This window comes from Pararhizobium sp. DWP1-1-3, assembly GCF_049896125.1.
Lineage (GTDB): Bacteria > Pseudomonadota > Alphaproteobacteria > Rhizobiales > Rhizobiaceae > Pararhizobium.
On the sequence record NZ_JAFCTR010000005.1, the window covers coordinates 1 to 57,458 of the forward strand.

The 57,458-nt window shown below is 60.8% G+C and carries 52 protein-coding genes (1 of these 52 running past the window's edge); 31 read left to right on the plus strand and 21 right to left on the minus strand.

Going from position 1 to position 57,458, the window contains the following annotated elements; translation table 11 throughout:
- Window positions 1-811 precede the first annotated feature (811 nt).
- The 7 genes from ACP7BS_RS12735 to ACP7BS_RS12765 all read left to right on the plus strand — a co-directional run bounded on the left by ACP7BS_RS12735 (window position 812) and on the right by ACP7BS_RS12765 (window position 9,931).
- Window positions 812-1,756, plus strand: coding sequence for an ornithine cyclodeaminase family protein (locus ACP7BS_RS12735; protein WP_426238399.1), 945 nt, complete (start codon window positions 812-814; stop codon window positions 1,754-1,756).
- Window positions 1,757-1,858: 102 nt separating this feature from the next.
- Window positions 1,859-3,097: an ABC transporter substrate-binding protein gene (locus ACP7BS_RS12740; RefSeq protein ID WP_426238400.1), complete on the plus strand. Its 1,239-nt coding sequence runs from the start codon at window positions 1,859-1,861 to the stop codon at window positions 3,095-3,097.
- Entirely contained in the window at window positions 3,081-4,805 is a 1,725-nt protein-coding gene (locus ACP7BS_RS12745) for an ABC transporter permease (RefSeq protein ID WP_426238401.1), read from the plus strand. The genes ACP7BS_RS12740 and ACP7BS_RS12745 overlap by 17 nt, the downstream gene beginning before the upstream one ends.
- Entirely contained in the window at window positions 4,806-5,468 is a 663-nt protein-coding gene (locus ACP7BS_RS12750; protein ID WP_426238402.1) for an ATP-binding cassette domain-containing protein, read from the plus strand.
- Entirely contained in the window at window positions 5,465-7,933 is a 2,469-nt protein-coding gene (hrpB, locus tag ACP7BS_RS12755) for an ATP-dependent helicase HrpB (RefSeq protein ID WP_426238403.1), read from the plus strand. Before ACP7BS_RS12750 ends, hrpB begins: the two co-directional genes overlap by 4 nt.
- Window positions 7,934-7,964: 31 nt before the next feature.
- Window positions 7,965-9,269, plus strand: coding sequence for an ActS/PrrB/RegB family redox-sensitive histidine kinase (locus tag ACP7BS_RS12760; RefSeq protein WP_426238601.1), 1,305 nt, complete (start codon window positions 7,965-7,967; stop codon window positions 9,267-9,269).
- 77 nt (window positions 9,270-9,346) lie between these two features.
- Window positions 9,347-9,931: an ActR/PrrA/RegA family redox response regulator transcription factor gene (locus ACP7BS_RS12765; RefSeq protein ID WP_426231482.1), complete on the plus strand. Its 585-nt coding sequence runs from the start codon at window positions 9,347-9,349 to the stop codon at window positions 9,929-9,931.
- A gap of 7 nt (window positions 9,932-9,938) precedes the next feature.
- Here ACP7BS_RS12765 and ACP7BS_RS12770 read toward each other — a convergent pair whose 3' ends face one another.
- Window positions 9,939-10,472 (minus strand): MmcB family DNA repair protein, encoded by a 534-nt coding sequence (locus tag ACP7BS_RS12770; RefSeq protein WP_426238404.1) that lies wholly within the window; start codon window positions 10,470-10,472, stop codon window positions 9,939-9,941.
- A 179-nt stretch (window positions 10,473-10,651) separates the two neighbouring features.
- Between ACP7BS_RS12770 and ACP7BS_RS12775 the strand changes: the two genes are divergently transcribed.
- Entirely contained in the window at window positions 10,652-11,314 is a 663-nt protein-coding gene (locus tag ACP7BS_RS12775) for a L,D-transpeptidase (protein WP_426231480.1), read from the plus strand.
- Window positions 11,315-12,108: 794 nt separating this feature from the next.
- Here ACP7BS_RS12775 and ACP7BS_RS12780 read toward each other — a convergent pair.
- Window positions 12,109-14,277 carry a malate synthase G gene (locus ACP7BS_RS12780; protein WP_426238405.1) on the minus strand — a complete coding sequence of 723 codons (2,169 nt, stop codon included), beginning with the start codon at window positions 14,275-14,277 and terminating at the stop codon, window positions 12,109-12,111.
- Between the two features lie 209 nt (window positions 14,278-14,486).
- A complete protein-coding gene (locus ACP7BS_RS12785) occupies window positions 14,487-16,487 on the minus strand; it encodes a hydantoinase/oxoprolinase N-terminal domain-containing protein (RefSeq protein ID WP_426238406.1) in 2,001 nt (666 codons plus the stop codon).
- Between the two features lie 204 nt (window positions 16,488-16,691).
- On the opposite strand from ACP7BS_RS12785, the gene ACP7BS_RS12790 reads away from it, so the two are divergent.
- Window positions 16,692-17,246, plus strand: coding sequence for a hypothetical protein (locus ACP7BS_RS12790; RefSeq protein ID WP_426238407.1), 555 nt, complete (start codon window positions 16,692-16,694; stop codon window positions 17,244-17,246).
- On the opposite strand, the gene ACP7BS_RS12795 is transcribed toward ACP7BS_RS12790, so the two are convergent.
- From ACP7BS_RS12795 to hslV, 5 genes are all read right to left on the minus strand, one after another.
- A complete protein-coding gene (locus ACP7BS_RS12795) occupies window positions 17,209-18,603 on the minus strand; it encodes a cytochrome P450 (RefSeq protein ID WP_426238408.1) in 1,395 nt (464 codons plus the stop codon). The two genes, ACP7BS_RS12790 and ACP7BS_RS12795, sit on opposite strands and share 38 nt — an antisense overlap.
- A gap of 82 nt (window positions 18,604-18,685) precedes the next feature.
- Window positions 18,686-19,600 (minus strand): DUF1402 family protein, encoded by a 915-nt coding sequence (locus ACP7BS_RS12800; RefSeq protein ID WP_426238602.1) that lies wholly within the window; start codon window positions 19,598-19,600, stop codon window positions 18,686-18,688.
- A 472-nt stretch (window positions 19,601-20,072) separates the two neighbouring features.
- On the minus strand, window positions 20,073-21,380 hold the full coding sequence (gene hslU / locus ACP7BS_RS12805) for an ATP-dependent protease ATPase subunit HslU (protein WP_426125655.1): 1,308 nt from the start codon (window positions 21,378-21,380) through the stop codon (window positions 20,073-20,075).
- On the minus strand, window positions 21,377-21,895 hold the full coding sequence (locus ACP7BS_RS12810) for a GNAT family N-acetyltransferase (protein ID WP_426238409.1): 519 nt from the start codon (window positions 21,893-21,895) through the stop codon (window positions 21,377-21,379). Before ACP7BS_RS12810 ends, hslU begins: the two co-directional genes overlap by 4 nt.
- The gene (gene hslV, locus ACP7BS_RS12815; protein ID WP_426238410.1) at window positions 21,885-22,409 is read right to left on the minus strand and encodes an ATP-dependent protease subunit HslV; all 525 of its coding nucleotides are present in this window, start codon (window positions 22,407-22,409) and stop codon (window positions 21,885-21,887) included. Before hslV ends, ACP7BS_RS12810 begins: the two co-directional genes overlap by 11 nt.
- A 224-nt stretch (window positions 22,410-22,633) precedes the next feature.
- On the opposite strand from hslV, the gene hisB reads away from it, so the two are divergent.
- From hisB to hisH, 3 genes are read left to right on the plus strand one after another with little or no spacing between them, the layout of a single operon-like run.
- On the plus strand, window positions 22,634-23,242 hold the full coding sequence (gene hisB / locus ACP7BS_RS12820) for an imidazoleglycerol-phosphate dehydratase HisB (protein WP_113312915.1): 609 nt from the start codon (window positions 22,634-22,636) through the stop codon (window positions 23,240-23,242).
- A 27-nt stretch (window positions 23,243-23,269) separates the two neighbouring features.
- On the plus strand, window positions 23,270-23,746 hold the full coding sequence (locus tag ACP7BS_RS12825) for a DUF2628 domain-containing protein (protein ID WP_426238411.1): 477 nt from the start codon (window positions 23,270-23,272) through the stop codon (window positions 23,744-23,746).
- Entirely contained in the window at window positions 23,746-24,396 is a 651-nt protein-coding gene (hisH, locus tag ACP7BS_RS12830) for an imidazole glycerol phosphate synthase subunit HisH (protein ID WP_426238412.1), read from the plus strand. Before ACP7BS_RS12825 ends, hisH begins: the two co-directional genes overlap by 1 nt.
- Here the strand turns inward: hisH and ACP7BS_RS12835 are convergent.
- Window positions 24,393-24,686, minus strand: coding sequence for a hypothetical protein (locus tag ACP7BS_RS12835; RefSeq protein WP_426238413.1), 294 nt, complete (start codon window positions 24,684-24,686; stop codon window positions 24,393-24,395). The two genes, hisH and ACP7BS_RS12835, sit on opposite strands and share 4 nt — an antisense overlap.
- Window positions 24,687-24,846: 160 nt before the next feature.
- On the opposite strand from ACP7BS_RS12835, the gene hisA reads away from it, so the two are divergent.
- On the plus strand, window positions 24,847-25,578 hold the full coding sequence (gene hisA, locus ACP7BS_RS12840; protein ID WP_426238414.1) for a 1-(5-phosphoribosyl)-5-[(5-phosphoribosylamino)methylideneamino]imidazole-4-carboxamide isomerase: 732 nt from the start codon (window positions 24,847-24,849) through the stop codon (window positions 25,576-25,578).
- 141 nt (window positions 25,579-25,719) lie between these two features.
- On the opposite strand, the gene ACP7BS_RS12845 is transcribed toward hisA, so the two are convergent.
- Entirely contained in the window at window positions 25,720-26,460 is a 741-nt protein-coding gene (locus ACP7BS_RS12845) for a DUF3800 domain-containing protein (RefSeq protein WP_426238415.1), read from the minus strand.
- 43 nt (window positions 26,461-26,503) lie between these two features.
- Here ACP7BS_RS12845 and hisF point away from each other — a divergent pair, with 43 nt between their 5' ends.
- From hisF to coaA, 3 genes are read left to right on the plus strand one after another with little or no spacing between them, the layout of a single operon-like run.
- Window positions 26,504-27,280, plus strand: a complete 777-nt coding sequence (gene hisF, locus ACP7BS_RS12850) for an imidazole glycerol phosphate synthase subunit HisF (protein ID WP_426238416.1) — start codon at window positions 26,504-26,506, stop codon at window positions 27,278-27,280.
- Window positions 27,281-27,298: 18 nt separating this feature from the next.
- Entirely contained in the window at window positions 27,299-27,613 is a 315-nt protein-coding gene (locus ACP7BS_RS12855; protein ID WP_426231469.1) for a phosphoribosyl-ATP diphosphatase, read from the plus strand.
- Window positions 27,614-27,620: 7 nt separating this feature from the next.
- Window positions 27,621-28,616 (plus strand): type I pantothenate kinase, encoded by a 996-nt coding sequence (gene coaA, locus ACP7BS_RS12860; RefSeq protein WP_426125666.1) that lies wholly within the window; start codon window positions 27,621-27,623, stop codon window positions 28,614-28,616.
- 3 nt (window positions 28,617-28,619) lie between these two features.
- Here coaA and ACP7BS_RS12865 read toward each other — a convergent pair whose 3' ends face one another.
- From ACP7BS_RS12865 to ACP7BS_RS12885, 5 genes are all read right to left on the minus strand, one after another.
- On the minus strand, window positions 28,620-29,231 hold the full coding sequence (locus ACP7BS_RS12865; protein ID WP_426238417.1) for an alpha-ketoglutarate-dependent dioxygenase AlkB family protein: 612 nt from the start codon (window positions 29,229-29,231) through the stop codon (window positions 28,620-28,622).
- Window positions 29,232-29,239: 8 nt separating this feature from the next.
- Window positions 29,240-29,680: a hypothetical protein gene (locus tag ACP7BS_RS12870; RefSeq protein WP_426238418.1), complete on the minus strand. Its 441-nt coding sequence runs from the start codon at window positions 29,678-29,680 to the stop codon at window positions 29,240-29,242.
- Window positions 29,681-29,682: 2 nt separating this feature from the next.
- Window positions 29,683-30,156 (minus strand): peptidoglycan-binding protein LysM, encoded by a 474-nt coding sequence (gene lysM, locus ACP7BS_RS12875; RefSeq protein ID WP_426125669.1) that lies wholly within the window; start codon window positions 30,154-30,156, stop codon window positions 29,683-29,685.
- An 85-nt stretch (window positions 30,157-30,241) separates the two neighbouring features.
- The gene (gene arfB, locus ACP7BS_RS12880; protein ID WP_426238419.1) at window positions 30,242-30,676 is read right to left on the minus strand and encodes an alternative ribosome rescue aminoacyl-tRNA hydrolase ArfB; all 435 of its coding nucleotides are present in this window, start codon (window positions 30,674-30,676) and stop codon (window positions 30,242-30,244) included.
- A 140-nt stretch (window positions 30,677-30,816) separates the two neighbouring features.
- A complete protein-coding gene (locus ACP7BS_RS12885; RefSeq protein ID WP_426238420.1) occupies window positions 30,817-32,427 on the minus strand; it encodes a phosphoenolpyruvate carboxykinase in 1,611 nt (536 codons plus the stop codon).
- A 341-nt stretch (window positions 32,428-32,768) separates the two neighbouring features.
- Between ACP7BS_RS12885 and ACP7BS_RS12890 the strand changes: the two genes are divergently transcribed.
- The 12 genes from ACP7BS_RS12890 to trxA all read left to right on the plus strand — a co-directional run bounded on the left by ACP7BS_RS12890 (window position 32,769) and on the right by trxA (window position 50,717).
- Window positions 32,769-33,503: a response regulator transcription factor gene (locus ACP7BS_RS12890; protein WP_037097523.1), complete on the plus strand. Its 735-nt coding sequence runs from the start codon at window positions 32,769-32,771 to the stop codon at window positions 33,501-33,503.
- A gap of 266 nt (window positions 33,504-33,769) precedes the next feature.
- Entirely contained in the window at window positions 33,770-35,524 is a 1,755-nt protein-coding gene (locus ACP7BS_RS12895; protein ID WP_426238603.1) for a stimulus-sensing domain-containing protein, read from the plus strand.
- Window positions 35,521-35,988: an HPr kinase/phosphorylase gene (locus ACP7BS_RS12900; RefSeq protein WP_426238421.1), complete on the plus strand. Its 468-nt coding sequence runs from the start codon at window positions 35,521-35,523 to the stop codon at window positions 35,986-35,988. The genes ACP7BS_RS12895 and ACP7BS_RS12900 overlap by 4 nt, the downstream gene beginning before the upstream one ends.
- A 147-nt stretch (window positions 35,989-36,135) precedes the next feature.
- Window positions 36,136-36,537: a PTS sugar transporter subunit IIA gene (locus ACP7BS_RS12905; RefSeq protein ID WP_037096714.1), complete on the plus strand. Its 402-nt coding sequence runs from the start codon at window positions 36,136-36,138 to the stop codon at window positions 36,535-36,537.
- Window positions 36,538-36,541: 4 nt separating this feature from the next.
- Window positions 36,542-36,823 (plus strand): HPr family phosphocarrier protein, encoded by a 282-nt coding sequence (locus ACP7BS_RS12910; protein WP_426125672.1) that lies wholly within the window; start codon window positions 36,542-36,544, stop codon window positions 36,821-36,823.
- Window positions 36,824-37,005: 182 nt separating this feature from the next.
- Window positions 37,006-38,406: an adenosylhomocysteinase gene (ahcY, locus tag ACP7BS_RS12915; RefSeq protein ID WP_426231463.1), complete on the plus strand. Its 1,401-nt coding sequence runs from the start codon at window positions 37,006-37,008 to the stop codon at window positions 38,404-38,406.
- 400 nt (window positions 38,407-38,806) lie between these two features.
- Window positions 38,807-41,287, plus strand: a complete 2,481-nt coding sequence (locus tag ACP7BS_RS12920) for an ATP-binding protein (protein ID WP_426238422.1) — start codon at window positions 38,807-38,809, stop codon at window positions 41,285-41,287.
- On the plus strand, window positions 41,287-42,774 hold the full coding sequence (gene tsaE / locus ACP7BS_RS12925; protein ID WP_426238423.1) for a tRNA (adenosine(37)-N6)-threonylcarbamoyltransferase complex ATPase subunit type 1 TsaE: 1,488 nt from the start codon (window positions 41,287-41,289) through the stop codon (window positions 42,772-42,774). Before ACP7BS_RS12920 ends, tsaE begins: the two co-directional genes overlap by 1 nt.
- Window positions 42,775-42,816: 42 nt before the next feature.
- Window positions 42,817-43,551: a nucleotidyltransferase family protein gene (locus ACP7BS_RS12930; protein WP_426238424.1), complete on the plus strand. Its 735-nt coding sequence runs from the start codon at window positions 42,817-42,819 to the stop codon at window positions 43,549-43,551.
- Between the two features lie 4 nt (window positions 43,552-43,555).
- A complete protein-coding gene (gene addB / locus ACP7BS_RS12935; protein ID WP_426238425.1) occupies window positions 43,556-46,747 on the plus strand; it encodes a double-strand break repair protein AddB in 3,192 nt (1,063 codons plus the stop codon).
- Complete coding sequence (addA, locus tag ACP7BS_RS12940) at window positions 46,737-50,303, plus strand: double-strand break repair helicase AddA (protein ID WP_426238426.1); 3,567 nt, start codon at window positions 46,737-46,739, stop codon at window positions 50,301-50,303. The genes addB and addA overlap by 11 nt, the downstream gene beginning before the upstream one ends.
- A gap of 90 nt (window positions 50,304-50,393) precedes the next feature.
- Complete coding sequence (gene trxA, locus ACP7BS_RS12945) at window positions 50,394-50,717, plus strand: thioredoxin (protein WP_426238427.1); 324 nt, start codon at window positions 50,394-50,396, stop codon at window positions 50,715-50,717.
- 59 nt (window positions 50,718-50,776) lie between these two features.
- On the opposite strand, the gene ACP7BS_RS12950 is transcribed toward trxA, so the two are convergent.
- The 6 genes from ACP7BS_RS12950 to ACP7BS_RS12975 all read right to left on the minus strand — a co-directional run bounded on the left by ACP7BS_RS12950 (window position 50,777) and on the right by ACP7BS_RS12975 (window position 56,630).
- Entirely contained in the window at window positions 50,777-51,406 is a 630-nt protein-coding gene (locus ACP7BS_RS12950; protein ID WP_426238428.1) for a GNAT family N-acetyltransferase, read from the minus strand.
- Window positions 51,407-51,450: 44 nt separating this feature from the next.
- Window positions 51,451-52,794 (minus strand): bifunctional folylpolyglutamate synthase/dihydrofolate synthase, encoded by a 1,344-nt coding sequence (locus ACP7BS_RS12955; protein ID WP_426238429.1) that lies wholly within the window; start codon window positions 52,792-52,794, stop codon window positions 51,451-51,453.
- A 129-nt stretch (window positions 52,795-52,923) separates the two neighbouring features.
- Window positions 52,924-53,838: an acetyl-CoA carboxylase, carboxyltransferase subunit beta gene (accD, locus tag ACP7BS_RS12960; protein ID WP_113313032.1), complete on the minus strand. Its 915-nt coding sequence runs from the start codon at window positions 53,836-53,838 to the stop codon at window positions 52,924-52,926.
- Window positions 53,839-53,888: 50 nt separating this feature from the next.
- Window positions 53,889-54,728, minus strand: coding sequence for a tryptophan synthase subunit alpha (trpA, locus tag ACP7BS_RS12965; RefSeq protein ID WP_426238430.1), 840 nt, complete (start codon window positions 54,726-54,728; stop codon window positions 53,889-53,891).
- Between the two features lie 4 nt (window positions 54,729-54,732).
- Complete coding sequence (gene trpB, locus ACP7BS_RS12970; RefSeq protein WP_426238431.1) at window positions 54,733-55,953, minus strand: tryptophan synthase subunit beta; 1,221 nt, start codon at window positions 55,951-55,953, stop codon at window positions 54,733-54,735.
- On the minus strand, window positions 55,950-56,630 hold the full coding sequence (locus ACP7BS_RS12975; protein WP_426238432.1) for a phosphoribosylanthranilate isomerase: 681 nt from the start codon (window positions 56,628-56,630) through the stop codon (window positions 55,950-55,952). The genes trpB and ACP7BS_RS12975 overlap by 4 nt, the downstream gene beginning before the upstream one ends.
- Before the next feature lie 128 nt (window positions 56,631-56,758).
- Here ACP7BS_RS12975 and ACP7BS_RS12980 point away from each other — a divergent pair, with 128 nt between their 5' ends.
- The 3 genes in view from ACP7BS_RS12980 to ACP7BS_RS12990 are tightly spaced (at most 57 nt apart) and all read left to right on the plus strand, a layout consistent with a single transcriptional unit that may run on beyond the window.
- Window positions 56,759-56,974 carry a CopG family transcriptional regulator gene (locus ACP7BS_RS12980; protein ID WP_426231452.1) on the plus strand — a complete coding sequence of 72 codons (216 nt, stop codon included), beginning with the start codon at window positions 56,759-56,761 and terminating at the stop codon, window positions 56,972-56,974.
- Window positions 56,968-57,333, plus strand: coding sequence for a type II toxin-antitoxin system VapC family toxin (locus ACP7BS_RS12985; protein WP_426238433.1), 366 nt, complete (start codon window positions 56,968-56,970; stop codon window positions 57,331-57,333). The genes ACP7BS_RS12980 and ACP7BS_RS12985 overlap by 7 nt, the downstream gene beginning before the upstream one ends.
- Window positions 57,334-57,390: 57 nt before the next feature.
- On the plus strand, window positions 57,391-57,458 hold the 5' end (the start) of the coding sequence (locus tag ACP7BS_RS12990) for a YqaE/Pmp3 family membrane protein (protein WP_426238434.1). Its footprint extends 133 nt past the window's final position; 68 of the gene's 201 nt are visible here — the first part of the coding sequence; the start codon lies at window positions 57,391-57,393; its stop codon lies off the right edge, out of view.

The window sequence follows — 57,458 nt, forward strand, 5'->3', positions numbered from 1 at the left end:
CTTGCATGTGTTAAGCCTGCCGCCAGCGTTCGTTCTGAGCCAGGATCAAACTCTCAAGTTGAAAATCTAGTCTGGCTTTAATGGTCACGTCTGAATCGACGAGAACTTCACATATTCTCTTAGTTCGTTTTGGCAAACCTTTCTTGTCTCACGACAAGGGTGCCAAAACCGCCATGCGGAAACCGCATCACGAAGCGCAGGTCCCGTCAGTCCGCAAGGACTGGCGAAAGGCATCTGCGCCAAAAAAAGAGAACGATGTAACTTCTCATAGAAACGTGACCGCCATTGTCGACTTAAAACCGGAACTTAATCCAGTTGCGAACATCCGCCGCCCACGTTTCTCTTTCTCTCTATGCAATTGTCAAAAAACAGACGAACCAAAATCCGTCGAAACCTTAACCCCGAGAGCCTCAGCGTTCCCGCCTAAACCCACAATCCGCACCAAACTTTCGTAAGAAACTTCAGAGCGAGTTCGTCGGTCGCCAGCAGCGCCGCCGCCCTCGTTGGTGAGCGGTTTATAGGCGACACACCCGAAACAAGTCAACACAGACTTTGAAAGAAAATGAAGTTTTTGATAAGTGGTTGATATTGTTTGTGTATTTCGAGAACAAGCCAAACACTGACCAGAATCCGGCAAAACACACCCAATCCACGAGCCGGAATGTTGTCCAAATGGTCAAAAATGGGAACGACGCGGTGGGGCGAAATTTCGCGGTTATGCGCGGGCCGCACAACATCAGCCCATCCCCTCCTTTTGTCCCCTTGAAAACTCCTGCTAAGGTTCGCCCACTTATCTATATGGGAGAGAGAGATGCTGGTCCTGAATGAAGCCGAAACGCGCGCGATGCTGCCCTGGGGCGAGCTAATCGAGGCACTCAGAACAATGTTTCGCGACGGCTGCGAGATGCCGGTGCGCCATCATCATGACGTTGCGGTTCCCGGAGAAGATGCCGCGACCCTGCTTCTGATGCCCGCCTGGCAGCCGGGCAGCTATATCGGCGTCAAGATGGTGTCGGTGTTTCCGGGCAATAGCGGCCGCAACCTGCCGGCCATCCATGGCAGCTACCTTCTCTCCTCCGGCAAGACCGGCCAGCTTCTGGCCATTATCGACGGCGCGGAACTCACTGCCCGCCGGACCGCCGCCGCCTCGGCGCTGGCGGCAGATTATCTCGCCGCCAAGGATGCGCGGCGCATGCTGATGGTGGGTGCCGGCCGGCTATCGCAGAATTTGATCGAGGCGCATGCCTCCGTGCGGCCGATTTCCGAAGTGACGATCTGGGCCCGCGATATCAGCAAGGCCAAGGCCACCGCAGCGCAGCTTGATCTTGCCGGTATCACCATATCCGTTGCCACGGATATAGAAGCTGCCGCTCGTCAGGCCGATATCATTTCCTGTGCGACCCTGTCATCCGAACCGCTGATCCGCGGCGATTGGCTGAAGGACGGAGCGCATCTCGATCTCGTCGGCGCCTTCAAGCCGAGCATGCGCGAGAGCGATGACCGGGCCGTCGAGCGCGCCACGCTGTTTGTCGACACGCGCGACGGCGCGCTCACCGAAGGCGGCGATCTGGTTCAGCCATTGCGGGCCGGTATCATTGCCGCCGGTTCCGTGCGGGCGGATCTGTCTGAACTGACCGGCGGGCGTCATGTGGGCAGAACGGACGCAAGTGAAATCACCCTGTTCAAATCCGTCGGTGCAGCGCTTGAGGATCTGGCCGGGGCCGTTCTTGCCTTTGAGGGCGCGCGGCGCAGCTGATCGCCGTCACCGGATCGTGATGGTGGTTGAACTCGCCTGGCGTTGACGGATCGCGGCCTTGGCTTAGGTTGGGGCCGCGCATTTGGAGCCAGTGGGGGAAGCATGATCAGATCGACGCGGCGGATGTTTATCCGGATGGCGCTTTTGGCGCCGCTGGCGCTGGCTTCCATCGGACCGGCCATGGCAACCGATGCGGCCAACTGGGACCAGATACTGACTGAAGCCCGCGGCGAGACAGTGTATTTCAATGCCTGGGGCGGTTCGGCCAATATCAATGCCTATATCCAATGGGCCGGCGACGCGGTGAAGGCGCGCTACGGCGTTACTGTCGTGCAGGTCAAGCTGGACGACACCGCAAAGGCGGTGACGGCGGTGCTGGCCGAAAAGACGGCCGGGCGCAACCGGCATGGGTCCGTCGATCTCATCTGGATCAATGGCGAGAATTTTGCCGCGATGAAGCGCCAAAGCCTGCTGTTTTCGCCGGGCTGGGCAACGAAGCTGCCAAACTGGGGTCTGGTCGATATCGAGAACCAGCCGACGACGACAACGGATTTCACCATCCCGACCGACGGACTGGAAAGCCCCTGGGGAGCGGCAAAGCTGGTGTTCTTTTATGACGAGGCGCGAACGCGGAAAAAAGACCTGCCGGATTCGGCCAAGGAGCTACTGTCCTTTGCGCAAACCCATCCCGGCCGGTTTTCCTATCCGCAGCCGCCGGATTTCATCGGCTCGTCTTTTCTCAAACAGGTTTTGAGCGAACTGATTGCCGACGCGGCGAAACTACAGAAGCCGGTCGATGACGCGACGTTCGATGAGGATGTGGCGCCGCTGTTTGCCTATCTCGACCAATTGCATCCGCTCTTGTGGCGCAAGGGCAAGGCTTTCCCAAAAAACTATCCCGACATGAAGCAGAAGCTGGCGGACGGCGAACTCGATATCATCTTCGCGTTCAATCCGGCGGAAGCTTCGGCCGGTATTGCTGCCGGTGAACTGCCCGGCAGCGTCCGCTCCTTCGTGTTTTCGAAGGGGACGCTGGGGAATACGCATTTCGTCGGCATTCCCTATAATGCCAATGCCAAGGCCGGTGCTCTGGTGCTGGCCAACTTCCTATTGTCGCCGGAAGCGCAGGTGCGAAAGCAGGATCCGAAGATCTGGGGGGATCCGACGGTGCTTGCGTTGGGCAAGCTGCCGGAAGCCGACAAAGCCGCGTTCGCAGCGCTCGACCTTGGCGTCGCGACATTGCCACCGGACAAGCTCGGGCCGACGCTGGCCGAGCCGCATCCCGACTGGATGACGCGCATCGAGGTGGAGTGGATCAAGCGCTATGGAGCGGCAAACTGAAGGAAACCACATCCGGCCGCAGGCTGGCGGCGGCATGAGGCTCCGGTTCAGCGTATCGGGCCTGGTGCTGGCGATGATCGGCTTGCCGATTCTGGCCGGGCTGGCCGGAACGATTGGGCCGGCCTTTGGCCTGCTGCCGGCGCTCGGCGGCGATCACCTGACCCTTGAGCATTTGACCGACCTCGCAGCGGAGCCTCACCTGTTGCGCTCGTCGCTGATCAGTTTTGCGACGGCGATCCTCACCACCAGTGTGTCGCTTGTTCTCGTCATGCTGTGTACCGCCGGGTATGCGGGAACGCGGATGTTTTCGCGCATCCAGCATCTGGTTTCACCGCTGCTCGCCATTCCGCATGCTGCCGCAGCCTTTGGTCTTGCCTTCCTTGTCGCGCCGTCCGGACTGGCGATGCGTCTCGTTTCGCCCGGTCTGACAGGCTATGGCAGCCCGCCCGACTGGCTGGTGCCACAGGACCCGCTGGGATTGACGATGATGGCGGGGCTGATCGTCAAGGAAATGCCATTCCTGTTTCTGGTGACGCTGGCGGCGCTGCCGCAGGTGCCGCTCATCCAGGCGCGGCAGCTGTCGGCCAGCCTTGGCTACGGCCGTATCTGCGGGTTCCTGATCAGCGTCTGGCCGCTGCTCTACCGGCAGATCCGGCTTCCGGTTTTTGCCGTGCTTGCCTATGCCAGCTCCGTCGTCGATGTGGCGATGATCCTCGGTCCGGCACTGCCGGCGCCGCTTGCGGTGCGTATTGCCGAATGGATGGCCGATAGCGATCTACGGATGCGGTTCCTTGCCTCGGCTGGCGCGCTGCTGCAGCTCGCTCTTACGATAACGGCAATGGTGACGTGGCTGGCCTTGGAGCAGGTCGGATCTGTTCTGCTGCGACGGATGTCTGTATCCGGTGTTCGCGGGGCTGATGACCGGTTGCTGCGCAGGTCGGCCTGCGCAGCAATGGCCCTAGCGGCGGCACTGGTCTTTCTCGGCCTTTTCGTGCTCTTCTTATGGTCGATTGCCGGCCTCTGGCCGTTTCCCGCCCTGCTACCGGACAGTGTTACGCTTAAAGCCTGGATGCGCGTCTTGCCGCAGGCTGGAGATGCGATTGCCACGACGATCTCGCTTGCCAGCAGTTCTGCGGCCATCGCGCTCTTGTTTTCTATCGGACTGCTGTGGCAGGGCGGCGTTCGCGACAGCCGCGCCTTTAGCAGTGTACTCTACCTACCGCTGATCATGCCTCAGCTCTGCTTCGTCTTCGGCCTGCAGATCCTCAGCGTGTCGCTCGGGTTTGACGCATCCTTTCCTCTGCTATTGTTCGTGCATCTGATTTTCGTGCTGCCCTATGTCACTCTATCCCTGTCGCAACCCTGGCAGGCGCTCGACCGCCGCTACGAAACGCTGGCGGCGGGGCTCGGAAAATCGCCACTGCAGGTGCTGCTGCATGTCCGCCTGCCGCTGTTGACGCGGGCCTGCCTTACCGCCTTTGCCGTCGGTTTCGCGGTGTCTGCCGGGCTCTATTTGCCGACGCTTCTGATCGGCGCCGGACGGATCGTCACCATCACCACCGAGGCCGTGGCCCTGTCCTCCGGCGGCGACCGGCGGGCCATCGGCGTCTATGCGCTTCTGCAGACGCTGGTTCCGTTCGGCGGATTTCTGATTGCATCGCTGGTGCCGCACTTGCTATTCCGCGACCGGCGCGCGATGAGGATTTGAATGAAACCCGACACGACAGACGGCCTGCATCTGGAGGCGATTTCCATCGCCCTTAACGGCCGAACGCTGCTGTCTCTGTCCGCGCATGTCCGGCCCGGAGAAATCCTGACGGTCATGGGACCATCCGGCTCCGGAAAATCGGCGCTGCTTGCTTATCTCGGCGGTTTTCTCGACCCGGCCTTTACGGCCAGTGGCCGCATCCTGATCGATTTCGACGATCTGACCGGCGTTGCGGCGGAAAAACGCCGGTGCGGTGTGCTCTTCCAGGACCCGCTGCTGTTTCCGCATCTCTCTGTCGGCGGCAACCTGCTGTTCGGATTGACGCCATCCATTACAAAGCGCGACCAGCGGCGGCGCATGGTGGAGCAGGCACTGGTCGATGTGGAGCTCACGGGTTTTTTCGATCGGGATCCAGCCACGTTGTCGGGTGGGCAGAAAGCCCGGGTGGCGCTGCAGCGCGTTATGCTGTCGGCGCCGCGCTTGCTGCTGCTTGACGAACCCTTCTCCAAACTCGACAGCGACCTGCGGCAACAGACCCGTGCTTTGATTTTCTCACGGGCGAAAGCCGCCGGCCTGCCGGTTATTCTGGTCACCCATGATCATGCGGATGCGCAAGCCACTGGCGGGGATATCATTGTGATTGGTGAGGAGGCCAGCCAATGACCGTGACGGACAGTCTGCCGGACCTGCCGGTACGGGCTATCCTGCCGCAGCTTGGGCAGGCGTTGGCGCAGGCTCCAGCGGTCGTGCTTTCAGCACCGCCCGGCGCCGGCAAGACGACGCTTGTGCCACTGTTTCTATTGGATCAGTCCTGGCGTGGCGATGGCCGGATCATTCTGCTTGAGCCGCGCCGGCTGGCGGCCCGTGCGGCTGCCGGGCGCATGGCGAGCCTGCTTGGCGAAAGCGTTGGTGATACGGTCGGCTACCGCATGCGGCTCGACAGCCGGATTTCGGCAAGGACCCGCATCGAGGTGGTGACCGAGGGCGTGTTTGCGCGGATGTTGCTGGATGACCCGGAATTGCCGGGCGTTGCGGCGGTGCTGTTCGACGAATTCCACGAGCGCTCGCTGGATGCGGATTTCGGACTGGCGCTGGCACTCGATGTGCAGCAGGCGCTGCGCGATGATCTCAAGCTGATCGTCATGTCGGCGACGCTGGATGTCGGGCGGGTGGCGCAACTTTTGGGCGGCGCGCCTGTGATCGAAAGCCAGGGGCGCAGTTTTCCGGTGGATGTGCGCTATCGCGAACGGGCATCGACGGAACGCGTGGAAGATGCCGTGACGCGGGCCATCGTCGAGGCGCACCGCGAGGAAACCGGCTCGATCCTCGCCTTTCTGCCGGGACAGGCGGAAATCACCCGCACGGCCGAGCGGCTGACCGGCCGGTTCGGCGCGGAAACCATCATCACGCCGCTGTTCGGCAATCTAAGCCAGAAGGAACAGGACGCCGCGATCCGCCCTGCCGCAGCGGGAACGCGCAAGATCGTGCTGGCCACGTCGATTGCCGAAACCTCGATCACCATCGACGGTGTGCGCATCATCATCGATAGCGGTCTGCAGCGGCTTCCGGCCTTCGAGGCATCCACCGGCATTACCCGGCTGGAAACCGTGCGCGTCTCGCGTGCCTCCGCCGATCAGCGGGCGGGCCGCGCCGGGCGCACGGAACCGGGCATTGCCATCCGTCTCTGGCATCAGGGGCAGACGGCAGCGCTGCCTGCGTTTACGCCACCGCAGATTCTCTCGAGCGACCTGTCCGGCCTTGTACTGGATCTCGCCCATTGGGGCGTGACTGATCCGGCCGGTCTTGGTTTTCTCGATCCGCCACCGGTGACAACATGGCAGGAGGCGAAGGCTCTGCTTGTTCAGCTCGGCGCGCTCGATACCAATGGGACATTGACGATGCGCGGAAAGCAGATTCGCCAGCTGGCGCTACCGCCGCGTCTTGCGGCCATGGCCGTTTCGGCAGCGGAAGACGGACAGGCCACTGAAGCATGTCTTCTGGCCGTGGTTTTGACCGAGCAGGGGCTGGGCGGAAGCGGCATCGATCTGGAAGACCGGCTTCGTCGCTTCAAGTCGGAACGTGGTGACCGGGCCGATGCCTCGCGTGGACTGGCCCGGCGGATGGCCAAGGGCTTGAGTGCGGCCAGGGATTCCAACGAACCGGTTCAGCCCGGCATTCTCCTGATGCAGGCCTTTCCCGACCGGATCGCGTTGCAGCGCGGCGGGCGCGGGCGGTTTGTCATGGCCAATGGCCGTGGCGCCGAGCTGCCCCAGACCGAACGTCTGGCGGGTGCCACCATGCTGGTCATTGCCGACCTGACCGGCCGTGCCGGCGGGCAGCGTATTCTGGCCGCCGCAGAAATCACCCGGGCCGATGTCGAGGCGCACATGCCGCAATCGATCGTCCAGGAAGACCAGACCTTTTTCGACCGGCCAAGCCGGCAAGTCCGGGCGCGGCGGGTAACGCGGCTGGGCGCGATCATTTTTGACGAGACACCGCTCGGCAAACCCAAGGGCGAAGCAGCGGCGCGGGCGCTGGCCGATGGCGTTCGCCAGCTCGGGCTTGCGGTTCTGCCATTCTCCAAGGAAGCAGCGCAGTTGCGCGACCGCATCGGGTTTCTCTATCGCACGCTGGGCGAGCCGTGGCCCGACATGTCGGATGACAGCCTGCTATCGCGGCTGGACGAATGGTTCGTGCCGTTCCAGCGCGATACGCGCGGTATCGACGATATCAGTGCGGGCAGCCTCTCGGAGGGACTGCAATCGCTGGTGCCGCACGAAGTCACCCGCGATCTCGCCCGGCTGGCGCCGACGCATTTCGAAGCGCCGACCGGCCAGCGTCATCCGATCCGCTACGATGGCGACGAGCCGGTTCTGTCGATCCGTGTCCAGGAGCTATATGGGCTGAAGACGCATCCGTCGATCGGCGGCGGGCGACTGCCGCTGCTGCTGGAGCTGATCTCGCCGGGCCACAAGCCGATGCAGACGACGCGCGACCTGCCCGGCTTCTGGGCCGGATCCTGGAAGGATGTGCGTGCCGACATGCGCGGCCGTTACCCGAAACATCCGTGGCCGGAGGATCCGGCCAATGCGCCGCCAACGACACGGGCAAAGCCGCGTGGTACATGACACTCAAATGACTTTTACGACAGGAAACCGGATGATCGCGGCCGCACTCGACGGGGAAGAAGCCACCACAAGCCGCGTCTTGCGCCTGCAAACCATCGTTCGCCTGCGTTGGCTGGCGGTCGGCGGACAGTCGATCACCGTCATCATCACCGCCTTCTGGCTGCAGTTTCCGCTGCCGCTGATCGCTTGCTGCTTGCTGATTGCCCTGCTTGGCTGGGTGAATGCCTATCTCACCATCCGCTATCCGCCGACGCACCGGCTGCAGCCACCGGCAGCCTTTGCTCTGCTTGGCATCGATCTTGCTCAGCTGACGGCACTTTTGTTCATCACCGGCGGCCTTGCCAATCCGTTTGCGCCGCTGGTCTGCGTTCCCGTCATCATCTCGTCGGCCTCGCAGCCGAAGTGGCACAGCATCGCGCTGGCAAGTCTTGCCATTCTCGGCATTACGGCGCTTGCCTACTCGCCCTTTCCTCTGCCCTGGTATCCGGGTGTCGTCCTTTTGGTGCCAACGGTCCTTACGGCCGGATTATGGGTCGCCATCGTTGCCACCACGGCGTTTGCGGCTTTCTACACCTACCGCGTCTCGCTGGAAGCAAGCGAGCTGTCCGAGGCGCTGACGGCGACGGAACTGGTGCTGCAGCGGGAGAAGCATCTCTCACAGCTCGACGGCCTTGCTGCCGCAGCCGCGCATGAACTCGGCACCCCACTCGCAACCATCAGCGTCGTTGCCAAGGAGATGGAACGTGAACTGGGCAACGATCCGCGTTTCGGCGAGGACGTGCACTTGCTGCGCAGCCAGAGCGAACGCTGCCGGGATATCCTGCGGCGCCTGACGACGCTATCTTCGGAAAACGAAGACCATATGCGTCACCTGCCGCTGTCGTCGCTGATCGAGGAGGTCATGGCGCCGCATCGCGAGTTCGGCATCCAGATCAACCTTGTCGAACGGGGAGACCGCGCCAAGGAGCCGGTCGGCAACCGCAATGCCGGCATTCTCTACGGGCTCGGCAATCTGCTGGAAAATGCGGTCGACTATGCCAAGAAGGAAGTGACGGTCACCGTCACCCATACGCCGGCGATCGTTTCGGTTGTCATCGAGGACGATGGCGACGGCTATGCGCCGGATATCCTCAGCCGGATCGGCGAGCCCTATGTCACCAAGCGGCAGAAAGACGACAGCGCCGGCGGCCTGGGCCTGGGATTGTTTATCGCCAAGACGCTGCTGGAGCGCTCGGGAGCCAAGCTGGCCTTTGAAAACGGTGGTCCGGAAAAGCCCGGCGCCCGCGTCAGCGTCGAATGGCCGCGCATCCTGATGGACACGAAACTGTCAAAATGACTTTACGGCATTCGGTAGCGGGAATATGCGAACTTACATAGAGTGCAGGAACGAGAGACTGCACCGAGGATTGCGACATGACGGAAAACACCACCGAAGCGGCCGGCGCTGCACCCAGTGATGCTTCGCTGATCGGCACTGATACGTCCCTTTTGATCGTCGATGACGACGCGCCGTTCCTGCGCCGCCTTGCCCGCGCCATGGAAACCCGCGGTTTTGCCGTCGATATCGCCGAATCGGTTGCCGAAGGCATCGCCAAGGCCAAGACCCGGCCGCCGAAATACGCGGTCGTCGACCTCAGGCTCGGCGACGGCAGCGGTCTCGACGTCATCGAAGCGATCCGCACCCGGCGCGACGACACGCGCATCATCATGCTGACCGGCTATGGCAATATCGCCACCGCCGTCAACGCGGTGAAGCTCGGGGCTGTCGATTACCTTGCCAAGCCCGCCGACGCCGACGATATTTTCGGGGCGCTGGTGCAGCGGGCCGGTGAACGCGCCGAGCCGCCGGAAAATCCGATGTCGGCCGACCGGGTCCGTTGGGAACATATCCAGCGCGTCTATGAAATGTGCGAGCGCAACGTTTCGGAGACCGCCCGCCGGCTCAACATGCACCGCCGCACCCTGCAGCGCATCCTGGCCAAGCGCGCGCCGAAATAACGGCGCGTCAGCTTTCACCGTCCAGCGAGCCCGAAACGATATCGCGCATGTTCGGGCTAATATCACCTGCCCTGTCTGCCGACCATTCCGCCAGCATCAGCCGCTGCGCCGCGACACGGGCAAAATTCAGAGTGACCGATTTTCGCGTCGGCGCAGTGAGCCTGTGTTCCGGCGCATCGCGGATCATTTCGGCATCATAGCCGTCCGACAGCAGCAATCCGCATTCTTCCGGAAAAATTTCCAGCGGCACGCCACTATGGGTGGCGAAATAGAGCCGATCAGAATGCATCCGGTAGTCCGGCCATTTCCGGTCCACCCTGAAATCCTCGATCGACGTCTTGATCTCGACGATCCAGATTTCGCCCTTTGGCGAAATGGAAATCAGATCGGCACGCCTGCCGCTGGCCAGCGTCAGTTCCGGCAATACTGCATGGCGCAATTCATGCAGGTAACGCTGCACGCCGCGGCGAACCATCAATGCACGCTGCGACTGTCGGCCGTCGGTCAACGGACTATCGTTGTGGATAGAGAGAATCGCCATGCATCAAACTCTCGCATAACGGCGCTTTTGTTGCAAAAAAACAATCCGCCGGGAATTTGCACTGCCGCATAAAAATGCCGCAACGCATTCACTTGCAATCCGGCATGAATCGCAAATAAACCATAATCACTGGTGGTCGAAACGACCCAGATATTCTTGCCTCATTTTAAGAGATCCCCATGCGCTTCCGCAATGCATTCCTGCTGTGCAGCCTCGCGGCCACTCTCGCTTTGGCCAGTTGCTCCACCGCGCCGATCGCTCCCATCGGCGAAAAAGTCGCGACCAACCAGATTTTCTCGGATGGCTACGGCCCGATCGAAGATCACGGCTACGCCCTTCCGGCGATCCCGATCAACAAGGTCAACGAGCGTTTTCACCGCCAGATCGTCGATTACACGACGGCTGAAAAGCCCGGCACGATCATCGTCAACACGCCGAACCGCTTCCTCTATTTCGTGCTGCCCGGCGGCAAGGCCGTTCGCTACGGCATCGGCGTCGGCAAGGCCGGCTTTGCGTGGGAAGGCCGCGCCTACGTCGCCTGGAAGCAGGAATGGCCGACATGGCATCCGCCGAAGGAAATGGCCGTGCGCAAGCCGGACGTTGCCCAATATGTCGAGAACGGCATGGGGCCTGGCCTGCGCAACCCGCTCGGCGCCCGCGCCATGTACCTGTTCAACGATGAAGGCAAGGACACGCTGTTCCGCATCCACGGTTCGCCGGAATGGGCCTCGATCGGCACCGCCGCTTCGTCCGGCTGCATCCGCATGATCAACCAGGACATCATCGACCTCTATGCCCGCGTCCGTCCGGGCAAGAACACCCACGTCATCGTCCAGCAGTAACTGCTGCTTCGACCGAGTGCCAGACGTTTCAGATCCCCGGCTTGTCCGGGGATTTTTGATTCCTCGACATGCCGAGATGACACGGGTCCGCCTTCGCACGGCGAAATCGCCTGCGGTTTTCAAAGAGCATGGAGAGCGCACGCGGATGCGGAACCTCTCAAAACAATTTCAACATGGCACCGCTTCCGCGTGGCCTTTGGCTTGTCTCGGGGCTTCCGGCCCCTACGAATGATTACCCCGTCTCGCTGCATCCCGGCCTTTGCGCCAGAACTTGCATGGCTCAACCAAACCGCAGCCTGGAAGCCGCGGGGGAGACGTTTTTGAGGCGGTTTCCCGCCCGGGCACCATCCCCCGCCATCAGGACCGCACGTTACGGCCGCGACGACGGGCACCAGCCTCCCCCTGTCCACGACCGTCTCGCGCAACACTCCGGTGGCGGAGGCTTGAGCAGTATGCCCTGTCTTTTGGGGGCGGGGAAAAACGGGGATGAATTTTTTTGGATGGCCTCACACGGCTTCCGTCATGCCTGTGCCTGTCACAGGCACCCAGCCATCGCGCGTCTGCGCGGTGAGGGAGCAGTTTTATTCAAGGATTACAGCGTCCTTTGACCCGACAGACGTCGGGTCGCTGGATGCCCGCCACAAGGGCGAGCATGACGGAGAGTGGGGATGTACTGGCATTTCCCTTATCCAATCACCGGACAGTCAACGACAACCAGACTTTGTGACAGGCGTGAATTTCCCCGGCACAATCCATTTTTCCGGGAACGGGTTTCCCGTTCCCGGCAACCAACCTCAAGCCGCTTCGCTCGCCTTCAGTTCCAGGCGGCGGCGATGCAGGACCGGTTCGGTGTAGCCGTTTGGCTGCTGGCGGCCCTTGAGCACCAGTTCGAGCGCTGCCTGGAAGGCGATGGAGCCGTCGAAATTGCCGGCCATCGGCGTGTAGGCCGCATCCCCGGCGTTCTGGCCATCGACGACAGCGGCCATGCGCTGCATCGTCTCGACGATCTGCGCCTCGGTAACGACGCCATGATGCAGCCAGTTGGCCATGTGCTGGGCGGAGATGCGCAGCGTGGCGCGGTCTTCCATCAGGCCGACATTGTTGATGTCCGGCACCTTCGAGCAGCCGACACCCTGGTCGATCCAGCGGACGACATAACCGAGAATGCCTTGTGCATTGTTGTCCAGCTCGCGCTGGATTTCCTCTGCCGTCCAGTTCGGCCGTGAGGCGACCGGGACGGAGAGGATATCGCTGAGGTTTGCCCGTTTCCGGCTCTTCAGGTCCTTCTGGACAGCCGCAACATCGACCTTGTGATAGTGGGTCGCGTGCAGGGTCGCGGCGGTTGGCGACGGAACCCAGGCGGTGTTGGCACCGGCCTTCGGATGGGCGATCTTCTGTTCCAGCATCGCCGCCATCAGGTCCGGCATCGCCCACATGCCCTTGCCGATCTGCGCATGGCCGGACAAGCCGCATTCCAGGCCGATATCGACGTTCCAGTTTTCGTAAGCCGCAATCCACGCCGCCTGCTTCATGTCGCCCTTGCGGATCATCGGGCCCGCTTCCATCGAGGTGTGCATTTCATCGCCGGTACGATCGAGGAAGCCGGTGTTGATGAAGACGACGCGCTCTTTGGCAGCGCGGATGCATTCCTTGAGGTTAACAGTCGTGCGGCGCTCCTCGTCCATGATGCCCATTTTCATGGTGTTCGGTACCATGCCGAGCGCCTGCTCGACGCGGCCGAAGATTTCCGAGGCGAAGGCAACCTCTTCCGGACCGTGCATCTTCGGCTTGACGACATACATCGAGCCTTCGCGCGAGTTCATCCGGCGACCGGTCGGGCCGATGTCGTAAAGCGCGATCAGGCCGGTGATCATGGCATCCATGATGCCTTCCGGGACCTCGTTGCCATCGCGGTCAAGGATCGCCGGATTGGTCATCAGGTGACCGACATTGCGCACCAGCATCAGCGCGCGGCCCTTCAACGTGACCTCGCCGCCGTTTGGCGCGGCAAAGCTGAAATCCGGGTTGAGCTTGCGGGTAAAGGTCTTGCCGCCCTTGCTGACTTCTTCCTGCAGGTCGCCCTTCATCAGGCCCAACCAGTTGCGATATACGACGATCTTGTCTTCGGCATCGACCGCAGCAATCGAATCCTCGCAATCCATGATCGCGGTGATCGCCGATTCGAGGATGACGTCGGAAATATGGGCCTTGTCGTCCTTGCCGGTTGGCGTCGCGGCATCAATGACGATTTCGATATGCAGGTTGTTCTTCTTCAGAAGCAGATGCGACGGCGAGGCCTTGTCGCCGCGATAGCCGGCGAACTGAGCGCCGTCAGTGAGTTTTACCGGACCTGACGCGGTCGAGATCGACAGGGATGCACCATCAACGGCAAGCGCCGTGACATCGCTCCAGCTGCCGGCCGAAAGCGGCGCGCTGGCATCGAGGAAGCCGCGCGCCCAGGCGATGACCTTCTGGCCGCGAACCGGATTATAGCCCCTGCCCTTTTCGGCGCCGCCATCCTCGGCAATCGCGTCGGTGCCGTAAAGCGCATCATAGAGCGAACCCCAGCGGGCATTGGCGGCGTTCAGCGCATAACGCGCGTTCATGACAGGGACGACGAGCTGCGGCCCGGCGATGGTGGCGATCTCGGGATCGACATTGCTGGTGGACACCGAAAAATCCGGGCCTTCCGGCAGGAGATAACCGATCTCTTTCAGGAAGCCCTCGTAAGCCGCCATGTCGACCGGTGCGCCATTCTGGCGGTACCAGTTGTCGAGCTTTTCCTGCAGCGCGTCGCGCTTGGCCAGCAGATCGCGGTTCTTCGGGGCGAGATCATGGACGATCTGCGAAAAGGCTGCGAAAAACTGGTCCACATCGATGCCAGTGCCGGGCAGTGCTTCCTTGACGAGGAATTCGTGCAGATCCGCATCGATTCCCAACCCATTCTTTTCTATCCGGCCCATCGGCAACTCCATGAATTAACGCTCAAATCCGCTGTATAATTCCTTAAATCGAATCTGATTTAAAGAATTATACAGCAATTTCAAATTGATACAGCGACCTTTGCGCGTCAGGACTGACGCGCGGCGCTGTAGGTGGCCGCAGTCTCTCACGCTTTCATTCCCTGTCAATCCAGCAAGAATGCGAAGAATTATTTCCAAAAAAGAACAAATCAATGATGCGCGACGCGGGGACGGCCACTGGCAACAGCAGTGAATCGGGCCTCGATCAGCCTGCGGCCGCCCTCGGTTTCCGGCGCATCGATCTCCTCGCGCATCACCAGGGCCGGCTCATCAGCACCATTCGACCGGGCCGAGGCCAGGGCTGCCATTCGTGCCCGTTCGCGGGCCGATGCGAAAGCCTGATCCTGATCGAGGAACCGGCTGCTGGGGCCGGCACCGTTGACGATGAAGATACCCTCATCCGGCGCAGTGACAAAGACCGTGACGGACGCCCGCACCTGGCCGACGATGGCGCCGACCGCATTGGCTACCCCCGCTTCGGCCGGGATTGATGATTCGGCGCCGAGCATCTCGGCGATAGCCGGGTAATAGACCGGTGCGGACGCCCCGAGCCCGACCAGCGGGCGATCCAGAGACAGCGAGAAGGCGACGATGCCCGGCTCGCGTTTCAACGCCCGGTCAACGGCAAGCGACACCGCCGGATCGATGGCCGCACCGTCTTCCGCAAGGCAGGAAGATAGAATGACTTCGGCGGACTGGCGGGTAAGCCGGGCGACGATCATCTCCGACAGCGCTTCGGCGGTCGCTGCGATCGGCTTACCCGAGCCGTCCTTTACCCGGGCGGCAAGCTCTGCACCGAGCCGGGCGGCCGTGGCATTCCACTGGTCCTGCCGCCCCAGAACGTGCATGGCATCGGACGGGGTGAGACCACAGATATGGACAAGGCCGCGTGCCACCAGCCTATCCAGCGTCGCCTTCTGCAAGGTGCTGGTCAGCAGGCTTTCGAGCGCCACGGGTACAGCGCCGATGCGTTCGTACAAAGCCAGTTCCTGCGACTGCAGGCCGCTTGCCAGATGATCGGGAAGCCCGGTTCGCACGGCCAGACGGCCATCATAGCGGCCGACATGGGCGGTGCGCAGCTGCCGCTCGAGCACGGAAATGATGGCGGCCTCATGCTCGACGGCGGCCAGGCTAAGCGGCAGGAACCGGCGCGGGCCAAGATCGATCTTGGCCTGCAGCCCGCGATCGTTGATGCGGACTTCCGAATCGCCGCCGAGACCGAAGGTGCGCATCGCCACCGCCTCGACCATGGTGCGGAACCCGCCAACGACAGCGCCTTCGCCGTCCAGACGTGGCCGGCCCTTGTCGAGCACCGCGACATCCGTGGTGGTGCCGCCGATGTCGGAGACGACCGCATTGTCGAGGCCGGTCAGGTGCCGGGCGCCGACGAGGCTTGCCGCCGGGCCGGAGAGAATGGTTTCGATCGGCCGTAGCCGGGCCTCGGCCGCCGATATCAGCGCGCCATCGCCGCGCACGACCATCATCGGCACATCGATGCCTCGGGTTTTCAGAAAACCCTCGCAGGCGCCGATCAGCCGGTCGATCATTGAGACCAGGCGGGCATTGAGAAGGGTGGTCAGCGCCCGGCGGGGGCCGCCAAGCTTGGAAGACAGCTCGTGACTGCAGGTGACCGGCAGATGCGAGACTTCGCGGATGCGGTCGCGCACCCGTTGTTCGTGAGCCGGATTCCGGACGGCGAAATAGCCGGCGACGGCGAAGGAAGAAACCTGCGTTGTGAGCTGCGGCAGGGCTTCGTCGAGCAGCGTCATATCCAGCAGCGTCTCGCCGCCATGGACATTATGGCCGCCGGGCAGGAAGATCACCGGATCGGTCCCCAGCGCCTCCAGCAGCCCATCGCGCTTCAAATCTTCCGGGCCAAAACCGATCATCACCAGACCGGCGCGGCCGCCCTGCCCTTCGACCAGCGCGTTGGTGGCAAGCGTCGTCGATAGCGACACCAGGCCGATGGCGGATGCGGGTGCCTTTGCCTGTCGAAGCACCGCCTCGACGGCACCGGCAATGCCGACCGAGAGATCGTGACGGGTGGTCAGCGCCTTTGCCTTGGCAACGACACCCTGGGTCTCGCTGAAAAGAACCGCGTCGGTATAGGTTCCGCCGGTATCGATACCGAGGAGAAGATGGTCAGTCACGAGAGCGTCCATTCGGGCAGTACCGGAAACCCGGCTTCAAAGGATATGCACGAGGTGATATGACATCTTTCAGCGAAAGACCATCGCTTCGCCGACATCGGCAATCAGGCTGCGCGACAGTGCGGGAATAAGGATCATGGCATGACTGGCTTCTCACGTATGCTCTTGCTTGTTCTTGCGTTTGCTAACGCCCCGGCGTTCTCAATGCCTGTTTTTGCGCAGGAAGCGAGCGATGAGGAAGAGTACAAGCCGGTGCTTCCGGATGTCGCCATCTACAAGGCGATGCTGGATGCCAACAAGACGACCGGCTGGATCCAGTTCCGCAATTACGACGACAAGCAGCTGATCTATTTTACAGCACTTCAGACCATGCATTGCCGACTCTCGGAAATCCGCTACTCGGTCAATTCCGACACGCTCGACAAGCGTTTTCCACTCGGCAAATGCAATCCGCAGATCCCGTTCAACCTGCCCGACAGCAATACCAACGAATATATCTACATTTCGCTGCCGGCCGGAGAGGCAAAGACGCTCGCCATCCAGGCCGTCTGGGATGATGGCGCCGGCAGCGAGATCGTCGTCTACAAGCCCTGCGAGGGCGTTGGCGACGCGACCTGCGCGGCGATCAAGACGATCAAACGGCCGAAGAAGCAAATGCAGGAGCCGGTGGCTTCCGATTCGCCGATCCGCGCCGTGCAATCAGAAACGCCGGGAAAAACCTTTAGCGCGCCGACACCCTCAGCGGCAGCTCGCCCCTAGGCTGGGTGGTCAGCCGCTGTACCGGCCAGGGTTTCGTCTCCGGCGTCATGTCGAAGCGGAAGCGCTTCATCAGCACGCCAAGCACGATCACCGCTTCCTGCAGCGCGAACGTGGCGCCGATGCAGATGCGCGGCCCGGCGCCGAACGGCAGGTACTGGAACCGGTGCAGCTTGTCGCGATTTTCCGGCAGGAAGCGTTCCGGCATGAAGGCGCGCGGTTTTTCCCAGTAAAGTACATGGCGATGCAACGTCCAGGGCATGATCAGAACCGCAATGCCCTTGGGAATATCCACCCGCTCGCCCTCGGGCGAGGTCCAGGAATCGGCTTCGATCGCGGCCCGGTTGATCGAAGGGGCCGGCGGATAAAGGCGCATAGCCTCCTCGAAGGAAGCGCGCACATGCGGCATCAGGTCGAGCCAGTCCACCGGCTCGGCTCCGCTCGACAGCACGGCGTCGATCTCGGCTTCCATATTGGCGCGCACATGCGGGGAATTGGCGACGCAATAGAGCGTCCAGGCAAGCGCCCGCGCCGTGGTTTCGTGTCCAGCGCCGATGAAGGTCAGGATATTATCGGCGATCTCGTCGGTGGACAGTCCCTGTGGCCGCTCCAGCTGCAGGAGCAGCGTCAAAAAATCCTGTGGCGCTGCATCGGGGTCGGAGCGCATCAGCTGCCGCCGCTGGTCCATGGTCTTGGCAACGATCGCCTGGAACTCCGCCATTACCTTTGTCCCACCGATGCGGGTCAATCGAGGCACCCAGGACGGTGCCAGCAGAATATCCATCGGATCGACGCGGCCCATCCGGTGCAGCAGACGTTCGACGCTATCGGCAAACCCCTCGGTCTCGGCAGCGATCTGGCCGGAGAACAGGGTTTCCGAGAGAATCTCATAGGTCAGCTCGGTCATGTCGGTAGCGATATTCACCACCGCACCTGTGGCAGCCGCCTCGTCGTATTTCGCGGCATATTCCTCGGTTTTCGACAGCATGCTTGTGGCAAAGCCGCGTGCATGGCGTGGCGTGAACACCGGCGCCATGGCCTTGCGCGAGCGCTTCCAGACCTCGCCCTCGGCCGTCAGCAGACCGTCGCGCAGGATCGGCCGCAGGATGAGGCGGCGCACCTTGGACATTTCATAGTTGGCGGCATTTTCGACGAGGATATAGCGGATCAGATTGGGATCGTTGACGATCAGCGTGCGCTGCGTGACGAACTTGGTGTCGATCCAGGGCAGCGTGTAGGAAGGCTCGCCCCACAGTTCCAGCGGATTGCGCATCACCGTGCGGATGATCTGCAGACGCGACGGCGGCACCGTGCGGGGGATTGGCGCTGGCGGCTCGAACGGTTCGGGTCTCATATCCATGATGATACTTTCCATACGCCGCCAAGCATGCACGGCGGCAATCGCCTATCCTTCGCATGAAGATAAGGCGGTTTCAGGAAAGTTAAAGCAGCGCCTTGAGGTCGGCGAGCTTGTCGTTGACCAGCCAGCCGTAATAGTTTTCCTCCGGCCACTGCACCGCGCCGCCCTTGTTCTTCGCAGCCAGGGCCGCAGCGCGCTGGTCGGGATTGCCGACATTGTAGAGGGTCGAGGTGATGCCGGGATTATCGGAAATATCCATGCCGGCGATCGACTTGTAGGCATCGATCGAGTGGCGGATCGATGCGGCCATATAGGCGAGCGACTGGTCGGGATCCATGATCGCCTTATAGACCCCGGCAGCATCGTTTTCGTCCAGCCGGTCATAGCCGGAAACGCGCGACACCATGTCGGTCAGCATCAGCGCGGTCAGCGGGTTGATCTGGCCGAGGCCAAAGGTCTGGCCAGCGAAGAACGGCTGGAAAAACACCGCGCTGAAGCGATTGTTCGGATAGGACGTGCCACCGACCGTGTTGCCGCGGAACTGACTATCCCAGACGCTTTCACGGCAGGTCCAGAGCGCATAGGAGCTTTTCTTGGCCGCGCATTTGGAAAATTCCGGACGCGCCACGAATTGCGCCACCGTTTCGCCCTCGTAGCCGAACCGGAAACTGTCGCCGGCATAGGCGGCGGCCTTGACGTAATAGGACTGCAGCCGGTCATAGGCGTCGACATTGTAGGTGTGTTCGCCGACGATGGCGCCGATCATGTGGATCGGATCGATACCATAGGCGCGCGCCGTCGACTTGATCTTGCCCATCAGCTTGCTGTCATTGGCCAGCAGATTGTGCACCTTGTCGTATTTGGCATCGAACGAGGTCTTGCCGGCCTTGGTCCGGCGCACGGATGCGCCCGGCACGTTCGGCTGTTCCTGATACCGGTTGCCCTCGGGCACCACACGAATGCCGTCCGCCAGGGCGGGGCCGGTAACGGCAATCATGGCCGCGACGAAAAGCATCTGAAGAATGGGGCGCACGCTCTGTTTCCTGTGAACCTGTCTTGACGTTCCGGATATGCCGGGACGCATGCGGCAAAATCGTGTCGGAATCATGCCCGGCACCGGCGAAAGCCTTATCGCGTATGGCCTTGGGAAACAACAAGGGTACAGGCGGTTTGGCAGGTGCGTTCAGATTACTGTCAAAGCCATTCCCAATTATTGAAGGTTTTGGGAAGCTATGTGACAGCCAAGAACGCCGTCATCCCTGTGCCTGTCACAGGGATCCAGTCAGCCCAAGTCCTTGGGCTGAAAGAGTCTTTTGATCCGACGGACGTCGGATCGCTGGATCCCCGCCACAAGGGCGAGGATGACGGGAACGTGGAGCATTTTCGCCACACAACCTTTTATCATCAATCTGACGACACCGTCGTTTAACGGATGTCGTCACCAGTTTTCGGTTCAAGCCGCGATACCCTTACAGAATATACCGCGACAGATCCGTGTTGGCGGCGAGATCGCCGACATGTTTCTGCACATATTCCGCATCGATCGTCAGCGCCTCGCCGGACTTGTCCGGTGCCGCATAGGAGATCTCGTCGAGGACCCGTTCCATGACGGTCTGCAGGCGCCGGGCGCCGATGTTCTCGACGCTGGTGTTGAGCTTGACCGCAACATCGGCCAGCGCATCGAGCGCGTCTTCGGTAAAGTCCAGATTGACGCCTTCCGTTTCCAGAAGCGCCTTGTACTGGCGGATCAGGCTGACTTCGGTTTCCGTCAGGATGCGGCGGAAGTCTTCCTTGGTCAGCGCCTTCAACTCGACGCGGATCGGCAGGCGGCCCTGCAATTCCGGCAGGAGATCGGACGGCTTGGAGACATGGAAGGCGCCCGAGGCGATGAACAGGATATGGTCTGTCTTCACCGGACCATACTTGGTCGCGACCGTGGTGCCTTCGACCAAGGGAAGCAAGTCGCGCTGCACGCCTTCACGTGAAACACCAGCGCCCATGCCGCCATCGCGGGCGGCGATCTTGTCGATTTCGTCGAGGAAGACGATGCCGTCATTTTCCGCCGAACGCACGGCCTCGCGCTGGATCTCCTCATTGTCGAGCAGCTTGTCGGATTCGTCGTTGATCAGGATGCCGTAGCTCTCCTTGACCGTCGTGCGGACCTTCTTGGTGCGCTGCCCCATTGCCTTGCCGAACATTTCCGACAGGTTCAGGACGCCGATATTGGCACCGGGCATGCCGGGGATTTCGAAGCCGCCGCCCGGCGTTGCCGTATCGGCAATCTCGATGTCGATTTCCTTGTCATCCATCTCGTTGGCCCGCAGCTTCTTGCGGAAACTGTCGCGTGTGGCCGGCGAAGAGGTCGCGCCAACCAAAGCGTCAAGCACGCGCTCCTCGGCATTCAGATGCGCCTTGGCCTTGACGTCGGCGCGCTTCTTTTCGCGCACCAGGCCTATCCCGACTTCGACAAGGTCGCGGATGATCTGCTCGACATCGCGGCCGACATAGCCGACTTCGGTGAATTTCGTCGCTTCGACCTTGATGAAGGGGGCACCGGCGAGCTTGGCCAGACGGCGGGAAATCTCCGTCTTGCCGACGCCGGTCGGGCCGATCATCAGGATATTCTTCGGCATGACTTCGTCGCGCAGCTCATCCGAGAGCTGCTGGCGGCGCCAGCGGTTGCGCAGCGCGATGGCGACGGCGCGCTTGGCATCGTGCTGGCCGATGATGAACCGGTCGAGCTCCGACACGATTTCGCGGGGTGAAAATGTGGTCATTTGGTCCTCTCAAATTCTGTCCGGGCCAATTCCATCAGGATTGTGCGCCCAGAGCTATCGTTCCATTCGCCATAGGGGGTGAACCCCGCCTTGGCATAAGCCCTGAGGGCTCGCTTATTTCCTGCATCCGGGTCGATGATGATCCGTGGCGCCGTGCCGGCAAAAAGCTGCGGCACGAAAGCCCGGATCGCCCTGGACGCTACGCCCTTCCCGGTCATGTCGGCCGGACCGACGAAGATATCGATCCCCGGCGTATCGGGTGTCAGGTCCTTGGCCCAGCGCTCGCTTTCATATTGCACCGGCAGCCAGGACTGGATGTAGCCGGCAGGCTCGCCAACGACGAAGAAAATGAAACCCTTCGTCTCTCCTGTTGTCCGGTCCTCGCGGATCAGCGCGAGCTCATCCTGCGGGTCGCCCCACCACTCACGCACATGCGGCTGCGACAGCCAGCCAAGCAGCATCGGCTCATGGCTCGCATCGACAGCCACAAAGGTAACGGTCTGATCAGGCTGCATCGAGCTTTTCGATGACGATATTGCCGTTGGTATAGACGCAGATGTCGGCGGCGATTTCCATCGCCCGGCGGGCTATCTCTTCGGCCGACTTATCAGTATCCATCAGCGCCCGCGCTGCGGCGAAGGCATAATTGCCGCCAGAGCCGATGGCGATGGTGCCGTGTTCCGGCTCCAGCACATCGCCATTGCCGGTGATGGCAAGGGTGATCGACTTGTCGGCGACCAGCATCATCGCTTCCAGATTGCGCAGGTATTTGTTGGTGCGCCAGTCCTTGGCAAGCTCGACGGCGGCGCGCATCAACTGATCCGGATATTGCTCGAGCTTGGATTCGAGCCGCTCCAAAAGCGTGAAGGCATCGGCTGTCGCGCCGGCAAAACCGGCGATGACTTCGCCCTTGCCCAGGCGGCGGACCTTGCGCGCATTGCCCTTCATCACGGTCTGGCCAAGGCTCACCTGGCCATCGCCGGCCATCACCACCTGTCCGCCCTTCCGGACGGTAATAATCGTTGTCATAAAACCCACCCTGCCCGGTGTCCGGGCCGCTTCGACGAGCCGAACACCGGCTCCGTTGAAACCTATGTAAGAGCGCTTTTGCCGATTGCAAATAGCCCACGTCGCCGTCTCCTCTCCCCATCAATTCAGCTGCGTTTCGCATATGCGAGAATCATGGCGGCAGTTCTGGATATTTCGCCCACCGCCTGATAAGGAGCGGCTCTATATACATTCGGGAGAACCTGATGGCCGACAAGCAAGTGAGCCGCACCGGCAGCGTTTCGCGCAAGACCAACGAAACCTCGGTGACCGTGTCCGTCAATATCGACGGCACCGGCACGTCGCGGATTTCGACCGGCGTCGGCTTTTTCGACCATATGCTGGATCAGCTTTCCCGCCATTCGCTGATCGACATGGACATCGTTGCCGAGGGCGACCGCCATGTGGACGATCATCATACCGTTGAAGACACAGGCATCGCCATCGGTCAGGCGCTTTCCAAGGCACTGGGCGACCGGCGCGGCATCACCCGCTACGCCTCGCTCGATCTTGCCATGGACGAGACGATGACCCGCGCCGCCGTCGATGTCTCCGGCCGGCCATTCCTGGTCTGGAACGTCGATTTCTCGGCGCCGAAGATCGGCACGTTCGACACGGAACTGGTGCGCGAATTCTTCCAGGCACTCGCCCAGCATGGTGGCATCACGCTGCATGTGCAGAACATCTACGGCGCCAACAACCACCACATCTCCGAAACCTGCTTCAAGGCCGTTGCCCGCGTGCTTCGCACGGCAACAGAGATCGATCCGCGCCAGGCAGGCCGCGTTCCTTCGACCAAGGGAACGCTGGTCTGATCCGGCCCATAGTGAAAGTTGGCTGACATGGCCTCCTATCTGGTTCTGACGTCTCCCGGCGCTCTGAAGAGCGACGACAAGGCACGCTTCATTGCCGACAAGTTTTCCTGGATCGCTTTTGTCCTTCCTGCGTTCTGGCTGTTGTATCGGCGCCAATGGATTGCCGGCATCACCGTCGCCATCCTGCAAGGGTTCATCGCTTTTGCGACCCCGGAGCCAAGCGCGGCGGGATTGCTGATCGAACTGGCTCTGCGCCTGCTTGTCGCCCTCGAAGGCCCGGCGTTTGTGGCCAACCGGCTGCAGGCCCGGGGCTGGACGTTGCAGTCGATCATAACCGCCGGCGATCTGGCTACTGCCGAAACGATCTATGACCATGCAGCGGCTACCGACGATGCGTCCGAAAGCGAAGCCATCTGGCAGCCACCGGTTCTGCCCACCGCAGTGGCAAAGCCTGCCGATGGCCGCGCGGCTGTCGGTCTGTTTGAAAATTATGGAGAACGCTGATGCGCGTTGCGATCATCGATTACGGATCCGGCAATCTGCGCTCGGCCACCAAGGCCTTCGAACGGGCGGCGCGTGAAGCCGGCATCAACGCGGAAATCGAACTCACCGATAGGGCCGACCGCGTTGCCAGCGCCGACCGGATCGTGCTGCCCGGCGTCGGTGCCTATGCCGACTGCCGCCGCGGCCTTGATGCCGTCGATGGCATGCGGGACGCGCTGCACGAAGCGGTTGAGACATCCGGCCGCCCGTTCCTCGGCATCTGCGTCGGCATGCAGCTGATGTCGTCGCGCGGGCTGGAGAAGACGACGACGGAAGGATTTGGCTGGATCAAGGGCGATGTCGTCGAGATGGGGCCCTCCGATCCCACGCTGAAAATCCCGCAGATCGGCTGGAATACGCTGGTGTTGAAGAAGCCGCATCCGCTGTTCGATGGCATCAAGACCGGTGAGGATGGGCTGCATGCCTATTTCGTCCATTCCTACCATCTTGCAGTCGAAAACCCGGACGACCTGATTGCCACCACCACCTATGGCGGCCCGGTGACGGCGTTTGTTGCCCGGGGAAACAAGGCCGGCGCCCAGTTCCATCCGGAAAAGAGCCAGACGCTTGGCCTGGCTCTTATCTCGAATTTTCTCCTATGGAGACCTTAACTAACCCGGCAAGCTGGTTTGAGCTGATTGATCAGCCATTCATTTCCCGAGTCTTTGAAGCCAAAACTAGCCCAATCATCAGCAACGGCCATCACTAAGATTTCATCATCTCCATCAATCGCTGGAATTAGACGATGAATGATTTGTGATGCTTCAAGGTCGCTGTTTACCAGCCAGGTACTATCCAGATGATGCCAAAATCCGTTAGCAATTTTCTTGATTTCGGCAATGAGCTCCGAGTAGTTTTTTCCGGACTTGTTAAGGTCATATCCGATCATGTATGTCTTCATTGTACCAACTCCATTGTTGTACATTTAGTGCATGCCCACCCTCAAGACCCTATATCTTGATGGTGGGCTTCACTGAATCCCGATTCGCATCTGAGAGTCGAGTCTTTTACAGCAGCTTTGTTCTGCTAACGTTCGCGTTTATTTGCGGGAGTTGCCTTCGTTGATCCTTTTTCCCGCCATCGACCTCAAAGACGGCCAGTGCGTGCGCCTCAAGCTCGGCGACATGGAACAGGCGACCGTCTACAATCCCGACCCCGGCGCGCAGGCCAAGGCCTTCGAGGACCAGGGTTTCGAATGGTTGCACGTGGTCGATCTCAACGGCGCCTTTGCCGGTGAAACCGTCAACGGGGCCGCCGTCGATGCGATCCTCAAGTCCACCAGGAACCCGGTGCAGCTGGGCGGCGGCATTCGCACGCTCGATCATATCGAAAACTGGCTGTCGCGTGGCCTTGCCCGCGTCATTCTCGGCACCGTCGCCGTGCGCGATCCGGCGCTGGTGATCGAAGCCTGCAAGAAATTCCCGGGCAAGGTCGCCGTCGGCATCGACGCCAAGGGCGGCAAGGTGGCGGTCGAGGGCTGGGCGGAAGCCTCCGAACTCGGTGTCATCGAACTCGCCCAAAAGTTCGAAGGCGCCGGCGTGTCTGCGATCATCTATACTGACATCGACCGAGACGGCATCCTGACCGGCATCAACTGGGAGTCGACGCTGGAACTGGCCAACGCCGTTTCCATCCCCGTGATCGCCTCTGGTGGTCTGGCCTCGATGGAGGATATCCGCCGCATGGTTCAGCCGGATGCAGCCAAGCTCGAAGGCGCCATTTCCGGCCGGGCGCTCTATGACGGACGCATCGATCCGGCGGAAGCTCTGGCGCTTTTAAAAACGGCTAAGTGATTCGAAGGACTCGGTTTTCTCGATTTGTCAATTCAAGACTTGACGTTCCTTCTATGTTCTTATACATTTTATGTAAGTGGACAGGGGGATGTTCCCAGTCGGCGTCTGGCCTCGGTTTATCCGGGGCTTTTCGCTTCTTAGCTATGGAAATATTTTCAATCCGTAGCCAGTAACTCTCCCGTTGGCGCCTCTCCTGAATTTTTGCTCAACTATTTCAAAAGCTCGATTTCGTTGATCCGGACGTATCTCAGCAAGTCCTATGGGGCGCGCGATAAGATCCGAAATTTGAAGACCACAGGAATTAGCTGCCTTCTCTTGAAATTGAATATCCAAACAATCCATGTGAATCCCCGCGAAATTTCCGCGATCACAGATTCTTCTAAATTCGAGTTCAATAGACGCGTCTTCTTTTTTGCCGCGACGCTCCAGAATGCAATGTGTCATTTTATCAGTTTGTCGGTTGTCATTTAGATAGCGATAAAGACGTTCCATGCAAAACTGCAGAGCAATTTCGTAGGGATTGCCTGGGTCTTTATACCGGCCTTTTAACCGCTCCTTATTGATAACCGCGGCGATGACCGTGAATTCGGCTTCTTGAATTAACTCGTTCATCTCTGCGATAAACTGCCCACGCTTTTCCTGGTTTTGCAGAAATTTGAAAGGAGCCAGCTGCTTTCTGATTTCGCGTTCATGAAACACGATGGTGTCGTGACCAAACCAGCGAAATTTCAGTCGCTGAAAATTTGGAACAGTTCGTGTGACATAAGCCTCTTTTTCAAATATGCAGAACGCCAAAACAAATACTGGGTAGTTTGGCGAAACGTTTGCAAGATCGTGATCGCCACTCTCATCTACGTAAACGATGTAATCGCTGAACTGCAACTGCGTCACCTTTCGAAAAGCTCGCGAAAGTAGCAAGAACATTATGACTTTAAAAGCCCGCGTTATCCCCTGCCTCGACGTCAAGGACGGCCGTGTTGTCAAGGGCGTCAGCTTCCTTGATCTGATCGATGCCGGCGATCCCGTCGAATCGGCCAAGGCCTATGATGCGGCCGGTGCCGACGAACTCTGTTTCCTCGACATCACGGCGTCCTCCGACAACCGCGACACGATCTTCGATGTTGTCGCCCGCACAGCCGATCATTGCTTCATGCCGTTAACGGTCGGTGGCGGTGTGCGCAGCGTGACCGATATCCGCAAGCTGCTTTTGGCCGGAGCGGACAAAGTGTCGATCAATTCGGCTGCGGTCAGCAATCCGGATTTCGTCGCCGAAGCGGCCGACAAGTTCGGCAACCAGTGCATCGTCGTCTCGATCGATTCGAAGAAGGTCTCGAAGCCCGGCGAGGAGGACCGCTGGGAAATCTTTACCCATGGCGGCCGCCAGGCAACCGGCGTCGATGCCGTGACCTTTGCCGAGAAGATGGTCAAGCTTGGTGCCGGCGAACTGCTTTTGACGTCAATGGATCGCGACGGCTCGAAGGCCGGCTACGATATCGCGCTGACCCGCACGATCGCGGATCGGGTCTCCGTGCCCGTCATTGCTTCGGGCGGGGTCGGCACGCTCGATCATATGGTCGAAGGCATTCGCGACGGCCATGCGACGGCGGTGCTGGCCGCGTCGATCTTCCATTTCGGCACCTATAGCATCGGCGAAACCAAGCGCTATATGGCAGAGCATGGCATCGCCATGCGGCTCGATTGAGCTTCAGGATAGAGACAGATGAGCAATTTCAGCCTTTCCGATCTCGAAGCGATCGTCGCCTTGCGGGCGAAGGCCTCGCCGGACGAATCTTGGACCGCCAAACTCGTGGCCCATGGGCAGGCGAAGGCGGCCAAGAAGCTGGGCGAGGAAGCGGTGGAGACCGTGATCGCCGCCATCAGCAACGATCGCAACAACCTTGTCGCCGAGAGTGCCGATCTGATCTATCATCTTATGGTCGTATTGAAAATTGCTGACATTCCATTGCAGGATGTGATGAGCGAACTCGAACGGCGGACAAGCCAATCGGGGCTCCAGGAAAAGGCAAGCCGGTAGACACGTCATGACAATCGTCGCCAAAGACATCGCACCGGCCGATATTCCGGATCACTTCGACAACAAGGACTATTCGCCCTACCGGTTCTTTTCGGCGGAGGAATGGTCGCATTTCCGGGCCGATACGCCGTTGACGCTGTCGGCGGATGAAGTCCAGCGGCTGCGGTCGCTCAACGACCCGATCGATCTCAGCGAAGTCCGGCGCATCTACCTGTCGCTGTCGCGTCTGTTGTCCACCCATGTGGAATCCTCGCAGCGGCTGTTTGCCCAGCGCCAGCAGTTTCTCAGCATGTCGAACGACGCCAAGACCCCGTTCGTCATCGGCATTGCCGGTTCCGTGGCCGTCGGCAAATCGACCACCGCGCGTATCCTGGCCGAGCTTCTATCCCGCTGGCCATCGAGCCCGAAGGTCGATCTGGTGACGACGGACGGTTTTCTCTATCCCAACGCGACGCTGCTGCGGGAAAACCTGATGGACCGCAAGGGCTTTCCGGAAAGCTACGATATCGGCGCGCTGTTGCGCTTCCTGTCGGCGATCAAGGCCGGCCAGCCGAACGTCAAGGCGCCGACCTATTCCCACTTGACCTATGACGTGCTGCCCGACCAGTTCCAGGTCGTCGACCGGCCGGATATCCTGATTTTCGAGGGTATCAACGTCCTGCAGTCGCGCAATCTGCCCGCTGACGGCAAGATCGTGCCGATGGTGTCGGATTTCTTCGATTTCTCGATCTATATCGATGCCGAGGAAAGCCTGATCCACACCTGGTACGTCAACCGCTTCATGCGCCTGCGCCAGACCGCCTTCCGCGATCCGGAATCCTTCTTCAAGCGCTATGCGCAGGTGAGCGAAGACGAAGCGCTGGCGATCGCCGAGGGGCTCTGGCAGAACATCAACCTGAAGAACCTGCGCCAGAACATCCTACCGACCCGGCCCCGCGCCGACCTGATCCTGCAGAAGGGTCCGAATCATCTCACCGAGACGGTGGCGCTGCGCAAACTTTAAACGTCAGACGGTGACGCGGCGGAGCGTCAGGTTGATGCGGCCGCCGTTCTTCAGCAGCGTCGATGTGTTGGGGTAGATCTTGTCGACGCCGTGAAAGGCGAGACGGCCCTCGCCGCCGAGCACGACGATATCGCCGCTCGCCAACTTGAACGACAGCGTTCCGCCGCTGCGTTCGGTGCCGCCGACACGGAACAGGCAGCTGTCTCCCAGCGAAATCGATACGACCGGCGTTTCCAGGTCCTTTTCGTCGCGATCCTGATGCAGGCCCATCCGGGCGTCATCGGCGTAGAAATTGACCAGGCAGGCCTCCGGCTCCTTCGCGGCTCCGGAGAGGGTGCGCCAGAGTTCCAGAAGCATATCGGGCATGGCCGGCCATGGTTTGCCGGTGACGGGATGCTGGCTCTGGTAGCGATACCCGCGTTCCTTGTCCGTCACCCAGCCGAGCGATCCGCAATTGGTCATGCGCACCGACATCGGCTTGCCGGTACGTGGCATGGCCGGGACGTAAAGTGGGGCATACGCTACGACCGCGCGGATGCTCTCGACGAGGGCTTCTTGTTTAGCGCGGTCGAGAAAACCGGGAATATGGCGAATGCCCTTTGGCAGGACCTGCATCGGATTGCCTATTCCAGTCCGAGCAGGGCGGCCGGGATGCCATAGCGTTGCTGCCAACCGGCATAACCGACATCCGTCGGGCCAACCATGTGATCGATCAGGTTCCAACGGCCGGCCTGAAAGCCCATCAGTGCATAGACCGTCAGCCCGTCCATCATGTCGGTATCCCCGGCAAAACCGGTTTTCTCGGGATCGATGGCACCGCCACCCGGCCTTTGCGGCTCGACCTGAACGAAGGCCCAGTTCGGCGTGACCCGGATGGTGGTCACCACGAATTCGACCGGGCCGCGCATCTCCGCCTCGACTGCGGGGCGCAGGGTATCCATGATGGCCGCCCGTTCCGACGAGCCCTTGGCGGGCTCGCGGAACGTCAGGGCCCGCGCAGGACCGCTGAGCGCCGTCATCAGAACGGCAACGGCAATCGACAGAGCTGCGCCGGCTGTTTTCATGATCAGGCCTGGTCCAAAGCCGGAATGCGCAGGACCTGGCCGGGATAGATTTTGTCCGGATGGGTCAGCATCGGCTTGTTGGCTTCGAAGATGACGGTGTTCTTCGCGCCCTTGCCCTTGCCATATTGCGATTCGGCGATCTTCCACAGGTTGTCGCCCTTCTTCACCGTGTAAAAGACCGGGTCCTTGGCCGCTGCGGGTTCTGCAGCACCGTCGGCGACCTTCAGTTCCGCCGCTTCGACCTTCGAGATACCCAGCGTATTGCCGACGGCAACGACGGCCTTTTCAAAGGCGGACTGGTCCTTGACCACGCCGGTGAGCACGATCTTGTCGCCCTCGACCGCGACATTGACCTTGTCTGTGCCGAGATCATGGGACGCCAGTTCCTTCTTCACCGCTTCGACATCCGGCGCATCGTCATCGCCGCCGATGCCGAGTTTCTTGCCGGCATTCTTGATAAAGCTGAACAGACCCATGGCGCTTCTCCTTTTGCGGGTTTCTTCAACCCTAACAGAGTGCACTCATGGGGAAAAAACAAGGCCCGGACGAAAATTGCCGCGATCAATCGTTTTCAGGGCGTCCGCGCATCTTCTTGACTTCGCCGCGCCCGGTCTTTGCCTTCAGGCGGCGTTCGATCGAGCCTTTGGTCGGCTTGGTTTTACGGCGCGGCGGCGGCGGCGGTTCGGCGGCCTTGAGGATCAGCTCCTTCAGCCGTTCGCGCGCATCCTCGCGGTTGCGCTCCTGGCTGCGAAAGCGGCTCGCCTCGATCATCAGCACGCCATCCTTGGAAACCTTCCGGCCGGCAAGCTTGACGGCATTGTCCCGGACACGCTCCGGCAAGGCCGGCGAGGCGGCGATGCCGTAGAACAGCTGAACCGCGGTCGAGACCTTGTTGACATTCTGTCCGCCCGGCCCACCGGCCAGCACGAACTGCTCCGTCAGCTCCCAGCCGGCGATGATGATGCGGTCGTTGATGTAGAGCGGATCGCTGGCCATGACGTTTCATCCTTCCATCGCTCTATCTCACAGGATGGCGGAATTGAAAACGCGTGAACCTATAGGCAATGCGAAAACCCGGCACTTTTCGCGCCGGGTTTCACGTGAATCATGGTCTGCAACCCTCTGTGAGGGCTGATTTATTCGGCTGCGAGCTTCACGCCGGGTGCCGCATCGCGGACGCTGCCGTCGACATGGCTTTCGAACTTGGCGAAGTTGGCGACGAACATATCCACCAGCTTGCGGGCCTGCGCGTCATAGGCAACGCCCTCGCTCCAGGTCGAGCGCGGATCGAGGATGCTGTTGTCGATGCCCGGAACCGAAACTGGAACGGCGAAGCCGAAATTGCTGTCGGTGCGGAATTCGGCCGAGGCAAGCGAGCCGTCAAGCGCGGCAGCAAGCAGCGCCCGTGTCGCCTTGATCGGCATGCGATTTCCCACGCCATAGGCGCCACCGGTCCAGCCGGTGTTGACCAGCCAGCAATTGACGCCGTGTTCGGCAATCAGAGCCTTGAGCAGATTTCCGTATTCCGACGGATGACGCGGCATGAAGGGTGCGCCGAAGCAAGTCGAGAAGGTCGCTTCCGGCTCGGTCACGCCCTTTTCCGTGCCGGCCACCTTGGCCGTGTAGCCGGACAGGAAGTGATACATGGCCTGATCGGGCGTCAGGCGGGCGATCGGCGGCATGACGCCGAAGGCATCGGCCGTCAGCATGATGATCGTGCCGGGATGGCCTGTCGTGCCGCTCTTGCTGGCATTCGAAATAAAGTCCAGCGGATAGGCGCAACGGGTATTTTCGGTCAGCGAACCATCGTTGAAGTCGGGAACGCGATTTTCGTCGAGCACGACGTTCTCAAGTACGGTGCCGAAGCGCCGCGTCGTTTCGAAAATCTCCGGTTCGGCCTCCGCCGACAGGCGGATGGTCTTGGCGTAGCAGCCGCCTTCGAAATTGAAAATGCCGTGTTCGCCCCAGCCATGCTCGTCGTCGCCGATCAGCGTGCGCTTCGGATCGGCCGACAGCGTCGTCTTGCCGGTGCCCGAAAGGCCGAAGAACACGGCTGCATCACCATCCGGGCCGACATTGGCGGAGCAATGCATCGGCATCACGCGCCTGGCCGGCAACAGGTAGTTGAGCATGGTGAAGACGGCCTTCTTCATCTCGCCGGCATAGGACGTGCCCCCGATCAGAATGATGCCCTTGGTGAAGTTGCAAGCGATTACCGTTTCGGTGCGGCAGCCGTGGCGGGACGGATTTCCTTTGAAGTCCGGCAGATCGATGATCGTCAGCTTCGGGCTGAAGGCGGCGAGTGCCGCCTTTTCCGGGCGGATCAGGAGATTGCGGATGAACAGCGAATGCCAGGCGAATTCGGTGATGACGCGCGTCGGCAGAGCGTTTTCCGCATCGGCACCGCCGATCAGATCCTGCGCATAGAGCGACTTGCCCTTGGCGTGATCGAGCATGTCCTGATGCAGCACCGCGAAATGCTCCGGCGACATCGCATTGTTGTTGTCCCACCAGATTTCATCGGTGGTGTTTTCATCGCGAACGACGAACTTGTCCTTCGGCGAACGGCCCGTGTGCTGGCCGGTCAGGGCGCGCACGGCACCATCGGCAGTCAGCAGCGCTTCGCTGCGGCGCAGGATTTCCTCATAGAGTTCAGCGGTGCCAAAGTTGTACCGAACCACGTCCAGGTTGTTAAAGCCGATTGATTCCAGCCCAAGGGATGGGTTGTGAATGCCGAGTTCCTGCATGGTCCAGCTTTCCTCCGTGGTTTGCCGACAGAACATTGAATGTTAGCGACCATAGAAGGATGAAGACGAAAAGACAAGATTGCTGTCGTAAAAAATATAATGATTTCAGTATATTAATCGATTTAAAAGAAAATATCGCTTTTTTAATCGGTTGAATCGAGGCTTTTCAGGCACCGATTTTTCGCCGGAAACAGCCGCCCGCCATCATGCTCATTGCTTTTGCATTTTACTTCGCCACAATTTGTTCCACCTTTATACTCATGAAACGCGTCTTACCGCAGCAGAGCCCCGGACAACCGGGCCGGCCTCGGAGGCGCAGCGAAATGGTGGAGCCCTATACGATGCAGACGATCGCACTTGTCGATGACGACCGGAATATCCTGACCTCGGTGTCGATTGCACTGGAGGCGGAAGGTTACAAGGTCGAAACCTATACCGACGGTGCCTCGGCTCTCGACGGTCTGCTTGCCCGGCCGCCGCAACTGGCGATCTTCGATATCAAGATGCCGCGCATGGACGGCATGGAGCTGTTGCGCCGGCTGCGCCAGAAATCGGATATTCCGGTGATCTTTCTCACCTCAAAGGACGAAGAGATCGACGAGCTTTTCGGCCTGAAGATGGGTGCCGACGATTTCATCACCAAGCCCTTCTCGCAGCGTCTGCTGGTGGAGCGCGTCAAGGCGATCCTGCGCCGGTCGGCCAACCGGGAGGCGGCAGCTGCCGCAAGCACCGGCAGTGGCGCTGCCAAGAGTGCCGCCGATATCCAGGCACGTTCGCTGGAGCGCGGCCAGCTGTCGATGGATCAGGAACGCCACACCTGCACCTGGAAGAATGAACCGGTAACCCTGACCGTGACCGAGTTCCTCATCCTGCATTCGCTGGCGCAGCGCCCCGGCGTGGTGAAGAGCCGCGATTCGCTGATGGACGCCGCCTATGACGAACAGGTCTATGTCGATGATCGCACCATCGACAGCCACATCAAGCGGCTGCGCAAGAAGTTCAAGATGGTCGACAACGACTTCGACATGATCGAAACGCTTTACGGCGTTGGCTACCGCTTCCGCGAATCGGCCTGAGGCCGGACCGCATCTCCCCCGCCACGCCGGGCATCGCCACAAGGTGAAAGTCTGGCGTGGTCAAGGACGGAGCTGTATGATACGGCTCCGCGCCGAGAGAAAGATAGGGGCGTAATCTCCATTCTACCCTCGGGCGGACGGCAGCCGGGTCTACCATTGGACCGGTAGCAAGGCTGCCATTGAAACGGGCAGTAACCTGCCATTTGACATGCAGGGGCCGCGCAAGCGGAGTTGAAGGCTTGGTCGAAGTCTTGCGAAACATCGATATGGATGAAGGCGAAACACGGGCCGCTTCCGGGCGGACGTGGGCGCATCCCTTCACGTTGATTCGCCGCATCTTCGGCAACGCCGTGTTTTCCAGCCTGACGCGCCGTATCCTGTTCTTCAATCTCGTCGCGCTCGTCGTTCTGGTCGGCGGCATCATGTATCTGAACCAGTTCCGCGAAGGGCTGATCGATGCCCGCGTCGAAAGTCTTTTGACGCAAGGGGAAATCATTGCCGGCGCGATCGCGGCATCCGCCTCCGTCGATACCAACTCGATCACCATCGATCCGGAAAAGCTTTTGGAACTGCAGGCAGGCCAGAGCATCACGCCGCTGCCGAGCGACGAGGATCTGGAATTCCCGATCAACCAGGAACGTGTGGCGCCGGTCCTGCGGCGGCTGATATCGCCGACCCGCACCCGCGCCCGCCTGTTTGATGCCGACGCCGATCTTCTGCTGGATTCCCGCCACCTCTATACCGGCGGTCAGGTTCTGCGTTTCGACCTGCCGCCGATCGAGCCGGAAGCAGTGACATGGTCCGAACGGCTGAACTCCTGGTTCAATCGCGTACTGCAGCCGGGCAACCTGCCGCTCTACAAGGAACCGCCAGGTGGCAACGGTGCGATCTATCCGGAAGTCATGAATGCGCTGACCGGCGTTCGCGGCGCCGTCGTGCGTGTCACCGAAAAGGGCGAGCTGATCGTCTCCGTCGCCGTGCCGGTTCAGCGGTTTCGCGCCGTTCTCGGCGTGCTGCTTCTGTCGACGCAGGCGGGCGACATCGACAAGATCGTTCACGCCGAGCGGCTGGCGATCATCCGCGTATTCGGGGTTGCGGCACTCGTCAACGTCATCCTGTCGCTGCTGCTCTCAAGCACCATCGCCAATCCGCTCAGGCGCCTGTCGGCCGCCGCCATCCGCGTGCGGCGTGGCGGGGCAAAGGAGCGCGAGGAAATCCCGGATTTCTCTTCCCGTCAGGACGAGATCGGCAACCTTTCGGTGGCGCTGCGCGAAATGACGACCGCGCTCTACGACCGTATTGCCGCGATCGAGAATTTTGCCGCCGATGTCAGCCATGAATTGAAGAACCCGCTGACCTCGCTGCGCAGCGCCGTCGAAACCCTGCCGCTGGCCCGTACGGACGATTCCAAGAAACGGCTGATGGACGTTATCCAGCACGATGTCCGCCGCCTCGACCGGTTGATCAGCGATATTTCCGATGCCTCAAGACTGGATGCTGAGCTTGCCCGCAGCGACGCCAAGGCGGTCGATTTGGAAAAGCTCCTTGGTGGTCTTGTCGATCTTTCCCGGCAGATCCGCAGCGGCAAGAAGATCGTCGAACTCAGCTTCGTCGTCGAGCGCAAGGACAATCCGAAGGCGCGCTTCGATGTGGGTGGCTACGAGCTGCGCATCGGCCAGATCATCACCAACCTGATCGAGAACGCCCGGTCCTTCGTTCCGGACCAGGGCGGCCGCATCGTCCTGCGGCTGACCCGTACCCGCAGCCGCTGCATCATCTATGTCGAGGACAATGGCCCGGGCATCCAGGCCGAAGACATCGACCGCATCTTCGAACGCTTCTACACCGACCGGCCGGAGGCTGAGGATTTCGGCCAGAATTCGGGTCTCGGTCTCTCCATCTCCCGCCAGATCGCCGAAGCCCATGGGGGCTCGCTGAAGGCTGAGAACATGATGGATGCGAGCGGCAAGATTACCGGCGCCCGTTTCATCCTGTCGCTTTCGATCGAAAACCATTCATGACCAACCCGGCGGTCAATATTCACGCGACCGCCGTCGTGCTCGGAACGCAGGGTTTTTTGTTTGTCGGCCCGTCCGGCGCCGGCAAGACGATGCTGGCGCTCTCCTGTGTGGCGGCAGCAAGGAATTGCGGGCTGTTTGCGGCTCTCGTTGCGGATGATCAGGTGATGATCTCAGTGCGTAACGGCCGCATCATTGCTCTCCGTCCAGCCTCGATCGCAGGTCTTGCCGAGGTCCGCGGCACGGGGATCGTTGCTGTCGAGACGATACCGGCGGCGGTGATCGATTTTGCCATTCTGCCAGTCAAATCGCCGTTTGAGCCGCGTTTACCCCCGGAAAAAGAGAGGTTTTCTTTGCCTTCCGGCGATTTTTTGCCTTTGCAACGCGTTCCCGTCGCCGAAGGCTTGAATTCTTTTGAGATTCTGCGGCTTATTTTACCTCAAAATGCCAATTTTCAAGGACATTGATGCCTTTTAAGGCAGCATTTCCGGATTTTTAACTTGCCATTCGCCTTTTCCTTGCCAAGATGGCCGCCCTAAAGGTGGACGAAATTGCTGCATTGCGATATCTGACCCTCCTTATAGATTTGCAGATGCAGTTGGAGCGAAGACACCATGATCGGACTTGTGCTTGTCACACACGGCAAGCTGGCTGAAGAGTTTCGTCATGCGCTGGAGCATGTCGTTGGTCCGCAAAAGTCAATCGAGACTGTCTGCATCGGCCCCGAGGATGACATGGATCAGCGCCGGCAGGACATTCTGCACGCCGTTCTTGCAGCCGACGAAGGCAATGGCGTCATCATCCTCACCGACATGTTCGGCGGCACGCCGTCAAACCTGGCAATCTCGGTGATGCAAAGCGGCACCGTCGAAGTCATTGCCGGCGTCAACCTTCCCATGCTGATCAAACTGGCCGGCGTCCGTGGCGAAAGCGATATGGACAAGGCTCTCGTCGAAGCGTCCGAAGCAGGCAGGAAATACATCAATGTCGCAAGCCGCGTCCTCAGTGGAAAATAACGGGATGTCGGTCGTGACCCTCTCCCGCGACCTTTTGATCGTCAACAAGCGCGGACTGCATGCCCGCGCCTCGGCCAAGTTCGTGCAGACGGTCGAGGGATACGATGCCGAGATCCACGTATCCAAGGATGGCATGACCGTCGGCGGCACCTCGATCATGGGGCTGATGATGCTGGCCGCCAGCACCGGCTGTTCGGTCTCCGTCACCTCCAGCGGCCGCCAAGCCCAGGAGGCACTCGACGCCCTTGACGCGCTGGTTGCCGACAAGTTCGGCGAAGAAATCTGATCCCGCTAGACAAGAGACATAAAGACATAAAGACTTCTTTATGTCCTGTTGCTCCTTTTCGCGTTTCCTGATATTTGAGGAACAAACGTCCTGCCCATTGCAGGAAGTGCGAATTCTAGTGCGCCCTGCCCGATCCTGCCAAACGTCAGGTATTCGTGCACGGCACCAGCCCGGAGACTTTCATGAGCACGAAAAACGACTATCTGGTTGCGGATATCGGTCTTGCCGATTTCGGCCGCAAGGAAATCACCATCGCCGAGACCGAAATGCCGGGCCTGATCGCCTGCCGCGAGGAATTCGGCACGACCAAGCCGCTGAAGGGCGCGCGCATCACCGGCTCGCTGCACATGACCATCCAGACGGCCGTGTTGATCGAGACACTGGTCGCCCTCGGCGCCGACGTGCGCTGGGCTTCCTGCAACATCTTCTCGACGCAGGACCACGCTGCAGCAGCCATCGCCGCCACCGGCGTTCCGGTCTTTGCGGTCAAGGGCGAAAGCCTCGAAGAATACTGGACCTACACAGACCAGATCTTCCAGTGGGCCGACGGCGGCGTTTCCAACATGATCCTCGATGACGGCGGCGACGCCACCATGTACATCCTGCTCGGCGCCCGCGCCGAAGCCGGCGAGGACGTTCTGTCGAAGCCCGAATCCGAGGAAGAAGAAATCCTCGTCGCCCAGATCAAGAAGCGCCTGGCCGCTTCGCCGGGCTGGTTCACCAAACAGCGCGACGCCATCAAGGGCGTGACGGAAGAAACCACCACCGGCGTCAACCGTCTCTACCAGCTGCATGCCAAGGGCCTGCTGCCCTTCCCGGCCATCAACGTCAACGATTCGGTTACCAAGTCGAAGTTCGACAACAAGTATGGCTGCAAGGAATCGCTGGTCGACGGTATCCGCCGCGGTACCGACGTGATGATGGCGGGCAAGGTTGCCGTCGTCTGCGGTTACGGCGACGTCGGCAAGGGTTCTGCCGCTTCGCTCTCCGGCGCCGGTGCCCGCGTCAAGGTCACGGAAGTCGATCCGATCTGCGCCCTGCAGGCCGCCATGGACGGTTTTGAGGTCGTTCAGCTCGAGGATGTCGTATCTTCGGCCGATATCTTCATCACGACGACCGGCAACAAGGACGTCATCCGCATGGACCACATGCGCGAGATGAAGGACATGGCGATTGTCGGCAATATCGGCCACTTCGACAACGAGATCCAGGTTTCCGCGCTGCGCAACATGAAGTGGACCAACATCAAGCCGCAGGTCGACCTGATCGAGTTCCCCAAGGGCAACCGCATGATCCTTCTGTCGGAAGGCCGCCTGCTCAACCTCGGCAACGCCACCGGCCACCCGTCCTTCGTCATGTCGGCTTCGTTCTCCAACCAGGTCCTGGCCCAGATCGAGCTGTTCACCAAGGGCGAGCAGTATGACAAGGGCGTCCATATCCTGCCGAAACACCTCGACGAAAAGGTCGCGCGTCTGCATCTGGCCAAGCTTGGTGCCAAGCTGACCGAACTTTCGGAAGAACAGGCTGGCTATATCGGTGTGACGCCGACCGGTCCGTTCAAGTCCGAACACTACCGCTACTAGTCCTTACCCGGATAATCCACAACATATAGGGGCCGCGATCTTGACAGGAGATCGCGGCCTCTTTTTTTGCTCCGCCCTTCCCGAGGATTCCCCGAAGGCGTATGTTTTTGGCACAATGATTCGTGACGAAGATGCGGAACAGACGCGTCACGAATGGATGTCTTGTCGTTGAGGCGGCAAACAGACGAAGACATGCCGGACTGCAATCGGAATTGAACGAGGCCCGCGTCAGTGGGATTTCGATTTAGCACTGCGTGGCGATTTGCAACCGGACGAAATGACCCTGAACGGACCCGGCCGAAAGGCCGGGGCACGCTTCAAGGTATTGAATACACAGTTGATCACGTGATTCGGTTTTCCGGCGCATCGATCATATGTGGTGCAAACGGGGAAGCACGCCATGGAAACAGGTCCTTCGAAACGCGCCGGCGGCCGGATTCCGTCTCTGCTGCGCCGGTTCATGGCGAGCTCGACGCTGGTGGCTTCCGCCGGCCCTGCCTGTGCAGCGGTTGAGGGCATGGCGACCGCCAACCTTTTCGGCTCGTCCGAAGTCGTCACCTTTTCCCTGCTGATCGGCGTCATTTCCGCAGCAATGCTCTCGGCCATCTGGCTGATAAGGCAGCGCGGCAATATGGAGACCGACAACCGCGAACTGAACACGGCGCTGGCTGATGCCAATCACCGGATATCGCGTTTCCAGGCGCTGATTGCTGACAAGAACCGCCGCATTGTCGTCTGGGAAGGCCAGGCGAACAAACCTGAATTTCTCGGCCAGCTGCCGGCCGAGACCGGCGCACCACAGGATGACCGCGATTTCCTCGCTTTCGGCCGCTGGATCAAATCACAATCGGCATCCGAGCTGGAAAAAGCCATCGAACGGCTGCGTTCCAGCGCAGAGAGTTTCGACCTTGTCGTCGAAACCAGCCGGAGTGAAATCATCGAGGCCCAGGGCCGCGTTTCCGGCGGCCGCGCTTTCGTCCGGTTCGTCGCATTGAACAATCTGCGCGCCGAGCTGGCGGAACTGAAAATGGAACGCGACCGCCTGCACGGCTCGCTGTCCAACCTGCACACGCTGCTCGATGCGATCGATTTGCCGGTCTGGCAGCGCGGTCCGGACGGCGCACTCCTCTGGGTGAACGACGCTTATGCCGATGCCGTCGAAGCCACCGATCCTTCAGCCGCCGTCAAGGAAAGCCGCGAGCTTCTGGCAACCGTCGCGCGTGAGAAGATCCGCGTCATCAGCACCTATGATTCGCCCTATCGCGAAAAGGTCTCCACCGTGGTGCGTGGCAACCGGACGTTCTTCGATGTGGTGGATACCAAGAGCACGACCGGATCGGCGGGCATGGCGATCAACATCTCGGACGTCGAGGCGGTTCGCGAAGAACTCAACCGCACCCTGAAGAGCCACGCCGAAACGCTCGATCACCTGGCAACGCCGGTGGCGATCTTCGATGGCAGCCAGCAACTGCAATTCTACAACCAGGCTTTCCAGCGGCTGTGGGACCTCGACATGGGCTTCCTGGAGCGCAAGCCGGGCAATGGCGAGATCCTCGACCGCCTGCGCGCCGTCGGCAAGCTGCCGGAACAGCTGAACTGGAAGCAGTGGAAAGACGGAGCGCTTGCCGTCTATCAGGCGATCGAGACGCAGTCCGACCTCTGGCACCTGCCCAACGGCCAGACCCTGCGCGTGTTCGCCACCGCCCGCCCGCAGGGCGGAGCGACCTGGGTGTTCGAAAACCTGACGGAAAAGGTCGATCTGGAAACACGCTACAACACGCTGGTGCAGGTTCAGGGCGAGACCATCGACCACCTGTCGGAAGGCGTCGCGGTGTTCGGCCCAGACGGCCGCATCAAGCTCTCCAATCCAGCCTTCCGCGCACTCTGGGGCATCAGCGAGATCGAGGCGAAACCGGGTACCCATATCCGCGCTATCGAACTTGCCTGCGCGCCGTCCTACGACCAGCCGGATGGCTGGAAGCAGTTTTCCCATCTCATCACCAGCTTCGACGACGAACGCCCGTCCTGCCAAGGTATTCTGGAGCTGCGGACCGGCTTGATCCTCGATTTCGCCGTCATTCCGCTGCCCAACGCCCAGACGATGCTGACTTTCGTCAACATCACCGATAGCGCCCGGGTCGAGCGCGCGCTGACCGAAAAGAACGATGCGTTGCGGATGGCGGACCATCTGAAGAACGATTTCGTCCAGCACGTCTCCTATGAGCTGCGTTCACCGCTGACCAACATCATCGGCTTTGCCGATCTCCTGAAAACACCCGCTTTCGGATCGCTGACGGAACGGCAGGCGGAATATGTCGATCATATCTCGACATCGTCCTCGCTGCTTCTGACGATCGTCAACGACATCCTCGATCTGGCGACCGTCGATGCGGGGATCGTCGAGCTGGACCTGTCGGAAATCAACCTGACGGATTTCCTCGATGAAGTGTCGTTGCAGATGGCAGACAGGCTGCAGGAAAGCGCCGTCACCCTGCAGATCGATACGCCGGATATGCTGGGTCTGTTCGTGGCCGATCACCAGCGGCTGAAGCAGATCCTCATCAAGCTTTTGACCAATGCCGCCAATTTTGCGCCGGATGGCAGCACCGTCAGCCTGAAATGCCGCCGCGAAGGCAGCGATTTCGTTTTCAGCGTCACCGACAATGGGGCGGGCATTCCCCAGGATGTGCTCGATACCGTATTCAAGCGTTTCGAAAGCCACGGCCAGCATGGCGGCGCGGGCCTTGGCCTATCGATCGTCGAAAGCTTCGTCAGCCTGCATCACGGCACCGTATCGATCCGCAGCCGCGAAGGCGAAGGCACGGAAGTGACCTGCCGCATTCCTTCGGGCGACCTGCCGCAGATCGCTGCGGCGGAATAATGCAGGTGATCGAGCTCACCCTGCAGAACGAGGCTGCCACGATCGAGCTTGGCGAAGATCTGGCGCTGGCCCTGAAAGCCGGCGATTGTCTGGCGCTATCGGGTGATCTCGGCGCCGGCAAATCGACATTGGCGCGCGCCTTTCTGCGCGCCATGGCCGACGATGAGGCGCTCGAGGTTCCAAGTCCCACCTTCACGCTGGTGCAAAGCTATGATCTGCGCATCCCGGTTTCGCATTTCGACCTCTACCGGCTGGCCGACGTTTCGGAACTCGACGAGCTGGGTTTCGATGAGGCCCTGTCGGATGGTATCTGTCTGGTGGAATGGCCGGAGAACGCGCTGGCTGCATTGCCCAAGTCGCGGCTGACCGCCACGTTTTCTCATCTCGGCGAAGGACGCACCGTCACGATCACCGGCGAAGCTGGCGCCCTTGCGCGGATCGGGCGCAGCCTTGCCATCCGCACCTTCCTCAGACAGCGCGGATATGGCCATGCCAGACGCCGCCATCTCAGCGGCGACGCCTCCGCGCGCGCCTATGAGCGCATTCTCGTTCCCACAGAACCGGTCCGCATCCTGATGGACTCGGCCCGTCACGAGCCCGGGCCGATCCTGCAGGACGGCAAATATTACCAGCAGCTGGCCCATCTCGCCGAAGACGTCATCCCCTTCGTCGCCATCGACCGCGATATCCGGGAGAAGGGATTTTGCGCACCCGACATCTATGAGAGCGATCTCGATACCGGCATCCTGTTGATCGAAGACCTCGGCAGCGACGGTATTCTCGACGCGGACGGACAGCCGATCACTGAGCGTTACCTGGAAAGCGTGCGTGTCCTTGCGCATTTGCATGCGCAGCCGGTGACGCGGAATATTTCGCTCGGGTCCGTCACCCACCACATTGCCGATTTCGACCGCACGGCGATGAAGATTGAGACCAGCCTGCTGCTCGACTGGTACCTGCCCTGGAAACGCGGCGAAAAGGCTTCCGATGCCGAGCGCCACGACTATTTCGCGGTTTGGGACCAGCTGATCGATCTTATGGCTTCATCGGAAAAGAAGCTGCTGCTGCGCGATTTCCATTCGCCCAATATCATCTGGCGCGGCGACCGCTCCGGCTTCGACCGCATCGGCATCATCGATTTCCAGGATTCGATGATCGGCCCGACAGCCTATGACGTCGCCTCGATCTCGCAGGATGCCCGCGTGACGATCGAACCGGACCTACGCGACGCGATGCTTTCGCTCTACTGCGCGGAACGCAACGTGCTCGGAGCGTTCGACGAGACGACGTTCCGGCGCGACTGGCATCTGATGTCGGCGCAGCGCAACTGCAAGCTCGCCGGCATCTGGGTGCGCCTGATGCAGCGCGACGGCAAGCCGTTCTATATGAAGCATATGCCGCGCACATTTTCCTATCTCGAGGTGGCGCTTCAACACGAAGCACTCGCGCCCTTGCGCGATTGGTGCATAAAGGCTGGAATCCTTTAGGCCGAATCAGCGGTCGAAGCTTCAGTGGAATACGTGCTGCCCATGTCCATCATCGAAAACGCCATGGTGCTCGCCGCGGGACTTGGAACCCGCCTGCGTCCCATCACCGACACCATGCCGAAGCCGCTGGTTCCGATCGCGGGAAAGCCGATGATCGACTATGTGCTCGATCTCCTGGAGGCGGCGGGCGTGACGACGGCAGCGGTCAATGTGCATCATTTCGCCGACCGGATGGAAGCGCATCTGGCTGAGCGGAGCCGGCCAAGCATCGTGATTTCAGACGAGCGGGCGGCCCTGATGGACTCGGGTGGCGGCCTGGTCAAGGGATTGAAGCTGCTTCCCGAAGGTCCGGTTCTCGTGATGAATGCCGACCTGTTCTGGGTTGGGGAAAAGCCGGGCGAGCCGTCCAATCTCGAAAGGCTCGCATCCTTCTTCGATCCGGAAACCATGGACATGGCGCTTTTGTGTGTGCGCAACGAAGACACGACCGGCCATAACGGCAAGCTTGATTTCTCGCTCGATGAGGGGGGACGGCTGTCGCGCTATAAGGACGGCATGGACAATCCTGTCGTTTATGCCGGCGCAATCGCGCTGCACAGCCGCCTTTTCACCGGCGCGCCGGATGATGCCTTCAATCTCAACATCTATTTCGATCAGGCAATCGCCCAGAACCGCCTTTTCGGTATCGTCCTCGATGGCCATTGGCTGACGGTCGGAACGCCCGAAGCGATCGGCCAGGCCGAGGACGCCATCCACCAGTTTGCAACAGGAGCCTGATGACGTGACGGATCCCGTCTCCAACGTCTTCACCATTCCACCCGGCCTTCCCTTCCTGAAGACCCTGGTTGAAAAGCTGTGCTCCGGCGAGCTGATCCCAGGTTTCCGCTATGATACCGCAGATCCGCTGTCGCTTGCCGGCGTGACCATTTTCGTGCCGACCCGGCGATCGGCCCGCGTGCTGCGTTCGGAACTCGTTGATTGCCTTGGTGGACGCTCGGCGATCCTGCCGATGATCCGCGCGCTGGGCGAAACCGATGACGATAGCGGTTTTTTCGATGCCGAAATCCCGGCGATCCTCGATCTCGCACCGCCTTTGCCCAATATCGCCCGGCTGATCGAACTTGGCTGCCTCATCCTTGCCTGGCGAAACCAGCTGCCGAAGGCTGTGCTCGACGTGCATGCGGAAAGCCCGCTGATCGCCCCGGCCAGCCCCGCCGATGCCATCTGGCTGGCGCGCAATCTCTCCGAGATCATCGACGCGATGGAGACGGAGGAACTGGACTGGGACGCGCTCGGCAAGCTCGATGACGCCGACCATGCGCTGTGGTGGCAGCTGACTCTGGCCTTCCTGAAAATTGCCAGCAGCTACTGGCCAGCCCGGCTGGAGGAGCTAAAACAATCCTCGCCGGCCCGCCACCGCAACGCCATCCTTGAAGCCGAGGCCATGCGCATCGCCAACGGCAAGGTGACCGGCCCGATCATCATTGCCGGCTCCACCGGCTCGATCCCGGCAACCGCCAAGCTGATCGCTGCGGTTCAGAAGCTTCCGAACGGCACGATCGTCCTGCCCGGCCTCGACCAGACGATGAGCGATGCCGAGTGGATGATGATCGCCCCGGAAACCGGAACGCTGACCGGCCGGCCGGATCCGGCAAGCCGCAGCCATCCGCAATACGGGTTCTTCCGCCTGCTGAAGCGCATGGAGGTCTCCCGCCAGGAGGTTGCGGTGCTGGGCGCTCCTGACCCTGATCTCGATTACCGGGCAGAGCTGATCTCCCATGCCCTTCTGCCGGTCCAGGCGACCAGCAGCTGGACGGCATTGCGCGGCGATATCGATCCCACCCGGCTGACCGCGGCGTTCTCCGATGCGGCGCTGATCGAAACGGCCAATGAGCGCGAGGAGGCAACGGCGATCGCCATTGCGCTTCGTCTGGCGCTGCACGGCAATGAGGAAAGCCAGGCGGCCCTTATCACCCCCGACCGTGACCTTGCCCGCCGGGTGGCGGCAGAACTCATGCGCTTCGGCATCGAGGCCGACGATTCCGCCGGTACGCCGCTCTCGTCCACCGGACCCGGCAGCCTGACGCGTCTGCTGCTCGAAGCATCGTTGCGGCCGGGCGATCCCGTATCGATCGTGGCGCTTCTCAAACATCCGCTCGCCCGTTTCGGCCTTTCATCCGAAGCGATGAATGCAGCGGCCACGACGCTGGAGCTGATGGCGCTGCGCGGCGGCACCGGCAGCGCCGATATTTCCGAGCTTGAAACCCTTCTCGACCAGACGCTGCAGCATGAGATCGGCAAAAAGCATCTGCCGGAATGGCGCGGCCAGATCGATGACGAGGCCATCGAGCAGGCCCGCGATCTTGCCCGGCGCATTGCTGCGGCAGCCGAGCCGCTGGCGGGAACCCTGGTGCGCCACCACCGAAGCGGCCGGGGGCTGACGGCAGCCTTGCCGCTGTCGCAATGGGCAGAGAAAACCGGAGCCGCGCTGCAAGCGGTCGCCATCGACGAGCAAGGCAGCCTTGCCGGGCTGTGGTCGGGTGAAGCCGGCGAAGCACTGGCGACGCAGCTGCGCTCCGTCATCGACACCGAAGGCCAGCTGACGGCGGATGGGCCGCAATGGAGCGATATCGTCGAAGCCTTGTCGGCGAGCGAATCGATCAAGCCGCGCTCGATGCGCCATCCCCGCGTATTCATTTTCGGCGCACTCGAATCGCGCCTGCAGAGCGTCGATCTAGTGGTTCTCGGCGGCATGAACGAAGGCACCTGGCCCGGCCAGACGGCCAATGATCCATTCCTGTCGCGCACGATGAAGACGACGATGGGGCTTGAGCCGCCGGAGCGGCGGATCGGCCAGCTGGCGCATGATTTCCAGATGGCCTGCGGCACGCGCAAACTCATTCTGACCCGCGCCATGCGCAAGGGCGCAACCCCGACCGTCGCTTCCCGCTGGCTGCAGCGGCTTCTCGCCGTCGGTGGCAAGCCCTTTGCGGCAACGTTGCGCAACAATGGCAGGGGTTATCAGCAATGGGCTGGCATGCTGGATCAGGGTGTCACCCAGCCGCTGGCCAAAAGGCCGGAGCCGAAACCATCGGCGGAACACCAGCCGCGCAGTTATTCCTTCAGCGAGGTGAGCCGGCTGCGCCGTGACCCCTATGCCGTCTATGCGCGGCGTATCCTGCGCCTGCAGCCGATCGATCCCTTCAACCGCGATCCGGGCGCTGCCGAGCGCGGCACGCTGTATCACAAGATCGCCGAGCGTTTCGTGCGCGCCGGGCTGGATGCGGCATCGCCGCAGGCGCAAGTGGAAATGAGCCGGATTCTCAACGAGGCTTTTGACGAGCAGGCCCTGCCTTCCCATATCGATATCGTCTGGCGGCCGCGCTTTGCTGCGGTTGGCAAGGCCTTTATCGACTGGGAAATCAGCCGCCAGGGCGATGTCCGCAAGAGTTTCACAGAACTCTACGCATCGATGGAACTTGGGGTTTCCGACATCAGGCTGACCGGCATTGCCGACCGGATCGACATTCTCGGCGACGGCACTGCCGTGATCGTCGATTACAAGACGGGATCGAACCCCTCGATCAACGAGGCCCGCGCCCTGCTCGATCCTCAGCTGGCACTGGAAGCGGCAGCGCTCAAGGCCGGCGCCTTCCAGAAGACGGGAGCGAAACACCCACAATCGCTGCTTTACGTTCGCCTCAAACCCGGCGAACGGTTTGCCGTGCAGGAGGTCAACAACGAGCATGCCAAGCCGCGCGCCAATGTCGAAAACAAGTCGGCCGAGCAATTGGCCGAGGATTCGCTGAAGGAACTGACCGGGCTTCTCGCCGCCCTGATGAGCGGCAAATACGGTTTTGCCTCGCGGTTGATCGTGCAGAAGGAACGCGATTACGGCGGCGAATACGACCATCTGGCCCGCGTTGCCGAATGGGCAACGGCGGAAGGCGAGGATGACAGCAATGAAGGATGACGATTTCGGCCCGCTCGAGCCGACGCCGCAGGCCTGGCTCGACTGGACCTCGGCCAAGCAGGCACTTGCCTCCGACCCCGCCCGCTCCGCCTGGGTTTCCGCCAATGCCGGCTCCGGCAAGACGCATGTGCTGACACAGCGCGTTATCCGGCTTCTCTTGGCCGGTTGCCGGCCCTCGGCGATCCTTTGCCTGACCTATACCAAGGCGGCAGCCTCGGAAATGTCCAACCGCGTGTTCGAGCGGCTGGCCGAATGGGTGACGCTGGATGACGACGCCCTGGATGACCGGATCGCGGCGATCGAGGGCGAGAGGCCTGACCTGTCGAAACGCCAGGAGGCCCGCCGCCTGTTTGCGCGGGCGCTGGAAACGCCCGGCGGCTTGAAAATCCAGACGATCCACGCGTTCTGTGAGGCGCTGCTGCACCAGTTTCCGCTCGAGGCCAATGTCGCCGGCCATTTCTCCGTGCTCGACGACCGCGCCTCCGCCACGCTTCTGGCCGATGCCCGGCGGGCGCTATTGACCGCCACCGCAAGCGAGGACGACCGCGAACTGACCGAGGCGTTTGCGACGGTGCTCGACCTCGCCGACGATACCGGGCTTGAAAAACTGCTGTCTGCCATCGTTGCCCAGCGCACGCCGATCCAGCTTTTTCTCGATGAAGCCTCCATTAAGGGGGGTATCGATCCGGCGCTTCGCCTGGCCCTGGGGCTCGGCCCAGATGAGACGACCCAAACAGCATTAGCCGGATTCTGGCCTTTGAAGGGACTGAACGGTGCGGCGCTGGAACGCTATATCGGCATGGCGCTTTCAGCCGGGGGAGCCAAGGTTACGGAATTTGCCGATGGCCTGCGCGCCGTTGCCAAACTCGCCGATCCGCTGCAACGCTACAACGCGCTGAATGGGCTGTTCTTTACCCAGGCTGGCAAGCCGAAAGCCGATTCCGCCTTCCTGTCCAAGGGCATGCGCGACAAGGCGCCGGATCTGGAAGACACGGTCAACGCTGCCCGCGATCACATTGTCGCTGCCACTGACCGGCTCAACCTGATTTCGATGTTCGAGGGCACCAAGGCAGCGCTGGTGCTCGCCGACCGGCTGAACAACGACTACGAGGACATCAAGAAAAGCCGCAGCCAGCTGGATTTCGATGACCTGATCAACCGCACGGCGATGCTTTTGTCGCGGGGCGATGTCAGCCGCTGGATTCACTACAAGCTCGACCAGGGCATCGACCATATCCTCGTCGATGAGGCGCAGGACACCAGCCCGGTGCAATGGACGATCATCCAGTCGCTCGCCGAGGATTTCTTCTCGGGCGAAACGGCGCGCGGTGGCAACCGGACGATGTTTGCCGTCGGTGATGAGAAGCAGTCGATCTATTCGTTCCAGGGCGCCCGGCCCGAGCGGTTTTCTAACGAGAGCATCGAGACCGAACGGCGGGTCCGCGATGGCGGCAAGGCCTTCAGCCCGATCCGGCTGCAGCTGTCCTTCCGCTCTACCGAGGACGTGCTTTCGGCCGTCGATACCGTGTTTGAAAATCCGCTCCACGCCCGTGGCCTCAGCGCCCGCAACGATGCCGTGGTGCACGCGTCCAACCGCATCGGCCATCCCGGTGTCGTCGAGGTCTGGGATGCGATCGCGCCGGCCGACAGCATCCAGGAGGACGACTGGACGGCCGCCTTCGACGCGACGCCGGAGGATGCGCCGGCCAATATCCTGGCACAGCGCATAGCCTCTATCCTGGCCGACTGGATAGGCCGCGAGACCGTGATCGAAAAGGGGATCAAACGTCCGATGCAGCCGGGCGATGTCATCGTTCTCGTTCGCAAGCGCGATGCCTTCGTCAACGCCCTGACGCGGGCCCTGAAGACCCGGCAGAATATTCCCGTTGCCGGCGCCGACCGGCTGGTGCTGACCAATCATATCGCCGTGCAGGACCTGATGGCGCTTGGCCGTTTCGTGCTTCTGCCGCCGGATGACTTGTCGCTGGCTGCGGTTTTGAAAAGCCCGCTGTTCAACCTTGGCGAAGACGATATCGCCGCATTGGCCGTGGGCAGGCCACCATCCGTCAGCGTCTGGAACAACCTTCTGGATTTCGGTGCTGATGAAACCAGCCGCTACCATTCCATCCTGAGCAAGCTGCAGCGCTACAGATCGCTGTCGCGTACCCTGCCCGTGCATGATTTCTACGCGCAGATCCTTGGCCAGGACGGCGGACGCGCGGCCTATCTTGGACGGCTCGGCACCGAGGTCAGCGACATCCTCGACGAATTCCTGACCTTTGCGCTCGACCACGAAAAAAACGGCCTACCCGGCCTGCAGGCGTTCATTTCCGGCCTGGAAATGGAAGCGCCGACGGTCAAGCGCGAGCAGGACAAGGAACGCAATGAGGTCCGCATCATGACGGTCCACGCGGCGAAGGGCCTGGAAGCGCCGGTGGTCTTTCTGGTCGATGGCGGCGGCAAGGCATTTAACTCCCAGCACGTGTCGGGCCTGCGCATGATCAAGCAGGACGATCATCCAGGCACGATGCCGCTGCCCGTCTGGCGCCCGCCGGGTGCAGCATCCACCATCCTGGTCGATGCGGATACGGAGCGGCTGAAAACTGCGGCCGAAGAGGAATACCGCCGGCTTCTTTATGTCGGCATGACGCGCGCGGCTGACCGGCTGATCGTCTGCGGCTATCAGGGCAAACGCGGCAATCCTGAAAGCTGGCATGCGATGGTCACCGCCAGCCTGTCCGTCGATGAGCGCGGCCGCAGCGCGCCGATGACATTTGCCGCCGGAGATCAGGAATGGACCGGCTATCGCTGGCAGGTTTCTGCGGCTGGCCGCGATCTGCAGACGCAGGAACGGGGTGAGGATACGGCGGAAGCGCAACGCGTGGGCCTGCCGCCGGCACTGCTGCAGCCTTTGCCGCCGCAGAAACATCTGCCCCGGCCCCTCAGCCCTTCCGGCGCGGGTGCCGTGATCGATGAGGAAGAGAGCGGCTCCATCATGGGCTCCGCCCTGTTCTCGCAAAAGCCAGGTGCCGATACGTCGCTGCTGCGCGGTGCGATCCTGCACCGGTTCCTGCAGGTGCTGCCTTCGCTCGCACCGGAGGAACGACGAACTGCGGCCGAGCGTTATCTGCTTCGCTCCGTTCCGCGCTGGTCTGCCGGCCAACGGCAGGCACTGACCGAATCAGTCCTGAAAGTGATCGAGCATCCCGAGCTCTCAACGCTGTTTTCCGAAGGCAGCCGGGCGGAAGTGTCCGTCATGGGTACGCTCAAGCTCGGCGCCAAGGACTTTGCGGTGTCCGGCCGGATCGACCGGCTGGCCGTATCGGAAAAGACTGTCATCATTGCCGACTTCAAGACCAATCGTGATATCCCTGCGTCCGCTGAAGCGGTCCCCTTCGTCTACCGGGCGCAGCTGGCCATTTATCGAGCCCTGTTGCAGCCGCTTTACCCGGATCACCACATCCAGTGTGCGCTGATTTACACCGGCGGACCCACCGTTCTTACCCTGCCGCAGGCGATGCTGGACAGCAGTCTTGTGGAGCTCGCGACAAAGTGAGATAGGAATGGGATTGAAAAGCTGACGCTCAACCATCACATGATGGACAACCGTTCGAAGAACGCCGATTTCGAAACCAAGGAGCAGCCTATGGCTACCGTAAAAGTCGATACTTCCAATTTTCAGGACGAAGTCCTGAACTCCGTCGAGCCAGTCATCGTCGATTTCTGGGCAGAATGGTGCGGCCCGTGCAAGATGATTGCTCCGAGCCTGGAAGAAATTTCCGTTGAAATGGCCGGCAAGATCAAGGTCGCCAAGGTCAATATCGACGAGAACCCGGAAATCGCCGCCCAGTATGGCGTGCGTTCGATTCCGACACTCGCCATGTTCAAGGCCGGTGAAGTCGCCGACATCAAGGTCGGTGCTGCGCCGAAGACGGCTCTCACTTCCTGGATTTCCAACGCTGCCGCGTAAGTGGCGTTCAGATTGACTTAAAAAGCCCGGGAAACCGGGCTTTTTTCGTTTCTGTCCAATCATTCAGCCCCGGATACAGGTTCCAGCAATGGAACATGCGGGGCGGCGGTTTTCGGCATCAGGCCGATCACACGCGGGTCGTCATGAACCTCGACCATCAGCTTGTAAGGCTTGAAGCCGGAACGCTGGTAGAAGCCGACGGCGGCCGGGTGATCGAATGTGCAGGTGTGCAGCCAGAACCGTTCGATCGGCTGCGCCCAGGCCTTGGCGATCGCCTGGTTCATCAGGAAGCGGCCGGCTCCCTTACCGATCGCGTCCTTGACGATGCCGAAATAGACCACTTCGCATTCACCGGAAACGCGGAAATCGAGCTCCAGCAAGCCGATATCGCGGTCACCGACGCACAGCGCATAGGTTTCCATCGACGGATTGGACAGGATGTCCCGCACCTCGTCATCACCTGCACCGAGCATCGACCCCCACAGCCAGTCCTCGCCGACATCGCGAAACAGACGCCGGTAGACATCGAGGTTCTGCGGACCGAGGCGTTTCAAGGTGAACGGCAATTCCGGCAATCCAGCCGTTTCCGGCGGGCGCTTTCGCATTTCGAGAAACGTCACGACATTGGCAACCTTGCCGGCCGGGACGGGCGAATAGCCCTCTGGCAATTCGGGATTATTGTCGTACATGGGCTCTCTCTGATCAGGAATGCACTTGGCCACGCCGTAGCGCTTTACTTCGGCGGCGTACCGTTGTCGGCCAGAACATCGCCGACCAGATAGAGGGAGCCGCCGATCAGGATACGCGGTGCCACCGGATCGTCGTCGAACATCGCCGTAATCGCTCCGAGCGCTTCGGCAACCGTTGCCATCGCGCCGGCCTCGAAGCCTGCCGAAGCTGCATCGTCTGCCAGCGCCACCGCATCTATCGCCGCGTCCGAGCCACGGATCGGCACGGTGAACACCTGTTCGGCCAGCCCCTTGAAGGCCTGAAAATAGCCGACCGGATCCTTCGTGTTGATCATGCCGATGATCATGAACAGCGGTCGCGGGTCACGCTCTTCCAGATTGGCCATGGTTTCGGCAATAACCTGACCAGCGCCTGGGTTATGTCCGCCATCAACCCAAATTTCCGATCGCGCCGGCGCCAGGCGCGCCAGATTGCCTTCGGTCAGTCTCTGAAGGCGGCCCGGCCATTCGACGGTGACCAGCCCCTTGTCGATGACGGCATCGGATATATCGAAACCAGCGGCCTTTACCGCGCGGATGGCGGCGGCGGCATTGGCATATTGATGGCGGCCGGGCAGGCGCGGAACCGGCAGGTCGGCAAGGCCGAATTCATCCTGATAGACCAAACGGCCGAATTCCTCATGCGCCATAAAGTCTTGTCCATAGACCGAAAGCGGGCACTTCAGCCGTTCCGCGATGGAGATCAGCACGTCGCGCGCCGTGTCTTCCTCCTGGTGGCCAATCACCACCGGGCAGCCGCGCTTCATGATCCCGGCTTTTTCGGCAGCAATCAACTCGACGCGGTCGCCGAGATAGGCCTGATGATCGAGCGAGATCGGCATGATGACGGAAACGGCGGGGGTCTTGATGACATTGGTGGCATCGAACCGTCCGCCGAGGCCGACTTCGATGATGACGACATCGGCTGGATGCTCTGAAAACAGCACGAAGGTGACCGCTGTCAGGATTTCGAAGACGGTGATCTTCTGGCCGGCATTGGCCTCGCCGACGCGGCGAACGGCATCGGCCAGCACGGCATCGCCGACCAGCGCGCCGCGTTCGCCCTTTTTGCCGAGGCGATAACGCTCATGCCAATTGACCAGATGCGGTGATGTATGGACATGGACGGCGAGGCCGGCGGCCTCGAGGATGGCCCGGGAAAAAGCGGTGACCGAGCCCTTGCCGTTGGTGCCGGCCACATGGATCACCGGTGGCAGCCTGTCCTGCGGATTACCGAGTACGTCAAGAAGCCGTGTGATCCTGTCCAGCGAAAGGTCGAAGCCCTTCGGGTGAAGTGCGAGCAGCTTGTCGATTTCCTGCCCAGCTTCGGACACCTGCACCGTGCTCATCACCGCTCCTCCAACTGCCGCCGGAGCGCCGGGCGCTCATTCAAGCGCGCTCAAGACGCGCCAATCCCAAATGATCTCATCGCTTGCGGGCGACCGGGGCAATCCCGAGCGCCCTTCGCATTTTTAAGCTCAGGCGCTGGCGGCCATCGGCACCGCAGCGAGCGCCGTGCTGCCATTCAGCTTGGCGGCATCGACGGGCTTTTTCATCAGGATCTTCAGGACACGGGCCAGTGTGTCTGGAATATCGTGACGCTTGATGACCATATCGATCATGCCGTGTTCCATCAGGTATTCCGACGTCTGGAAACCCTCCGGCAGCTTTTCGCGAATGGTCTGCTCAATGACGCGCTTGCCGGCAAAGCAAATTTCGGCACCCGGCTCGGCCAGATGCAGGTCACCCAGCATGGCATAGGACGCGGTCACGCCACCCGTGGTCGGGTTGGTCAGCACGACGATATAGGGAAGTCCCGCTTCCTTGAGCATCTGCACGGCAACAGTGGTGCGCGGCAGCTGCATCAGCGACAGGATGCCTTCCTGCATGCGGGCGCCGCCCGAAGCCGGGAAGATCACCAGCGGGCATTTTTCCGCAATTGCCTTTTCGAACGCCTTGACGATCGCTTCACCGGCAGCCATGCCGAGCGAGCCGCCCATGAAGTTGAATTCATGCACGACGCCGACCAGCTTGACGCCACGGCAGCGGCCGACACCGGCGACGATCGTGTCTTCAAGATCGGTCTTGATGCGGCTGTCGCGCAGGCGATCGACATATTTCTTCGAATCGCGGAACTTCAGCGGGTCCTGCGCCACCTTCGGCTGCGGCAGAGCTTCGTAGACGCCGTCATCGAACAGATCCTTCAACCGCGCCTTGGCCGGCATCTTCATATGGAAGCCGGATGCGGGGATGACCCATTTGTTTTCCTCAAGATCGCGGTGAAACACCATCTCGCCGGTTTCCGGGCATTTGATCCAGAGATTTTCCGGAACTTCCCGGCGACCGAGCATCGAGTTGATCTTCGGTCGAACGTAATTTGTGATCCAGTTCAAATCCAAACTCCTGAATAGTCAAAACCGGTCGTGGCCCAGAATATGGGCATTTATTCGGCCGCGACAAGTTTCGCGGAACGAACGCCGGCTGCAAGGCCACGAACCAGCGTTTCCACGCCCGGTACCGTTGCCCCTGTTGATTTTCCGTCTTCGGTCAGGCTGGACGCCACCTGGTTGATGATGGCGGTGCCAACGACCACACCATCTGCCGATGCGCCGATAGCGCGGGCATGCTCAGCCGTCTTGACGCCGAAGCCGACGCAGACCGGAAGTTTCGTATGGCCCTTGATCCGCTGTACGGCACCGCCGATAACAGTGGGATCCGGCAGAGCCGAGCCGGTGATGCCGTTCATCGAGACATAATAGACGAAACCGGAGGTATTTTCGAGAACCTTCGGCAACCGCTTATCGTCCGTAGTCGGCGTCGCCAGGCGAATGAAGTTGATATCCTTCTTCAACGCTGGAATGCACAGTTCGTCATCCATTTCAGGCGGCAGATCGACGACGATCAGGCCGTCGATACCGCACGCCAAAGCGTCGTCGAGAAAACGCTCGACGCCATGGATATAGATCGGGTTGTAATACCCCATCAGAACGATCGGCGTGTGCTGATCGCCTTCGCGGAAAAGTCGGGCGATTTCCAAGGTCTTTGCCAAAGTCTGGCCGCCCTTCAGCGCGCGCTGACCTGCCAGCTGGATCGCCGGACCATCGGCCATCGGGTCGGAAAAGGGCATGCCGAGCTCGATGATATCGGAACCGGCAGACGGCAGGGCCTTCATGATTGCCAGCGACGTGTCGAAATCCGGATCGCCAGCCATAAAATAGGTGACCAGCGCCGGCCGGCCTTCGGCAGCCAGATCGGCAAATCGTTTGTCCATGCGTGCGGTCATGCTGTTACAGTCCCATTCCAAGCAGTTTGCCGACGGTGAAGATATCCTTATCGCCGCGGCCCGACAGGTTCATCAGGATGATCTCGTCCTTGCCCATCGTCGGCGCCCGCTTGATCACCTCGGCGATCGCGTGGCTCGGCTCCAGTGCCGGAATGATCCCCTCAAGCCGTGTGAGCAGCTGGAACGCTTCCAGCGCCTCATGGTCCATGATCGGCACATAATCGACACGGCCGATATCGGCGAGCCAGGAATGCTCGGGACCGATGCCGGGATAATCGAGGCCGGCCGATATCGAATGGCCTTCCTTGATCTGGCCATCGCTGTCCTGCAGCAGGTAAGTACGGTTTCCGTGCAGCACGCCCGGCGAGCCCGCCGTGATCGACGCACAGTGCTCGTCGCCTTCCAGGCCCTTGCCGCCGGCTTCGACGCCGACGATCTTGACGGATTCGTCGTCCAGGAACGGATGGAAGATGCCGATCGCATTCGATCCACCACCGACGGCAGCAATGACCAGATCCGGCAGGCGGCCTTCGGCCTCCAGCATCTGCTGCTTGGCTTCAATACCGATCACCGACTGGAAGTCGCGGACCATTTCCGGATAGGGGTGCGGACCGGCCGCGGTGCCGATCAGGTAATAGGTATCGTCGACATTGGTGACCCAGTCGCGCAGGGCCTCGTTCATCGCGTCCTTCAGCGTCCCGGATCCGGCCGTGACCGGCTTGACCTCGGCACCGAGCAGCTTCATGCGGAAGACGTTCGGCGCCTGACGCTCGACATCGGTCGCGCCCATATAGACGACGCAGGGAAGACCGAAGCGGGCGGCAACAGTGGCGGAAGCCACGCCATGCTGGCCGGCGCCGGTTTCGGCGATGATGCGGGTCTTGCCCATGCGCTTGGCCAGAAGAATCTGGCCGATACAGTTGTTGATCTTGTGCGAACCGGTATGGTTCAACTCTTCGCGCTTGAAATAGATCTTGGCGCCGCCAAGATGCTCCGTCAGGCGCTCGGCAAAATAGAGCGGGCTCGGGCGGCCGATATAATGCGCGCCGAGATATTTCAACTCTGCCTGAAATTCCGGATCGGTCTTGGCCTTGTCCCACTCAGCCTGCAGGTCGAGGATCAACGGCATCAAAGTTTCGGCAACGAAACGGCCGCCAAAAATGCCGAAACGGCCATCTTCATCGGGGCCGGTCTTGAACGAATTCAGGTGTGGCGTCTCGTTCACTTGCTTCTCCCTGCCGATGCTCTGGCCATATCCGCTTCCGCGCGGGCGACGGCATTGAAAAATTCTTCCATGCGACCCAGATCCTTGATGCCGGGTGCGCTTTCCACACCGGAGGACGTATCGATGGCCTTGGCGCCTGTCAGAGCCAGGGCTTCACCGATGTTCTCCGCATTCAAACCACCGGAAAGCATGTAATCGACACTTTCGTCAAGCGCGTGCAAAAGCTTCCAGTCGAAAGACACGCCGTTGCCGCCCGGCAGATCCGAGCCTTTCGGCGGCTTGGCGTCGAACAGGAAGCAGTCGGCTATACCTATATAGGGTTCGATGCGCCTGAGATCATCAGCCTCACGAATGGAAAGCGCCTTGATCACCGGCAATCCGTAGACCGCCTTGATGTTGAGGACACGCTCGGGGCTCTCATTGCCGTGAAGCTGGAGAATATCGGGCGACAGCGCCGAGACGATCTCGTCGAGATCGTCATTATCGGCATCGACGGTGACCGCAACGATCTTCGCCTTGCCACGAATACGCTCGGCCAGCCGGCCGGCATCGTCGGGCTCGATATTGCGTGGGCTCTTCGGAAAGAAGATGAAACCCGTATAACCCGCGCCGAGCGCCACGGCCCGATCCACGGCCTCTTCAGTCTTCAGCCCGCAAATTTTGACTTCCGTTTTCATGCACAGCGACCTGACATGAAATATCGTCTGAGTCGAGCTTAAAACCGACAAATGCGGGCTTTCGAGAGCATGCAGATGACAAGGCTTCGCTGAAATGATATCATATATCGATATATAGGATATTGATTATGAGAACCTTGATCGACATTACCGAGCTTCAAGTTCAGGCACTTGAAGACATCGCAAGAACGGAAAAGCTGTCGCGCGCAGCGGTGATCCGGGCGGCGATCGATGATTACATCCAGCGCCGTCAGCGCATCGACATCAACGACGCCTTCGGGCTCTGGGGTGAAAGCGCAGTGGACGGCTTGTCTTATCAGGAGAAAGTTCGCAGCGAATGGTGAAGGCACTGTTCGATACCAATATCCTGATCGACTATCTTAATGGTATTGCACAGGCTCGCGACGAACTTGCTCTCTATGAGGAAAAGGCCATCAGCATCATTTCATGGATGGAGGTGATGGCCGGCGCACGCGAGGAGGCTGAGGCGGGAACGCGCGCTTTTCTCAATGGTTTTAGCCTGGTCGGGCTGACCGCACCGATCGCCGATCTTGCTGTGACGCTTCGCCGCAAGCGGCGCATCAAGCTGCCGGACGCGATTATCGAGGCTTCGGCACAGGCAAACGGCATGTTGCTCATCACGCGAAACACCAAGGATTTCGCGGCCGATTCGCCCTTCGTGCGCATGCCCTATACGATATAGACCCGTTGCATGGTCCCCGAGGCTTCCTATATCCCAAGCAGACACACGGAGAACATCATGCGCCTTCTGCTTGCCATCATCCTGCCCTGGCTTCAGTTTTTCACCATCGGCCGGCCCATTGCGGG

Coding starts and splice junctions, on each gene's coding strand:
- ACP7BS_RS12735 (WP_426238399.1), top strand. CDS start 812: ATGCTGGTCCTGAATGAAGCCGAAACGCGCGCGATGCTGCCCTGGGGC.
- ACP7BS_RS12740 (WP_426238400.1), top strand. CDS start 1,859: ATGATCAGATCGACGCGGCGGATGTTTATCCGGATGGCGCTTTTGGCG.
- ACP7BS_RS12745 (WP_426238401.1), top strand. CDS start 3,081: ATGGAGCGGCAAACTGAAGGAAACCACATCCGGCCGCAGGCTGGCGGC.
- ACP7BS_RS12750 (WP_426238402.1), top strand. CDS start 4,806: ATGAAACCCGACACGACAGACGGCCTGCATCTGGAGGCGATTTCCATC.
- hrpB (WP_426238403.1), top strand. CDS start 5,465: ATGACCGTGACGGACAGTCTGCCGGACCTGCCGGTACGGGCTATCCTG.
- ACP7BS_RS12760 (WP_426238601.1), top strand. CDS start 7,965: ATGATCGCGGCCGCACTCGACGGGGAAGAAGCCACCACAAGCCGCGTC.
- ACP7BS_RS12765 (WP_426231482.1), top strand. CDS start 9,347: ATGACGGAAAACACCACCGAAGCGGCCGGCGCTGCACCCAGTGATGCT.
- ACP7BS_RS12770 (WP_426238404.1), bottom strand. CDS start 10,472: ATGGCGATTCTCTCTATCCACAACGATAGTCCGTTGACCGACGGCCGA.
- ACP7BS_RS12775 (WP_426231480.1), top strand. CDS start 10,652: ATGCGCTTCCGCAATGCATTCCTGCTGTGCAGCCTCGCGGCCACTCTC.
- ACP7BS_RS12780 (WP_426238405.1), bottom strand. CDS start 14,277: ATGGGCCGGATAGAAAAGAATGGGTTGGGAATCGATGCGGATCTGCAC.
- ACP7BS_RS12790 (WP_426238407.1), top strand. CDS start 16,692: ATGCCTGTTTTTGCGCAGGAAGCGAGCGATGAGGAAGAGTACAAGCCG.
- ACP7BS_RS12795 (WP_426238408.1), bottom strand. CDS start 18,603: ATGGATATGAGACCCGAACCGTTCGAGCCGCCAGCGCCAATCCCCCGC.
- ACP7BS_RS12800 (WP_426238602.1), bottom strand. CDS start 19,600: ATGATTGCCGTTACCGGCCCCGCCCTGGCGGACGGCATTCGTGTGGTG.
- hslU (WP_426125655.1), bottom strand. CDS start 21,380: ATGACCACATTTTCACCCCGCGAAATCGTGTCGGAGCTCGACCGGTTC.
- ACP7BS_RS12810 (WP_426238409.1), bottom strand. CDS start 21,895: ATGCAGCCTGATCAGACCGTTACCTTTGTGGCTGTCGATGCGAGCCAT.
- hslV (WP_426238410.1), bottom strand. CDS start 22,409: ATGACAACGATTATTACCGTCCGGAAGGGCGGACAGGTGGTGATGGCC.
- hisB (WP_113312915.1), top strand. CDS start 22,634: ATGGCCGACAAGCAAGTGAGCCGCACCGGCAGCGTTTCGCGCAAGACC.
- ACP7BS_RS12825 (WP_426238411.1), top strand. CDS start 23,270: ATGGCCTCCTATCTGGTTCTGACGTCTCCCGGCGCTCTGAAGAGCGAC.
- hisH (WP_426238412.1), top strand. CDS start 23,746: ATGCGCGTTGCGATCATCGATTACGGATCCGGCAATCTGCGCTCGGCC.
- ACP7BS_RS12835 (WP_426238413.1), bottom strand. CDS start 24,686: ATGAAGACATACATGATCGGATATGACCTTAACAAGTCCGGAAAAAAC.
- hisF (WP_426238416.1), top strand. CDS start 26,504: ATGACTTTAAAAGCCCGCGTTATCCCCTGCCTCGACGTCAAGGACGGC.
- ACP7BS_RS12855 (WP_426231469.1), top strand. CDS start 27,299: ATGAGCAATTTCAGCCTTTCCGATCTCGAAGCGATCGTCGCCTTGCGG.
- coaA (WP_426125666.1), top strand. CDS start 27,621: ATGACAATCGTCGCCAAAGACATCGCACCGGCCGATATTCCGGATCAC.
- ACP7BS_RS12865 (WP_426238417.1), bottom strand. CDS start 29,231: ATGCAGGTCCTGCCAAAGGGCATTCGCCATATTCCCGGTTTTCTCGAC.
- ACP7BS_RS12870 (WP_426238418.1), bottom strand. CDS start 29,680: ATGAAAACAGCCGGCGCAGCTCTGTCGATTGCCGTTGCCGTTCTGATG.
- lysM (WP_426125669.1), bottom strand. CDS start 30,156: ATGGGTCTGTTCAGCTTTATCAAGAATGCCGGCAAGAAACTCGGCATC.
- arfB (WP_426238419.1), bottom strand. CDS start 30,676: ATGGCCAGCGATCCGCTCTACATCAACGACCGCATCATCATCGCCGGC.
- ACP7BS_RS12885 (WP_426238420.1), bottom strand. CDS start 32,427: ATGCAGGAACTCGGCATTCACAACCCATCCCTTGGGCTGGAATCAATC.
- ACP7BS_RS12890 (WP_037097523.1), top strand. CDS start 32,769: ATGCAGACGATCGCACTTGTCGATGACGACCGGAATATCCTGACCTCG.
- ACP7BS_RS12895 (WP_426238603.1), top strand. CDS start 33,770: ATGGATGAAGGCGAAACACGGGCCGCTTCCGGGCGGACGTGGGCGCAT.
- ACP7BS_RS12900 (WP_426238421.1), top strand. CDS start 35,521: ATGACCAACCCGGCGGTCAATATTCACGCGACCGCCGTCGTGCTCGGA.
- ACP7BS_RS12905 (WP_037096714.1), top strand. CDS start 36,136: ATGATCGGACTTGTGCTTGTCACACACGGCAAGCTGGCTGAAGAGTTT.
- ACP7BS_RS12910 (WP_426125672.1), top strand. CDS start 36,542: ATGTCGGTCGTGACCCTCTCCCGCGACCTTTTGATCGTCAACAAGCGC.
- ahcY (WP_426231463.1), top strand. CDS start 37,006: ATGAGCACGAAAAACGACTATCTGGTTGCGGATATCGGTCTTGCCGAT.
- ACP7BS_RS12920 (WP_426238422.1), top strand. CDS start 38,807: ATGGAAACAGGTCCTTCGAAACGCGCCGGCGGCCGGATTCCGTCTCTG.
- tsaE (WP_426238423.1), top strand. CDS start 41,287: ATGCAGGTGATCGAGCTCACCCTGCAGAACGAGGCTGCCACGATCGAG.
- ACP7BS_RS12930 (WP_426238424.1), top strand. CDS start 42,817: ATGTCCATCATCGAAAACGCCATGGTGCTCGCCGCGGGACTTGGAACC.
- addA (WP_426238426.1), top strand. CDS start 46,737: ATGAAGGATGACGATTTCGGCCCGCTCGAGCCGACGCCGCAGGCCTGG.
- trxA (WP_426238427.1), top strand. CDS start 50,394: ATGGCTACCGTAAAAGTCGATACTTCCAATTTTCAGGACGAAGTCCTG.
- ACP7BS_RS12950 (WP_426238428.1), bottom strand. CDS start 51,406: ATGTACGACAATAATCCCGAATTGCCAGAGGGCTATTCGCCCGTCCCG.
- ACP7BS_RS12955 (WP_426238429.1), bottom strand. CDS start 52,794: ATGAGCACGGTGCAGGTGTCCGAAGCTGGGCAGGAAATCGACAAGCTG.
- trpA (WP_426238430.1), bottom strand. CDS start 54,728: ATGACCGCACGCATGGACAAACGATTTGCCGATCTGGCTGCCGAAGGC.
- ACP7BS_RS12975 (WP_426238432.1), bottom strand. CDS start 56,630: ATGAAAACGGAAGTCAAAATTTGCGGGCTGAAGACTGAAGAGGCCGTG.
- ACP7BS_RS12980 (WP_426231452.1), top strand. CDS start 56,759: ATGAGAACCTTGATCGACATTACCGAGCTTCAAGTTCAGGCACTTGAA.
- ACP7BS_RS12985 (WP_426238433.1), top strand. CDS start 56,968: ATGGTGAAGGCACTGTTCGATACCAATATCCTGATCGACTATCTTAAT.